46 protein-coding genes are annotated in these 51,280 nt (G+C 47.1%); 27 read left to right on the top strand and 19 right to left on the bottom strand.

The genetic code is table 11. From position 1 onward, the window contains the following. Window positions 1-196: 196 nt before the first annotated feature. The 5 genes from hutH to E8M12_RS15585 form a co-directional block, all read right to left on the bottom strand. The gene (gene hutH, locus E8M12_RS15605; RefSeq protein ID WP_136737199.1) at window positions 197-1,729 is read right to left on the bottom strand and encodes a histidine ammonia-lyase; all 1,533 of its coding nucleotides are present in this window, start codon (window positions 1,727-1,729) and stop codon (window positions 197-199) included. Window positions 1,730-1,741: 12 nt separating this feature from the next. Then, a complete protein-coding gene (gene hutU, locus E8M12_RS15600; protein ID WP_136737198.1) occupies window positions 1,742-3,421 on the bottom strand; it encodes a urocanate hydratase in 1,680 nt (559 codons plus the stop codon). Window positions 3,422-3,436: 15 nt separating this feature from the next. Then, window positions 3,437-4,141 carry a histidine utilization transcriptional repressor HutC gene (gene hutC, locus E8M12_RS15595; RefSeq protein ID WP_136737197.1) on the bottom strand — a complete coding sequence of 235 codons (705 nt, stop codon included), beginning with the start codon at window positions 4,139-4,141 and terminating at the stop codon, window positions 3,437-3,439. A gap of 607 nt (window positions 4,142-4,748) precedes the next feature. Further along, on the bottom strand, window positions 4,749-5,717 hold the full coding sequence (locus E8M12_RS15590; RefSeq protein ID WP_136737196.1) for a carbohydrate kinase family protein: 969 nt from the start codon (window positions 5,715-5,717) through the stop codon (window positions 4,749-4,751). A gap of 252 nt (window positions 5,718-5,969) precedes the next feature. Further along, entirely contained in the window at window positions 5,970-7,151 is a 1,182-nt protein-coding gene (locus E8M12_RS15585; protein WP_136737195.1) for an acyl-CoA dehydrogenase, read from the bottom strand. A 195-nt stretch (window positions 7,152-7,346) separates the two neighbouring features. On the opposite strand from E8M12_RS15585, the gene E8M12_RS15580 reads away from it, so the two are divergent. Genes E8M12_RS15580 through E8M12_RS15570 form a run of 3 tightly spaced genes read left to right on the top strand, consistent with a single transcriptional unit; the run spans window position 7,347 to window position 9,905 of the window. Then, window positions 7,347-8,012, top strand: coding sequence for an isochorismatase family protein (locus tag E8M12_RS15580; protein WP_136737194.1), 666 nt, complete (start codon window positions 7,347-7,349; stop codon window positions 8,010-8,012). An 11-nt stretch (window positions 8,013-8,023) separates the two neighbouring features. Beyond that, window positions 8,024-8,992: a polysaccharide deacetylase family protein gene (locus E8M12_RS15575; protein ID WP_136737193.1), complete on the top strand. Its 969-nt coding sequence runs from the start codon at window positions 8,024-8,026 to the stop codon at window positions 8,990-8,992. Next, on the top strand, window positions 8,979-9,905 hold the full coding sequence (locus tag E8M12_RS15570; protein ID WP_136737192.1) for a polysaccharide deacetylase family protein: 927 nt from the start codon (window positions 8,979-8,981) through the stop codon (window positions 9,903-9,905). The genes E8M12_RS15575 and E8M12_RS15570 overlap by 14 nt, the downstream gene beginning before the upstream one ends. A 500-nt stretch (window positions 9,906-10,405) precedes the next feature. Here E8M12_RS15570 and E8M12_RS15565 read toward each other — a convergent pair whose 3' ends face one another. Then, window positions 10,406-11,149 (bottom strand): GntR family transcriptional regulator, encoded by a 744-nt coding sequence (locus tag E8M12_RS15565; RefSeq protein ID WP_136737191.1) that lies wholly within the window; start codon window positions 11,147-11,149, stop codon window positions 10,406-10,408. A 110-nt stretch (window positions 11,150-11,259) separates the two neighbouring features. On the opposite strand from E8M12_RS15565, the gene E8M12_RS15560 reads away from it, so the two are divergent. The 6 genes from E8M12_RS15560 to E8M12_RS15535 all read left to right on the top strand — a co-directional run bounded on the left by E8M12_RS15560 (window position 11,260) and on the right by E8M12_RS15535 (window position 19,390). After that, on the top strand, window positions 11,260-12,666 hold the full coding sequence (locus E8M12_RS15560; protein ID WP_136737190.1) for an MmgE/PrpD family protein: 1,407 nt from the start codon (window positions 11,260-11,262) through the stop codon (window positions 12,664-12,666). Further along, window positions 12,659-14,080, top strand: coding sequence for an MmgE/PrpD family protein (locus E8M12_RS15555; RefSeq protein WP_136737189.1), 1,422 nt, complete (start codon window positions 12,659-12,661; stop codon window positions 14,078-14,080). The genes E8M12_RS15560 and E8M12_RS15555 overlap by 8 nt, the downstream gene beginning before the upstream one ends. Window position 14,081: 1 nt before the next feature. Further along, on the top strand, window positions 14,082-15,485 hold the full coding sequence (locus E8M12_RS15550) for a phenylacetate--CoA ligase family protein (protein WP_136737188.1): 1,404 nt from the start codon (window positions 14,082-14,084) through the stop codon (window positions 15,483-15,485). Window positions 15,486-15,515: 30 nt separating this feature from the next. Then, window positions 15,516-16,874, top strand: a complete 1,359-nt coding sequence (locus tag E8M12_RS15545; protein ID WP_136737187.1) for an amidase — start codon at window positions 15,516-15,518, stop codon at window positions 16,872-16,874. A gap of 8 nt (window positions 16,875-16,882) precedes the next feature. Continuing rightward, window positions 16,883-18,073, top strand: coding sequence for a CaiB/BaiF CoA transferase family protein (locus E8M12_RS15540; RefSeq protein WP_136737186.1), 1,191 nt, complete (start codon window positions 16,883-16,885; stop codon window positions 18,071-18,073). Between the two features lie 291 nt (window positions 18,074-18,364). Next, window positions 18,365-19,390 (top strand): transposase, encoded by a 1,026-nt coding sequence (locus tag E8M12_RS15535; protein ID WP_136737185.1) that lies wholly within the window; start codon window positions 18,365-18,367, stop codon window positions 19,388-19,390. A gap of 11 nt (window positions 19,391-19,401) precedes the next feature. Here E8M12_RS15535 and E8M12_RS15530 read toward each other — a convergent pair whose 3' ends face one another. From E8M12_RS15530 to E8M12_RS15515, 4 genes are all read right to left on the bottom strand, one after another. After that, window positions 19,402-20,346 carry a VOC family protein gene (locus E8M12_RS15530; protein ID WP_136737184.1) on the bottom strand — a complete coding sequence of 315 codons (945 nt, stop codon included), beginning with the start codon at window positions 20,344-20,346 and terminating at the stop codon, window positions 19,402-19,404. Further along, entirely contained in the window at window positions 20,306-21,175 is an 870-nt protein-coding gene (locus E8M12_RS15525; protein ID WP_136737183.1) for an isocitrate lyase/PEP mutase family protein, read from the bottom strand. The genes E8M12_RS15530 and E8M12_RS15525 overlap by 41 nt, the downstream gene beginning before the upstream one ends. A gap of 140 nt (window positions 21,176-21,315) precedes the next feature. Next, window positions 21,316-21,819, bottom strand: a complete 504-nt coding sequence (locus tag E8M12_RS15520; protein ID WP_136737182.1) for a LeuD/DmdB family oxidoreductase small subunit — start codon at window positions 21,817-21,819, stop codon at window positions 21,316-21,318. Window positions 21,820-21,828: 9 nt separating this feature from the next. After that, the gene (locus E8M12_RS15515) at window positions 21,829-23,142 is read right to left on the bottom strand and encodes a 3-isopropylmalate dehydratase large subunit (protein ID WP_136737181.1); all 1,314 of its coding nucleotides are present in this window, start codon (window positions 23,140-23,142) and stop codon (window positions 21,829-21,831) included. Window positions 23,143-23,310: 168 nt separating this feature from the next. On the opposite strand from E8M12_RS15515, the gene E8M12_RS15510 reads away from it, so the two are divergent. From E8M12_RS15510 to E8M12_RS15445, 14 genes are all read left to right on the top strand, one after another. Further along, the gene (locus E8M12_RS15510) at window positions 23,311-24,096 is read left to right on the top strand and encodes an enoyl-CoA hydratase/isomerase family protein (RefSeq protein WP_136737180.1); all 786 of its coding nucleotides are present in this window, start codon (window positions 23,311-23,313) and stop codon (window positions 24,094-24,096) included. 8 nt (window positions 24,097-24,104) lie between these two features. Continuing rightward, window positions 24,105-24,557, top strand: coding sequence for a PaaI family thioesterase (locus E8M12_RS15505; RefSeq protein WP_246034192.1), 453 nt, complete (start codon window positions 24,105-24,107; stop codon window positions 24,555-24,557). Window positions 24,558-24,711: 154 nt separating this feature from the next. Next, window positions 24,712-25,449, top strand: coding sequence for a DUF3108 domain-containing protein (locus E8M12_RS15500; protein ID WP_136737179.1), 738 nt, complete (start codon window positions 24,712-24,714; stop codon window positions 25,447-25,449). Beyond that, window positions 25,442-26,638, top strand: a complete 1,197-nt coding sequence (locus E8M12_RS15495; RefSeq protein ID WP_246034189.1) for a class I SAM-dependent methyltransferase — start codon at window positions 25,442-25,444, stop codon at window positions 26,636-26,638. Before E8M12_RS15500 ends, E8M12_RS15495 begins: the two co-directional genes overlap by 8 nt. Beyond that, on the top strand, window positions 26,638-26,991 hold the full coding sequence (locus E8M12_RS15490; RefSeq protein WP_136737177.1) for a hypothetical protein: 354 nt from the start codon (window positions 26,638-26,640) through the stop codon (window positions 26,989-26,991). The genes E8M12_RS15495 and E8M12_RS15490 overlap by 1 nt, the downstream gene beginning before the upstream one ends. 9 nt (window positions 26,992-27,000) lie before the next feature. Further along, on the top strand, window positions 27,001-27,381 hold the full coding sequence (locus E8M12_RS15485) for a DUF3224 domain-containing protein (RefSeq protein WP_136737201.1): 381 nt from the start codon (window positions 27,001-27,003) through the stop codon (window positions 27,379-27,381). A 460-nt stretch (window positions 27,382-27,841) separates the two neighbouring features. Continuing rightward, window positions 27,842-28,150 carry a RedY/HapK family protein gene (locus E8M12_RS15480; RefSeq protein WP_136737176.1) on the top strand — a complete coding sequence of 103 codons (309 nt, stop codon included), beginning with the start codon at window positions 27,842-27,844 and terminating at the stop codon, window positions 28,148-28,150. A gap of 8 nt (window positions 28,151-28,158) precedes the next feature. Beyond that, window positions 28,159-29,001: an SDR family NAD(P)-dependent oxidoreductase gene (locus E8M12_RS15475; RefSeq protein WP_136737175.1), complete on the top strand. Its 843-nt coding sequence runs from the start codon at window positions 28,159-28,161 to the stop codon at window positions 28,999-29,001. Window positions 29,002-29,018: 17 nt separating this feature from the next. After that, window positions 29,019-29,900: a polysaccharide deacetylase family protein gene (locus E8M12_RS15470; RefSeq protein ID WP_136737174.1), complete on the top strand. Its 882-nt coding sequence runs from the start codon at window positions 29,019-29,021 to the stop codon at window positions 29,898-29,900. Between the two features lie 2 nt (window positions 29,901-29,902). After that, entirely contained in the window at window positions 29,903-30,748 is an 846-nt protein-coding gene (locus E8M12_RS15465; protein ID WP_136737173.1) for an HpcH/HpaI aldolase/citrate lyase family protein, read from the top strand. 146 nt (window positions 30,749-30,894) lie between these two features. Beyond that, complete coding sequence (locus tag E8M12_RS15460; RefSeq protein WP_136737172.1) at window positions 30,895-31,413, top strand: MaoC family dehydratase; 519 nt, start codon at window positions 30,895-30,897, stop codon at window positions 31,411-31,413. A 10-nt stretch (window positions 31,414-31,423) separates the two neighbouring features. Then, window positions 31,424-32,599, top strand: a complete 1,176-nt coding sequence (locus E8M12_RS15455) for an acyl-CoA dehydrogenase family protein (RefSeq protein WP_136737171.1) — start codon at window positions 31,424-31,426, stop codon at window positions 32,597-32,599. Between the two features lie 95 nt (window positions 32,600-32,694). Further along, entirely contained in the window at window positions 32,695-33,885 is a 1,191-nt protein-coding gene (locus E8M12_RS15450; RefSeq protein WP_136737170.1) for a CaiB/BaiF CoA transferase family protein, read from the top strand. A 38-nt stretch (window positions 33,886-33,923) separates the two neighbouring features. Next, a complete protein-coding gene (locus E8M12_RS15445; protein ID WP_136737169.1) occupies window positions 33,924-35,087 on the top strand; it encodes a CaiB/BaiF CoA transferase family protein in 1,164 nt (387 codons plus the stop codon). Between the two features lie 18 nt (window positions 35,088-35,105). On the opposite strand, the gene E8M12_RS15440 is transcribed toward E8M12_RS15445, so the two are convergent. From E8M12_RS15440 to E8M12_RS15420, 5 genes are all read right to left on the bottom strand, one after another. After that, window positions 35,106-35,807 (bottom strand): Crp/Fnr family transcriptional regulator, encoded by a 702-nt coding sequence (locus E8M12_RS15440; RefSeq protein ID WP_136737168.1) that lies wholly within the window; start codon window positions 35,805-35,807, stop codon window positions 35,106-35,108. Between the two features lie 206 nt (window positions 35,808-36,013). Next, on the bottom strand, window positions 36,014-36,481 hold the full coding sequence (locus tag E8M12_RS15435; protein WP_136737167.1) for a hypothetical protein: 468 nt from the start codon (window positions 36,479-36,481) through the stop codon (window positions 36,014-36,016). A gap of 108 nt (window positions 36,482-36,589) precedes the next feature. Then, window positions 36,590-37,615, bottom strand: coding sequence for an ABC transporter ATP-binding protein (locus tag E8M12_RS15430; RefSeq protein WP_169303161.1), 1,026 nt, complete (start codon window positions 37,613-37,615; stop codon window positions 36,590-36,592). A gap of 50 nt (window positions 37,616-37,665) precedes the next feature. Continuing rightward, complete coding sequence (locus tag E8M12_RS15425) at window positions 37,666-39,366, bottom strand: ABC transporter permease (RefSeq protein WP_246034188.1); 1,701 nt, start codon at window positions 39,364-39,366, stop codon at window positions 37,666-37,668. Window positions 39,367-39,467: 101 nt separating this feature from the next. Beyond that, entirely contained in the window at window positions 39,468-40,460 is a 993-nt protein-coding gene (locus tag E8M12_RS15420; RefSeq protein WP_136737166.1) for an extracellular solute-binding protein, read from the bottom strand. Between the two features lie 586 nt (window positions 40,461-41,046). On the opposite strand from E8M12_RS15420, the gene E8M12_RS15415 reads away from it, so the two are divergent. Continuing rightward, a complete protein-coding gene (locus E8M12_RS15415; RefSeq protein ID WP_136737165.1) occupies window positions 41,047-41,547 on the top strand; it encodes a (2Fe-2S)-binding protein in 501 nt (166 codons plus the stop codon). Between the two features lie 11 nt (window positions 41,548-41,558). Continuing rightward, window positions 41,559-43,850 carry a xanthine dehydrogenase family protein molybdopterin-binding subunit gene (locus tag E8M12_RS15410; protein WP_136737164.1) on the top strand — a complete coding sequence of 764 codons (2,292 nt, stop codon included), beginning with the start codon at window positions 41,559-41,561 and terminating at the stop codon, window positions 43,848-43,850. Between the two features lie 56 nt (window positions 43,851-43,906). Here the strand turns inward: E8M12_RS15410 and E8M12_RS15405 are convergent, their stop codons facing one another. The 3 genes from E8M12_RS15405 to E8M12_RS15395 are packed head-to-tail and all read right to left on the bottom strand — an operon-like array spanning window position 43,907 to window position 48,807. Next, window positions 43,907-44,422, bottom strand: a complete 516-nt coding sequence (locus E8M12_RS15405; protein ID WP_136737163.1) for a GNAT family N-acetyltransferase — start codon at window positions 44,420-44,422, stop codon at window positions 43,907-43,909. Window positions 44,423-44,429: 7 nt separating this feature from the next. Next, a complete protein-coding gene (locus E8M12_RS15400) occupies window positions 44,430-47,690 on the bottom strand; it encodes an efflux RND transporter permease subunit (RefSeq protein ID WP_136737162.1) in 3,261 nt (1,086 codons plus the stop codon). Window position 47,691: 1 nt separating this feature from the next. Beyond that, on the bottom strand, window positions 47,692-48,807 hold the full coding sequence (locus E8M12_RS15395) for an efflux RND transporter periplasmic adaptor subunit (RefSeq protein WP_136737161.1): 1,116 nt from the start codon (window positions 48,805-48,807) through the stop codon (window positions 47,692-47,694). A gap of 314 nt (window positions 48,808-49,121) precedes the next feature. On the opposite strand from E8M12_RS15395, the gene hutI reads away from it, so the two are divergent. Beyond that, window positions 49,122-50,351 (top strand): imidazolonepropionase, encoded by a 1,230-nt coding sequence (gene hutI, locus E8M12_RS15390; protein WP_169303162.1) that lies wholly within the window; start codon window positions 49,122-49,124, stop codon window positions 50,349-50,351. Window positions 50,352-50,412: 61 nt separating this feature from the next. Here hutI and E8M12_RS15385 read toward each other — a convergent pair whose 3' ends face one another. Continuing rightward, window positions 50,413-50,805 carry a VOC family protein gene (locus tag E8M12_RS15385; RefSeq protein ID WP_136737159.1) on the bottom strand — a complete coding sequence of 131 codons (393 nt, stop codon included), beginning with the start codon at window positions 50,803-50,805 and terminating at the stop codon, window positions 50,413-50,415. Window positions 50,806-50,930: 125 nt separating this feature from the next. Here E8M12_RS15385 and E8M12_RS15380 point away from each other — a divergent pair, with 125 nt between their 5' ends. Then, window positions 50,931-51,191 (top strand): DUF3081 family protein, encoded by a 261-nt coding sequence (locus tag E8M12_RS15380; protein WP_136737158.1) that lies wholly within the window; start codon window positions 50,931-50,933, stop codon window positions 51,189-51,191. The last annotated feature ends 89 nt before the right edge of the window (window positions 51,192-51,280 follow it).

Below are 51,280 nucleotides of genomic sequence, written 5' to 3'. Positions count from 1 at the left end.
AATTAGTGGGTGTCCCAAAACGTGCTAATTCAGGACACCCCAGAATTTAAACTTTGAGAAAACGTGAATAGTAAAAATATGCGGGTGTCCCAAATATAGAATTTCGCCGGAGGAGGAGGGGGGATTTATTTTTCGCTAGAAATTACCTATAAAAAAGCCCGGGACAATCCGGGCTTTAAAAGAAAATACCAGGTAATTATACGCTTGGCAGGGTATTGGCTGGCATTAACTGGTGGGCGAAGGCACTTGCCAGTAACTGGCTTGCAGCTTCAATATCCGGTGCAAAGTAGCGATCTTTGTCGTAGTAAGCGACTTTTTCGCGTAGCGCTGCTTTGGCTTTTTCAACACTTGCAGATGCTTTCAACGGTGCACGGAAATCAAGGCCTTGCGCGGCTGCCAGATACTCAACAGCGATGACACCAAGGGTGTTGCTGGCCATATCCGCCAGACGACGACCGGCAAACGCTGCCATCGATACATGGTCTTCCTGGTTAGCGGAAGTTGGCAGGCTGTCAACGGACGCTGGATGCGCCAGGGTCTTATTTTCAGAGGCTAATGCCGCTGACGTCACCTGGGCAATCATAAAACCTGAGTTTACCCCGCCATTTTCGACCAAAAATGCTGGCAGCTTGCTGAGGCTGGCATCGATCAACAATGCCATACGGCGCTCTGACAGCGCTCCAATTTCACTGATCGCAATTGCCAGGTTATCAGCAGCCATCGCCACCGGTTCCGCGTGGAAGTTACCACCTGAGATAAAGTCACCATCATCGGCAAACACTAATGGGTTATCGGTTACGCCATTCGCTTCAACCAATAAGACCTCTGCAGCCTGGCGGATTTGCGTTAAACACGCACCCATTACCTGAGGCTGGCAGCGCAGGGAATACGGATCCTGGACCTTTTCACAATCGATATGAGACTGAGCGATTTCTGATGTATCCGTTAACATGGCGCGATAGGCTGCCGCCGCATCGATTTGCCCCTGCTGACCACGGATTGCATGAACGCGATGATCAAAAGGTGCCCGCGAGCCCATTGCTGCCTCGACGCTCATCGCACCGATCATGGTGCTGGAAGCATATAGATCTTCTGCCAGGAACAGGCCTTCCAAGGCAAATGCGGTCGAGGCTTGGGTACCGTTTAATAGTGCCAGGCCTTCTTTCGCCGCCAGGGTAACTGGCTCAAGTCCGGCAATTTTCAAACCTTCAACCGCACTGATGACTTCACCTTTGTGCAGTACTTCACCTTCGCCAAGCAGAGGTAACACCATATGCGACAATGGTGCTAAGTCGCCAGAGGCACCCACACTGCCTTGCTTAGGTACATAAGGGTAAACTTCGGCATTAATCAGGCTGATCAATGCTTCGATTACTGACAGGCGAATACCGGAAAAACCGCGCGACAATGAGTTGATTTTCAACACCATCATCAAGCGCACCGTGGCTTCGTCCATTGGCTCACCGTAACCGGCAGCATGACTCAGAACGATAGAGCGTTGCAGCAGTTCCAGTTCTTCGGTTTTGATACGGGTATTGGCCAGTAAACCAAAACCTGTATTGATACCGTAAACCACTTTGTCTTCGCGAATGACTTTCTGAACCGCTTCTGCGCTTTTATTAATGGCATCGAAGCAGCTAGAATCCAGGGTGATTTTTACTGCTTCGCGACTGACTCTGCGCAGATCCGCCAGCGATAACTGACCGGAAACGATATTTAATTGAGACATAATGACGCTTCCTTATTTGTTGGTGATCATTGGCAAGTCAAGGCCTTGCTCTTTGGCACAATTAATGGCGATGTCATAGCCAGCATCCGCATGACGCATAACACCAGTCGCCGGGTCGTTCCAAAGCACGCGCGATAAGCGAGCATCAGCTTCATCAGTACCATCAGCCACGATAACCACGCCGGCATGCTGGCTAAAGCCCATACCAACACCACCGCCGTGGTGCAGGCTCACCCAGGTTGCACCACCGGATGTGGACAACAGGGCGTTCAGTAATGGCCAGTCGGATACCGCATCGGAACCATCAAGCATGCTTTCCGTTTCACGGTTTGGTGAAGCCACTGAACCTGAGTCTAAGTGATCGCGACCAATGACGATTGGAGCTTTTAATTCCCCATTTTTAACCATCTCATTGAAGGCTCGGGCCAGACGAGCACGATCTTTTAAGCCAACCCAGCAAATACGTGCTGGCAAGCCCTGGAATGCGATACGCTCTTTCGCCATATCTAACCAGTTGTGAAGATGTGGGTTATCTGGAATTAATTCTTTAACCTTGGCGTCAGTCTTGTAGATATCTTCCGGATCGCCCGATAGTGCTACCCAGCGGAATGGACCAATACCTTCACAGAATAATGGACGAATATATGCCGGAACAAAGCCTGGGAAATCAAAAGCGTTTTTCACACCTTCTTCCAACGCCATCTGACGGATGTTGTTACCGTAATCGGTAGTGGCTGCACCTGCTGCCTGAAGATCAAGCATCGCCTGAACCTGAATCGCCATTGATTGCTTGGCCGCTTTAACCACAGCAGCTTCATCTTTTTTACGCATTTCAGCTGCATGTTCCATGGTCCAGCCTTTTGGCAGGTAACCATTGAGTGGATCATGTGCAGAAGTCTGGTCGGTAACAACGTCTGGGGTGATACCGCGCTTCACCAGTTCCGGGAATACATCAGCAGCATTGCCTAAAAGCCCCACAGAAATCGCTTTGCCATCGGCAATCGCTTCGTCAATCATGGTTAATGCTTCATCGAGCGTGGTTGCTTTTTTGTCGACATAGCGTGTTTTCAAACGAAAATCGATGCGGGTTTCATCACACTCAACGACTAACGCACAGAAGCCTGCCATGGTTGCCGCAAGAGGTTGAGCACCACCCATGCCACCAAGGCCGCCAGTTAGTACCCACTTACCCTTGGCATCACCATTAAAGTGTTGATTAGCCATAGCTGCAAAGGTCTCATAGGTACCTTGGACAATGCCCTGGGAGCCAATGTAAATCCATGAACCGGCCGTCATCTGGCCGTACATCATCAAGCCTTTTTTATCCAGTTCATTGAAGTGTTCCCAGTTACCCCAGGTTGGAACCAGGTTCGAGTTGGCAATCAATACTCGAGGCGCATCTTTGTGGGTTTTAAAAACGCCAACTGGCTTGCCCGATTGAATTAATAGTGACTCATCGTCTTCAAGGCGATTTAACACTTCGATGATCTTGTCGTAACACTCCCAGTTACGGGCTGCTCGGCCAATACCACCGTATACAACGAGTGATTGTGGATGTTCCGCAACTTCCGGATCCAGATTGTTCATTAACATACGCTTGGCTGCTTCGGTCAACCAGCTTTTAGCGGTGATTTCGCTACCACGGTCAGCGCGAATAACGCGCGATTTGTCGAGACGAGGGTCTGAAGACATGATCTCTCCTACTACTTAATTAAAAACAGAATGCCCGCCAAGGCGATAACGATCTCCTGGCGAGGTTAGAATTGCGAATGAAACCACCCCGGCTCGAGACCAGGTGCGGCGTTTGATTTGTAAGCATGCCGTTTGTTCAGGGGTTTGCAAATGCTCACAAACGGAGTCTTTAGCAACGACCGCGGCAATTTCCTGACTTGCTTCGGTCAAAGGTGCTTCCTGTGACAGGTATTCATGTGGCGTCAGTTTTGAAAAATCCTGTTCCCCATAGGCTGGCAACAAACTGGCATTGACGAATCGTTGCTCCAGCTGCACCGGCAGGCCATTATTGCGGTGTAAAACAACCGATTGAAATACCTTGCTACCGGCTTTTATCTGCAGGTTTTTAGCGATTTCATCGTCGGCGGGGACGCTGTCCAGTTGCAGTAACTGGGCAGAATAAATACCACCGTTTTCATTAATTTCATCTTTAATGCTACGTATCTGCAAAACCGAGGACTGGGATTTAAAACTGGCAACAAAGGTACCAGCGCCTTTTGAGCGACTAAGCACTCCTTCTTCCGTTAACTCCTGCAATGCCCGGCGCGCGGTCATCCGCGACACTTGAAATTGTTCGGCCAGTTCATTCTCAGAAGCAACCCGAGCCAGTTCCGGTAACTCGCCGGATTCGATCTGGGCGCGAATATGATCTTTAATCTGAGTAAATTTAGGAGTGCTCATGATGTCTGTTAAACTGCTCAGCCTTATACCAATTACATTAAGTTTGTGCACAACTCAGAGTTTGGGCAGAGGTTCAGTTACAACATAGATTTCATTGATATAGTCATTCTATATTATTGAAATCTAGGGCCTTAAATGGACCTCTGGTAAACTCCCTACGGGTGAGTTTTAAAGGCGTTTATCCTGCGTTACTGATTTTGACAATGGAACGACCATTCTCTGCAATCAAAGCCTTGTCTAAACGCCTGTAAATTCTCACTGAGTGAGCAATAATTTAATTTGATTGGTATTATTAACCGACCTGAGGTGCTTTTCCTTCAGGCCATTTGAATTATATAGCATGGATGAATTTTAAGATGGCTAACCAACTTGTATATACATCTTGTCTGCCAAGCATCATAGTCGATCCTTGTTGTATATACAAGTGGAAAGTGCCAACTTGGGAATAAGGTCATTCAGGCAATAAAGCAGGGTCTGACGTTAGCGGTATGTTGCTGCTGGCGGAATAATAGAAATGGGTTCATTGGTGCAGATTAAAAGGATAGCAGAAATGCCTGGTCTGGATGCGCAGCTTTTAGAGTCGAACAGCCGAAATTGTTATATTCGATTACGGGTTCTCCAGTAATTGTTCTACTTCCGAAAGACTGGGTAGCGCCCAGAAAGCTCCGGGTTTACTGACCGTGCAGGCACCCGCGCAACAGGCAAACTCAAGTGCAGCGGTCAGATCCGGCAGCCGACAAAAATCGGCCAGCTCATCGCTACCTATATTCGCCCTTGCCAGTTGATACAAAAAACCACCAATAAAACCATCGCCACCAGCCGTGGTATCTTTTACCGTGATCTGAGGTGGTTCCACCTGGCCTTGCCCAAATTGGCTAAACCATTGAAGCGGTTCACCGCCATCGGTGATCAAAATCAAGAGTGTCTGATTACTGAGCAGTTGTTGAATATAGGTCTCGGTTGCCAGTGATTCCGCCATAAATTCCAGTTCTTCACGAGAAAATTTCAAGATATGGGCCTGGTCGAGCAGACGGTTAATGGTCGAACGGATGTTCCTGGTTGAAGGCCAGAGGTTTTGCCTAAGGTTGATATCAAAACTAATCAGTTGACTGGTCTGTCTGGCATTTGCCACCAGGGTTTCTGTGGTATGGGCTATTGAGTTTTCGGTCAGGCTATTTGAACAAAAATGAAAAATTCCCTTGTTGGCAAACGCCTGCTGACCGAGGTGGTGCGGTTGATAAAGTAAATCGGCGGCAGGTGGTCGATAGAATTCGAAACTACGTTCACCACAGGCATCTAAAGCGACGAACGCCAGTCCGGTTTTAGCCTTGCGGGTAAAGTTCAGATAATCCAGTTTTACCCCGGATTGCAACATCGCCTCTTCAAGGAACTGGCCAAACATATCCTCACCGAGCATGCCGGCAAAAAAGCTATCACCGCCAAGTCGGGCAATTGCAACCGCCACGTTTGCCGGGGCGCCACCGGGAAATTGGCTATAAGTAGGATTACCCAGAGCATCTTTGCCGGTACCGAGAAAGTCGATTAAGGCTTCACCAAAACAGATTACCGGTAGCATATTGCGTCCCCATTATTAATATTTAGTGACTGATATTCTGGAAAATACTGCCGGTAGTGCCTGATTAGAGCGCGGCAATTCATCGGCATAAAACTGTCGTTCTTCGTAAAAAACACGTCATCATAAATGCTTGCGCGGTGATTACCCGCAACGAATTGGTTACCTCCTGGTTTGGTGAGGCTATTAAACGTACCGGGTAAGTCGTGAATGACTTTTCCGACAGCTAAGTGTCAGAAAAGTCAGCTTGTTATCTTAGAAAAACGCCTGTAGCCCGGTCTGCGCCCGACCTAAGATCAGTGCATGAACATCGTGAGTACCTTCGTAAGTATTCACCGTTTCCAGATTGATCATGTGCCGAATCACATGGAATTCGTCGGCAATACCGTTACCACCATGCATATCTCGTGACATGCGGGCGATTTCCAGCGCTTTGCCACAGTTATTGCGCTTCACCAGGGAAATCATGGTCGGATCAAAGTCTTTTTCATCAATCAGGCGACCAACCCGAAGCGATGCCTGCAGGCCGAGGGTGATTTCGGTTTGCATATCGGCTAGTTTTTTCTGGAACAGCTGAGTCTGCGCCAATGGCTTGCCAAATTGTTTGCGGTCCAGGCCGTATAATCGGGCGCGATGCCAGCAATCTTCAGCCGCACCCATTGCCCCCCAGGAAATACCGTAGCGGGCCATATTCAAACAGCTGAATGGTCCCCGTAAGCCACGCACGTCCGGAAACATGTTTTCTTCCGGTACAAACACATTATCCATTACAATCTCGCCGGTAATTGAGGCTTTTAAACTCATTTTCCCTTCAATTTTCGGTGCTGACAGACCTGGCATGCCCTTTTCCAGAACGAAACCACAAATCTGATTGTCATGGGCTTCGCTTTTCGCCCAGACCACAAACACATCGGCAATCGGTGAGTTGGTGATCCACATCTTGCTACCGGTTAACTGATAACCACCGGCAACTTTTTTAGCGCGGGTTTTCATCCCGGCCGGATCGGAGCCGGCATCCGGTTCGGTAAGGCCGAAACAGCCAATCCACTCACCGGTGGCAAGTTTTGGTAGGTATTTCTCTTTCTGGGCATCACTACCCCAGGTATAAATGGGATGCATAACCAATGACGATTGCACACTCATCGCACTGCGATAACCAGAGTCAACGCGCTCTACTTCCCGGGCAACCAGGCCATAAGATACATAAGAAACGCCAGGGCAGCCATAGCCATCAATGGTCGCACCGAGCAAGCCCAGTTCACCAAACTGGCGCATGATGTTGGCGTCGAAGTGCTCTTCTCGATTTGCCATCAATATGCCGGGTTGTAATTGCTCCTGACAAAAATCCCGGGCCATATCGCGGATCATCCGCTCATCTTCATTCAATTGTTTATCCAACAAAAGAATGTCTTCCCAGTTCGATACTCCTGCACTCACGTCGTTTCTCCTGTTTTTAGCTGAAGCAATTTGTTGTTTGACAAATGTTAAAGCACGCAGATTAGTCGATTGCTTTAAAACCTATCATTTATTAATAATAGAGTTATAACAAGCATTTAATTGTCTGTGTTATGGCAAATATCAATTAAACATTTAAATGCAAGGCTGACTAGCGAATCACAATAAGAGGCTGATATGGAAACCACCGACAAAACTGCCAAACAGATTTATTTCGATGTTAAGGCAAACCCACACCGCAAAAAATTTGGTTTTGGCCGCAAAGCCGTGTTGGTTAATATCGATCCGCAAAAAGCCTACACCTGTACCGATGAGTTTAAAACGGCCTATGAAACGGATCCACGGCAGATGGAATATATCAATGCCCTGGCAGAGCAATTCCGTAAACTTGGCTGGCCAGTCGTCTGGACCCATGTTGCGTACATGGCATCAGGCGAAGACGCAGGGATATGGGGCACCCGCACCGATACCGAAGATTCACTGCAGAATATTAAATTTAATTCCCGGCGCAGTGAATTTGACGACAGGTTACAGATTGACCGTGAGCGGGATGTGATTTACCTGAAAAAAATGCCGTCGGCGTTTTTTGAAACTCAGTTGCAATCGTTGTTAGTCTGGCATCAGGTCGATACCGTGATCTTAACCGGCGGTTCGACATCAGGTTGTATTCGTGCAACCGCAGTCGATAGTTTATCCCGCGGCTATCGCACCATTGTGCCTGAGCAATGCGTTGCCGATAAACACGAAAGTTACCATTACGCCAACCTGACCGATTTGCTGCTTAAATACGCCGATGTTGAAGATGTCGAAGATGTACTTTGTTGGTTGCAACGCCAGGGTTAACGGAGAGCAATGTGAAAGCGAATCCCGGATATTACGATTACTGGCCGTATGAAAACCGGCCCAAGATAACCTGGCCAGGCGGTGCCAAAATAGCGTTTTGGGTGGCGCCAAATATTGAATTTTATGAATTAAATCCGCCGGAAAACCCGCATCGAAAAGCCTGGCCGCAGCCTGCTCCTGCGGTGCCCGGTTATTCCATTCGCGATTATGGCAACCGAGTTGGTCATATGCGGCAGATGCAGTTACTGGATAAATACAATATCCGTGGCTCTATCTCTTTATCGACAGCGCTTTGTGATCATCACCCACAAATCATTGAGCTATGCAAAGAACGGGATTGGGAATTCTTTTCCCACGGGATTTATAACACCCGCTATACCTATGGCATGAGTGAAGCCGAGGAACGCGATATGATCCGCGACTCAATGGAGTCCATATTTCGCCATACCGGTCAAAAATGCGCGGGTTACCTGGCTCCGGCTTTGTCGCACTCGGATCACACCATAGATTTATTCGCCGAAGTTGGCACCGAATTATTCGGCGATGATGCCGGTATATATACCTGTGATTTATTTCACGATGACCAGCCAACGCCCATACATACCCGTTCAGGAAAGCGCTTTATGTCCATTCCTTATAGTCTTGAAATGAACGATACCATTGCCTTTGTCGTGAATAAAATCCCGCCGCGCCAATATGGCCAGATACTCAAGGATAACTTTGACCGCCTGTATCAGGAAGGGGAAGAGTCCGGCACGGTGATGTGTATTCCGACTCACAATTATCAGGTGAGCTGCCCGCATCGACTAAAGGCTTTTGAAGAAGCATTGGACTATATCACCTCCCATGAAGATGTTTGGGTGACTACCGGGCGCGAGATTGCTGAGTATTACCGCGAGCATTTTTTTGAAAAGGCTAAACAGGACATCGAAAATCGTGTGTTGTCTTTAAGGGGAGGTAGCAATCATGGCATTGGATAAACGTTATTTCGAGTATCCTGAACGCAGTTATGGCATGGATCATGGGCGCTATGACTGGTCGATGTTAACCGACCGGCAAGCGATCCAGTGGCCCGGTGATAAAAAGCTGGCGGTTTGGATCAATGTTGGATTGCAATTATACCCGCTGGACCAACAAGGTGTACCATTTAAAGTGCCGGGCGGGATGACCATGCCGTATCCGGATTTGCGCCATTTTAGTCTGCGAGATTATGGCAATCGCGTCGGTATCTACCGATTTTTAAGAGCGTTTTCCCGTTATGGTGTGAAGCCGACGTATGCCGTGAATACCGAGCTTGCCCATCAAAATCCGTATTTGCTGGAAGCGATTTGTCGCGATGACCATGAGCTCATTTGTCATGGCTGGAATATGGATTGCCTGCATTACGGTGGCCAGGACAAACAGCAAGAAGCGGAATTAGTCGCTAAAAGTGTTGATGGTTTGCGCGAGTTGTCTGGTGAAGCCATTCGAGGTTGGTTGTCACCGGCGAAAAACCAAAGTGAGCACACTCCAGAGTTACTGGCGGCCAATGGTATCGACTTTCATTGCGATTGGGTTAACGATGATATGCCGTATCGATTCTTCACCGATAGCGGTGATATCTGGTCAATGCCGTTATCCACAGAACTTAGCGATCAGTTCATCCTGATGAATAATCTGCATAGTGAGCAAAGTTATGTAGAACAGATCCTCGATGCCACCGAAATGCTAGCCAGTGAAACTACGACTCAAGGCGGCCGAATCCTGTCGTTGCAAATCCATCCCTGGATGTTGGGACAGCCACACCGTATCGGCAAACTTGAACAAATTCTTGCTCACCTAGCTGAGCGCGACGATGTATGGTTTGCAACCGCCAGCGACATCCTCGACACCTTCACCTCGCAGCTCAAATAATTGCGAGTCGCATTTCGCGGGCAGAGTTAATTTCCAGAACACAAAACCAATTCTCTGCCCATTCTTCACGCATATTCTGCTATTTGAGGACACCCACCTTTTTTCAGCCGCTATCGCTAATTTGGGACACCCACCATTTCACTTAAATCAAATTAACCAATTTGGGACATTCAGATATTCATGCCTAGTTGGAATGCTATTTGCGGACACCCACCTTTTTTTAGCCGCTATCGCTAATTTGGGACACCCACCATTTCACTTAAATCAAATTAACCAAATTGGGACATCCAGGTATTCATGCCTAGTGTTCGGGACACCCAGATATTAATGCATATACGGATTTCATATGGGACCTGCTTGTAAGGCCGTTAGATGATTTGCACCATTTCCGGTAATTTTTACGGGTATTCCTTATGTCATTCTTTCGGGTGTCCCGTATTTACTGGATTTAATGAGTGCCCCGAGTTATTGCCGGATATTTTGAGTACGGAAAATCGAAATTAAGAGTGACTATCGGGGTATAAGACATTATTGAGGGTAAAGCGATCGCCTGGATAAATACTGGTCGCGACTAACATAACGCCATTGTCCTGATTGCTGTGATAGCGACGGGTAATGTTCATTGCTGGCGTACTGGTATTACTATCAAGTAATTCTGACACATCATTGTCCATCAGGCAGGCACTCACCTGTTGTGCAACGGAATGAATGGGTTCGCTATTTATCGCATTAATTAAAGCGTAAATGGCATTATCCTTAGTGATTTCCTGGTTGGAGCGGGTTTCATCAATACGCATATATAGCCGACAATAACACAGTGGTAATCTGCTCTTTGCTTCAAATCTCACACCACTGATATCAAGATATTTACCTGGTTGTGGCAGTTGCAATTGCTCAGCGATGTCTTTAGTGAGTGGCAGCACTTTTGCCTGATAAATTTCAAAACGTGTACTGTTCCCGAACGTTAAAAGATCATCGACAGAGTTGATATAGGGGTTGGTCGCAGAAGGCAGCGCTTCTCGCTTAACCCGAGTGCCGGAGCCTTGGCGTCGCTCTACCAGCCCTAATTGCACGATATGACGCAAAGCCTCACGGGCTGTATGCCTGGAAATTTGATATTCATTACACAACTCTTTCTCCGTCGGTAGCAAGCTGCCGATGGGATAAACCCGAGTCTGGATTTGCTCAATCAACTGCTCAGCAATTTGCAGGTATTTGGGTTTACTTGAATTGATATTCGTCATTTTCGCGCGTTTCTGTGAGTTTGACTCTTGCTTATTGGATGAATTACAGGATATTTTAATCCAAGGAAATTTATCCGGACAAATTTATTTTAACTTTATAACATGGATTTATGGATTCTTCTCTGACCCAGCAGCTGGTTATTGATATAAGGCAAAAGCCAGTCAATGCTCACGACAGACAGCGCTCGGCGCAGCACGTGCTGGATTGGCTCGCCTGCGCAACCGCGGGTATGGATTCAGAGGTGGGGAGAATATACCTATCATATGCAGAGCAAGCTCCACCGGGCAAAGCGACAACCATTGATGGCAAGCAACGATATTGGCCAGATGTGATCGCCTGTAATGCAGCGCTTGGCAATATTCTTGAAATGGATGATATTCATCGTCGCTCGATTCTTCACCCAGGCCCGGTTGTTATTCCGGCTGCATTAGCAATGGCTGAGCAGGTCGACGCAGATATACCAACATTACTTGACGCCATTATCCATGGTTATGAAGTCACGATTCGTCTGGGGCAGGCGATTGGTCGAAGTCACTATCGATACTTTCATAACACTTCAAGTTGCGCAGCCATAGGCGCAGCGATGGCATGCGCAACCTTGCTGAAACTCTCTGTTGAGCAAACCGTAAGCGCATTGGGTAATACCGGAAGCCGCACTGGTGGCCTTTGGCAAATGCGCCATGAGAGCGTAATGACCAAGCAATGGCACAACAGCGAGGCAGCAAAAAGCGGTGCTTTGGCCGCATGGCTTGCTAAAACCGGGTTAACCGGACCCACACAGATTCTTGAAGGACCTCAGGGGGTTTTCGCGGCCTTGTCAGATGACGCAACCCCCGGGGCGTTTATTGCTAAAGCTCCCGACTGGCTAATTTATGATTGCAGTTTCAAGCCCTGGCCAGCGTGCCGACATGCCCATCCAGCAATGGACGCGCTGTTACATACCCTAGAATTTGCTAACAACAAGCGACGACCGCAAAACTCTGCTGCAATTACGGCAGACGATATTGCTGCTATCGATATCTTTACTTACCAGGATGCTGTTACGTTTTGTGATAGGCTCCAAGTAAACAGTGAGAATCATGCTAAGTTTTCCATTCAACATGCAATTTCAGCGTTGATTATCAAGGGCGAGCCAAGGCTCAAACACTATCAACAAGATAGTTTCACCAACCCGTTACTTGTCGAATTTAGACAAAAGGTGAATGTCTATGTCAGTACCGAAATAGAAAATCGATACCCCAAGCATTACGGAGCTACTTGCACCATTACAATGATTGACGGACAAAGCTTTTCTGTTGAAAGAATCGATACTCTCGGCGACCCGGAATGTCCAATGAGTGAGAATCAGCTGACACATAAAGCTCGCATGCTATTTGACGCTGCTGGCCTTGCACAAGCTGATAGTCAGGCACTACTTGAATTGGATTGGACAAAGAAAAAAGATTTAACCAACCTTACCCAACATTTTGGCACAGCGAGACAGGATGTAATCAGAGAAGGTGGTTACAATGGTTGAGTCGAATTCGCATTCAACAACGGCTAGTGATGAGCGCAATGCGATGCAAACTCTGCTCAGTTATATCGAATCTCAACGTTATGAGAATCTTCCCCAAAGCGTAATTGTCGCCGCGAAAACCTTTATTCTCGATTCTATAGGCGTAGGCATCAGCGGCTCCAGGCATGAAAATTTGCCTTTGGTTAAGGCGGCGGTCAATAATTGGGGAGCAGGGAAGCAGGCTCAGGTCTGGGCTACTGGTGAATGGCTGCCTGCAAGTTCGGCGGCGACGATTAATGGCTATCAAATTCACAATCAGGAATGGGATTGTGTTCATGAAGAGGCCGTTGTCCACCCCATGGCTACCATATTATCGGCTTTGATGGCGTATGGGCAGCAACATAATGTGAGCGGGCAAAAGCTCATACTTGGTGTGGTTGTCGCCGTTGATGTGGCAACCTTAATCGGCGCATCGGCAACTTCGGGATTAAAATTCTTTCGCCCTTCAGTATGTGGCTGTTTAGGCGCGACCGCAGGTATTTGCGCGATGCTGGGAATCACCGGTAGTAAACTGGCAAATGCTTTAGGGATAGCTTACAGCCAAATTAGTGGCACCATGCAATCTCATCTGGAAGGCTCTCCCATGCTGGCGATGCAAATCGCTTTTAATGCTAAAAATGCGATACAGGCCGCTGATCTTGCCAGGCAAGGATTCAGTGGTCCGAAAGACATACTTGAAGGTCCATTTGGCTATTTCACTTTATTTGAAGATGGGTTCGATTTAACCCAGTTTTATCAAAAGCTAGGTTATCAGTATCAAATAGAACAAATCAGCCATAAGCCGTTTCCTACTGGCCGGGCAGGGCATGGCGTCGTCGATGCGCTTCAGGTGTTACAAACGGATTATGAATTTACCCCTGATCAGATAGAACAAGTTACGGTGGAAGTGACGCCGTTAATTTATCGTCTGGTCGCTCGCCCGATAAAAGAAGGCATGGATGTCAGTTACGCAAAACTTTGCATCGGATATATCGGAGCAACAGCGCTTTTAAAAGGCTCTGTCGATGTCGATGATTTTGCGAAAACCTGTCTGCACGACCCGAACCGCCTGCGATTGGGTGCGAAATTTCAAACGCAAGTAAACGATATTATTGATCCCAATGCTTTGGCGCCAATATCGGTTACGGTGCAATTATCAGATGGCCAAACCTTCTCACATTCACTGCCAGCTATTTTGGGACACCCACATCGTCCATTATCCAAAGCAGCTCAACTTCAGAAATTCAGAGCGGCTTGCCACAGTGCGCATATTCCAATGAAAGATGATGAAATTGATAAATTGATAAATCGCATAGACGAACTACCAGCAATCAACAATATTAACGATTTAGTTCAAATGATGATGCCGTCGTCGCGGTCAGGTTCTGGGGATTAATATGTCGAGTTTTCCAACCTATTTCGAAGCTTTCGATTACCAGCAGATGCTTACTGATTATCCGCTAGGCGATGACATGCTAAGTCGATTCCAGGGGATGAGCCGTGATGTGTTGCACGTGCTTCAAAACCAACGATTTATGCAGGTTGTCGACCGTGCCTGGCAAATACCGTTTTACCAACGCATCTGGGGAAATGCCGGGGTTACGCCGGATGATATTCGCTCGCTAGATGATATTGAAAAGCTGCCACTTATCTCAAAGTCTGACATCATGGAAAGCGTTGAAAACTTCCCTCCAATCGGCGATTTCCATGGTTTGGATAACCTTCCTAAAGACCAACGTCCTCCTATTGTTTTTCACACCACCAGTGGGACAACAGGCACCCCTCAGCCATTATTGTTTGGACCGAAAAGCCGCGAAGTACAATCTTTGCTGGTTGCTCGCTCGTATCGGTTTATGGGGCTAAAACCTGCATCGACAATTCAATCCTGTTATGGACACGGAATGATAAATGGCGGTCATTATATTCGTGAAGCGGTAACTCACTACACCAATTCGATGTTTCTAAGTGCGGGTACAGGTGTCGAAACGCGATCCTCACAACAGGTTAGCCTGATGAAAACCTTTGGTGTCAACGTGCTCGTAGGTTTTGTCGATTACATCAAGCGTCTCGCCGATGTTGCCAGGGAAGAGGGGATTGAACCGGGTAAAGATATCAATATTGATATGATTATTGGGCACTTTGGCATGGAATCCCGTGAATCGATCACCAAAGCCTGGGGCAACGCCGAACTTTTTGATTGGTATGGGGTCGGAGATACCGGCACTATTGCGGCTGAAGGCCCGGACCATAACGGTATGTATGTCTGGGAAGATGCGCATTATCTAGAAATTCTTGATGCCGATAGCAACCAGCCAGTGCCGGAAGGTGGGACAGGAAATATGGTCGTTACCTGTCTTTTCAAAGATGATGTTTATCCAATTATTCGTTTCAACACTCATGATATTACCCAGACACTGACCAATGAAGCTGAGCTGGATTTACCGTTCAAACGCATTAGAGGGTTTATGGGGCGCAGTGACAACATGGTGAAGTTGCGTGGTATAAATATATATCCACAAGGCATTGGCCCAATTTTAGCAGAACGGCCTGAGTTTCTTGGAGAATTTATTTGCGAAGCTAATCGTGATGACAGTGGTCGTGATGAGATGTTAGTGAAAGCCGAAGTTTCTACCATTGCAGCGAGCCGTGATAGCCTGATTTCGTATTATGAAGCGATTTTAAAACGAAAAATTGGAATTGCCGTAGCAGTAGAATTGGTTGGCGAAGGTGAGCTAACTCCGTTTACTCAGGTAGACATTCGTCAAAAACCGATTCGTTTAATCGATAAACGTTTTGACTAGCCGCCAGGAACAACAGAGGAGCACCCGCCTATGTTCGCGGAACAGGAATTGTTGGCTCTAAGCGCCAGTGAGCAAATATCGTTGATCAAGTCAGGCAAATTGAGTGCTCGTGAATTAGGGGACATCCAACAATTTGCCTTTGAAAAACTAAATCCGGCAATCAACGCTGTTACCCAGTATGCAAATGATAAATTCGTCGATGATGAACAAAAACCGTTAGCTGGCATATCAATAGGGGTAAAAGAAAATATCGATGTAGCCGGATTTAATACTACTGCGGGTCTTGAATATCTTCGCGATAATCAAGCGATTTCAGATTCGTTTTGTGTCTCCAGGTTGCGGGCGTCCGGTGCTACATTAAATGCAAAACTCAATATGCATGAGGGGGCGTTAGGGGCGTCTAATCACAACTCCCATTACGGCAATTGTTATAACCCCTGGCAATTAGATTTAACTCCGGGCGGATCTTCTGGTGGCAGCGCGGCTGCTGTCGCTGCGGGTCTTTGTAGCATCGCGCTTGGCACCGATACCATGGGCTCAGTGCGCATTCCCGCATCTTATTGTGGTGTTTTTGGTTTTAAACCAAGCCGAGGCGCGGTGAGTAACCGCGGCAGTGTACCGTGCGCGACTTCACTAGATAATATTGGTCCTTTGGCAAGAAGCGCCGAAGATCTGTTATTGGCATTTAACCTAATGCAGGGCTTCGATAACAAGGCAGCGGATTCAAGAAATATTCAGTTTAAATCTTCACCTCAAGACACTATGCCAGTGCTGCTGGTTCCAGAAAGTCTTGAGAACTTGGGTGTTGAAGACGGTGTTTTATCTGACTTTAATCGCAATATTGATGTGTTTGTTGATATGGGCTGCACGATTCGACATGTTGATATTAGTGATTATGATTTTTCCGCCGTTCGCCGCCATGGTCTGATTTTATGTGAAGCGGAAATGCGATGCACACACCAACAGGCATGGGAACAAACGCCCGAATTGTTTTCACCTTATTTGACGTCACTTCTCGGATTTATCGACAGTAAGACTCCTATGGATGTGATAAAAGCCGAACAAACGACGAATAATGCCATTCCATATACCCGAATGCTTTTTAACCAAGGCGATTATTTGCTGATGCCTACGACTCCTCAAAGGGCCTTTGCGATGAATGAGTCTGTTCCGGTTAATCAAGCGGATTTCACCAGTTTGGCCAACCACGCAGGGCTGCCGGCTGTATCTCTGCCGATGTTAACGGACAGTTTGCCTTGTGGTATGCAACTTATCGGCAAACAAGACCACGACTACGAGTTGTTAAATCTTGCGATTCAATGGCAACAGCAAAGTGGCTTTAAATATTATTTACCATCTTCGATTACTGAGATGCTGTCGAGCAGATAGGGGAAGTTATGGCTGGACCATTGACGGGAGTTAAAGTACTTGATTTAAGCCGGATACTGGCGGGACCCTGGGCAACTCAGGTTTTGGCCGATTATGGTGCAGATGTCTGGAAGATTGAGCGACCTGGTGCAGGTGACGATACCCGTCATTGGGGACCCCCGTATCTAAATGGTGATTCGGGTAAAGAAGCTGGGATGTCAGCCTATTATCTCAGTGCCAATCGTGGGAAAAAATCTATCTGTGTAGATATTACCTCTGACGAAGGGCAAAGTATGTTGCGCGAGATGGCTAAAGAAGCGGATATTGTGGTTGAAAACTATAAAGTCGGTGGCCTTGAAAAGTACGGTTTAGATTACGCTTCTTTGCAAACTGTGAACCCTCGCTTGATATATTGTTCGATAACAGGATTTGGGCAATCAGGTCCGTATGCCAATCGTGCTGGCTATGATGCCATGATTCAGGGTATGGGGGGGTTGATGAGCCTGACTGGTGAACGGGATGATTTACCAGGCGGTGGCCCGCAAAAAGTTGGTGTCGCGGTTGCTGATTTAATGACAGGTATGTATGCCGTATCCGGCATATTAGCGGCGTTGCATCATCGCGATAAAACCGGTGAAGGTCAACACATCGATTTGGCGTTACTGGACACCCAGGTTTCGTGGTTAGCAAACCAGGCAAGTAACTATTTGGTCTCCGGAGAAGTGCCTTCGCGATTAGGAACTGCACATCCAAATATCGTTCCATATCAAGCGATGAAAGTTCAAAATGGACACATGCTATTGGCTGTCGGTAATGATAAACAATTTCGAGCGTGTTGCGATATTTTGGGGTGTCCTGAATTACCGAGTGACCCTCGTTTTATGACCAATGCTGACAGGGTTGAGCATCGTGACATATTGATCAATTTTCTCGAAAATCGTCTTTTAAACCAGCCCCTGGAATTTTGGCTAGAACATCTTTCGGCCGCCCATGTTCCATGCGGCCCAATTAATACCTTGGATAAGGTTTTTGACAACCCTCAACTGAAGCATCGTCATATCCAATTTGAGCTGGAACACCCTATATACGGGACGATCCCACAGGTTGGTAACCCAGTAAAGTTTTCCAAATCTAAGATTGAATATAACCTCGCCCCTCCAGGTGTTGGTGAGCATAGCGACGAATTTAATGCCCGTTACAAAGACAAATCCATGAAGTAGAAACCGAGGATTCGCTCACCCTAATATTTTCCGTTTTAAAGGCTTTTTGCTATTAAATTTTCGGTTTTAAACCGCTTTGGTTTCCTAGCCAAAATTTTGGGACACCCGGATATTTTTGCAGTGTTGATGCCGTACAAAAAATCTGGTTAAATCGCGCGCAACTTTTAAATCAAATTGCAAGGCATTGCGACTTTTCAATTGTGGATACTCACTAAAAATAACCTTTGCAAATAATGACCTTAAATCCGGCCGCTAAAATTAAACCATGTAATTCATTACTAAGTTGAATTGATGACACAAGCGCGAAAGGATATAGTAAATCTGGGTGCCACACCCTACTATCATGTGATTAGTCGATGCGTGCGCAGGGCTTATTTGTGCGGTCTGGATGAGCTGACAAAGAAGGACTTTAACCACCGCAAGCAATGGTTAGTCGATAAAATTTTTCAGCTCTCTACGATATTTTGCATTGATATTTGTGCATACGCGATCATGAGCAATCACTATCACTTGGTATTGCACATCGATAGAAACCGAGCACAGAATTTATCCGATCGTGACGTTGCAATACGATGGATGCGCCTGTTTCGAGGGCATTCTCTTGTTCGTGATTGGTTAAACACCCCAGTAAATCAGTTAGAACCGGATTCTTTTGTTGCAGAAGTCATCAAAGAATGGCGAAAAAGGCTTTATGATTTGGGTTGGTATATGCAGTGCCTGAATCAATATATAGCAATCCGGGCAAATCAAGAAGACGAATGTACAGGCAGGTTTTGGGAAGGTCGCTATAAATCCCAGGCTTTGCTTGATGAAGCCGCATTACTGACTTGCATGACATATGTAGACCTAAACCCTATTAGGGCGGGCATTTCGACAACTCCGGAAAACTCAGATTTCACTTCAATTCAACGCAGAATTAAAGCTCTAGCACGCAATACCCGGTTTGTGGAAGATAATGTCATTGATAGTGAAGTTGCGCACCGACAGCAGCCAAATGAATTAAGTCCCTTTGCAAATTACCGTACAAGCTCAAAAGAACAAAAAGGGCTACCGTTTAATCTGTTGGATTATATTGAATTGGTAGACTGGAGTGCATGTTCAAAGCGTGACGATAAAACTGGCGAAATTCCAAAGCATATTCAGCCAATATTTATGCGCTTTCAGATTGATGAAAATTACTGGCAACAATTAATCCACAAGTTTAATTACCATTTCAGGTTAGCGGCAGGATCTAGTGATAGATTAAGAAAGTGGGCTTTGCTGACAGGGCGGAAATGGTGCAAAAAGCATGGAGGGAGTAATTTGTATAAACACTAAAAGCTGCTTTGCTACTTGCCCACACATTCAAGAAATTCCCCCGAGGGGCCCCTTAACAATATGGCACGACAATCACCCAAATATGGACTATCAATCTCGCAAGGTTTTTTTTGGGTCAATGCAGACATACGATCGATATCTTCAACCTTTATTGTGATGATGGATATCCCCGCCGGAAGCGATTCACCAGGTACTGTACGAGGCTCTGCATGCGGTACCTCGTCTATTTCAAATAACGTATTTCCAGCCAGTTGCAGGGTTGCAATATCAAATTGATTTTCAATGTCTAACCCCCAGGCTTTGTTCAAAACCGTAACTTTTGTCGAGAATTGTAACCCCTTGTCGGCATGGTGAAGGCTTTCGTAAAAGTCTAGTGTTGCAGCACGATCTGGTGTTGATAGAACAGGGATAAACAACGAACCTGATTTTTTCTGTGTCATTGGCAACTCAAAAGGCGGTACAGGTTTTAGTATTTGGGTTAAATAACTTAGCTCACCGGCAGGACCAACAACCTGCATCGCTTTGATAGCATCACTCATTTGCAAGAAAGCAGGTGGCCCAACTACGGTAAACTCTGCGCCTAATCCTTGAGCGACGGCGTCAACGTCTCCGACATTTACTTCCATCGCCATCCAACCATGGGTAAGCAAAGAGTTTTCCGGTTTGGCGTCAACATCTTCAATAACCCGTAACCACGCGTCTTTATTACTTGCTGCCAAGATGACGATTCTCGCACCTAATAATTTCGGGACACCCCAAAAATTTGATTCGCTCTCTTTAACAAATGAATCAGCGACAACTGAAAAATGTAACTGTTGGCAATAAGCTTGAACCACTTCATCAAGATTGTTGCAAACCAACGTCGCCCCAAGCACTGGGCCAAGTTGTCGTTTATGCTGGGTATCTAATGTCAATTTATCTGCCCTGATATTTACGGCCGTTTGCCAGTATGTCATCTGTACCTAACAATTCGTTAAGTTGAGTAAGGTTTAGCATTTTGGATTGAAAAGGTTTGGTGTTGCCACTTTGTTTAAGTGAAGATAAAAACTCCTGGGCCATAAAGGCGTGAGCTCTAACCAGAGCTCCGGGGAATAATACTAATGAGTAGCCCATGTTCTTAAGGTAGGTAGCTGATTCTATGGGAGTTGAACCGCCTTCGACCATGTTGGCGAGCAGCGGAATTTTGCCGCTAAAAAGTTCATTCATCGCTAACATTTGTTGATGGCTTTCAGGAGCCTCGATGAAGAGCATATCTGCACCGGCCTGGTAATAAGCCACGGCTCGCTCTATCGCAGAATCAAACCCTTCCACTGCGATTGCATCGGTGCGAGCAACTATCATGGTTTGCTCATTCATCCGGGCGTCAATGGCAGATTGAATTTTACCGACCATATCATCCTTACTAACTAAGGTTTTACCTTTGAGGTGCCCACAGCGCTTTGGCATTTGCTGATCTTCGATCTGAATAGCCGATGCTCCGCAGCGTTCAAACAATCGCACGGTGCGCTGCACATTTATGGCGTTGCCAAAACCAGTATCAGCATCGACTATTAAAGGTAACTCGGTTCGTTCACGGATTTGCGAAATCACATCTGCCACTTCATTCATGGAAACCAATCCAATATCAGGGCGTCCAAATCGTGTGTAAGCTATTGAAGCGCCCGACAAATACATAGCATCGAACTGGGCTTGCTCTATCAGCACCGCACTTAGCGCGTCGTATCCTCCTGGTGCAACGAGGATTTCTGGTTTTGCTATTAATTGCCGAAGGCTTTGTGCGTGCATGTTAATTCCCATTAATTTAGGGGTGTCCCAAAGTAAGCGATCTATTTTTAACTGTCCCAAAGCCAGCAACTCGTATATTGCGGGTGTCCCAAAATCTTATTTTTTGAAGATTGATGAAAATTCTGGGTGTCCTAAATTGGTTACCGGCTCTCTCTTGAGAATTTATCTTTCAAATACGACATTAATCCACCAGCGTTGACTATGGTCATTAGCTCAGGCGGAATGGGCTCACAATCAAAACTTTGACCCTTACTATGATTCATCACTTTGCCGGCCACCGGGTCGACACTGATGTTGTCGCCTTTCTCGATGTCCTCTAATTGCGGACAGACCAAAACCGGTAATCCTAAATTTAGTGCGTTACGATAAAAAATTCGGGCGAAAGATTTTGCAACAACAGCAGCAACACCGAGCTCGACCAAAGCTTGTGCGGCTTGCTCTCGCGAAGAGCCAATACCAAAAGCATCACCGCCAATTACGATATCGCCAGCTTTTACGTGTGATGCAAATTCCCGGTCAATGGCTTCCAGGCAATGGCTGGCCAATTCATTCAGGTTTGCTTTCATGTATGCGCCAGGAGCTAATAAATCGGTATCAATGTTATCGCCATAAACCCAGGCACTACCGGTCAACGGGTTGTCCATAATATTTCCTTATAAGTAGTCTCTGGGATCTGCGATTACACCGGCAATGGCGCTCGCTGCAACGGTGTATGGTGAGCCGAGATAGACATTGGAATCCGGTGATCCCATACGGCCTTTAAAGTTTCTGGAAGTGGAGGATATACAGTTTTCACCATTGGCAATCGCGCCTGCGCCCATTCCGGCACATGCTCCACAACCGGTCGGTAAAATAATGGCGCCCGCTTCGGTCAAAATGGACAGGGTGCCATCTTTCGCTGCCCATTCTGTGGTTTTTGCCGATGCCGGGGCAATCAATAAACGCGTACCTGGAGCGACTTTTTTTCCTTTCAATATTTCGGCAGCCATATGTAAGTCGGACAGTTTTGCACCGGTACAGGCACCAATATATGCCTGATGAATGGTTACCTGCTCAAAGCTATTAGCCGGATGTGTATTTTCCGGCGAGTGAGGCGCTGCCACCTGAGGGATGAGTTCATTAGCATCAAAGTGATAGACCCTAGCATAGTTAGCATCTTCGTCGCTTTGCCAGTTTAACGCGTCTTTAGCCACGTCCTGACCGGTATCTTTTATCCAGGTAAGGGTTTTCTCATCGGCCGCAATAATACCTGTTTTCGCGCCGAGTTCTGCGGACATATTGCAAAGCACCATACGCTCATACATCGACATATTGGCAATCGTACTTCCTGCATATTCAATCACTTTATAGTTGTTATTCATGCCCAGCTTTTTACATAAAAACAGCATGATATCTTTCGCGCTGCAGCCTTTTGGTAATTCGCCATCCCAATTAACACGGATGGTTTCCGGCACTTTTATCCAAATTTCTCCGGTAGCCAGGACGCCGGTCATTTCCGTTGCGCCGATACCTACCATAAAGGTGCCAAATGCTCCGCCCGTTGGCGAATGAGAATCGCCTCCGACCAAAAACATGCCCGGTTTCAAATGCCCCTGCTGGGGTAACATCACGTGGCAAATACCCTGCATATCGTAAAAATGGGCAATTTGATTTTCATCTGCCCAACGTCTGGTCAGCGCCAGTATCTCTGCGCTTTCCGGATCGGTTGCGGGAACGAAATGATCGCTTACCAGCACGACTTTTTGGGGATCAAAAATTGTCGCGCCAAGTTCCTCCAGACGAGACTTTACCCGGCGAGGGCCAGAAGAGTCATGCATTAAAACCAGGTCCAGCTGACAGGTAACAATTTCCCCGGGCGTTACATATTTCTTACCACTGGCATTGGCTATTATTTTTTGTGCAAGGGTTTGCGGCCGGTCGATTTGAGTTTTATTGGAAGACTCAAAGTTGCCTTTATTTTCAGCCATTTATCACCTGTAATGGTCATTGTTATCATGTTTTGCTTTATCGCAAATGGGCAAAATATCAACGTGTACTTGAACAATTTATCATGGTTTAATGATATGAATCGAACAAATAGTGCGCAGCGAAACAGTCATCACTTTAGCGTGAAAAACTCAAGGACTTAATGATAAATGTCAAAGGTAAGATTAGAGCTTAGCAAGCTGGGAGAGCAGACGATTGCGCATATGATTATCGATAGGGCGGATAAACATAATGCCATGAACCAGGCCATGTGGGGTCAATTTGAGGAGTATTGCCTGCAACTACAGCAGGAGATAAAACCAAGAGTAGCTGTTGTCAGTGCTGTGGGCGACCTAGCGTTTTGTAGTGGCGCTGATATCAAAGAGTTGCAAGCACATATCGATGACAGTGAGTGGATGCAAATCAACAATGAGGTAGTGCAACGAGCACAACTGGCAATCGAGCAATTGTCCTGCCCGACTATTGCCGCAATTAATGGCCACTGTGTCGGCGGCGGTATGGGAATTGCGTTAGCCTGTGATTTTCGGATTGCGGCATCGGATGCGTGCTTTGCTATTACACCCGCCAAACTAGGGCTGCTGTATTCATTAGAGGACACCCGCAGATTGGTGGACGCCTTGGGCAGCGCCAAAGCTCGTGAGTTACTTTTTACCGGTAAGTCCATTGATTGTTCAACCGCCATGCGGTGGGGATTGTTGACCGAATGCGTTACTGGCGAACAGTTAACACCCAGGGTTGATGCTCTGGTGATGCAGTTATGCGCTGCAAGCCGGACATCGATAGAGGGAATGAAACTCACCCTGGGGTTTCTCTGTGGCCGGACAATAGCCAGTGAATCTGAGATCCGTCAACTGTTTGATCAGGCTTTTACGGGACGTGACTTTATCCAGGCAAGTTTAGCGTTTAAAAATAATCGACAAGTGGACTTTAATTAGGAGGGACTATGGTTGCCAAGCTTCGCTCGAAAATGCATACCAATATGGATGATTTTCATAAACAGTATTCACTCGCGGGGCATACAGATGGCTTTTCCGGGCACATTGGTCCATTTTACCAAAAACAAAATGTCGAAACAGACTCGTTTACCAGGGCGTTACCACTGGATGAGCGTCATTTAAACCCTGAGGGGGTTGTTCACGGTGGTGTATTGCTCAGTTTTCTTGATTATTGTATCTATCGGGCAATCGGCGATGAAATGGGTCACGATATTCGCTTTGCCACCATTAATATAAACAGTAACTTTGTCGCTGCTGCGAAGGCCGGAGAAATTCTCTTCGGACAGGGAAGAGTAGTGCGCAAAACCCGCTCAGTAATATTCGCCGAAGGTCAGCTGTTCACAAAACGGCAGGTGATGACCGGCACGGGGATTTGGAAAATCATTAACTCAAACAACTAACACGCCATTTTCTTAACTGGGCTACGATCGATGAAATATTGTTAATTGACAAAGATCATCGATAAGGACGGTATCTGCAGCCATTATTGAGGCAGAGATAGATTGCAGGCTGGCGCAGATGAACAAATCGCCCGCTTATCAAATGGAATAATCAATGAAACATACAACCCTTCGCGGTACTATCGAATACACCAGTAAGAAGCCAGAACGCTTCGGAAAAGAGCGTGGTAGGGAATATTTCACTATCACTACCCAAAGCGATAACGTCAAAGTTTTACATGCTCATTGTGAAATAGACGATGAACCCAATGTCATTCGTGATGTGATATTGGCGATGAATAGTGACGCCAGCCCTATCGATTGCAGTGTTCGCTTGAGCGTGGGTGACCGTTATGAAGGTAGCGGTTGGATGCGGTTCGCTAAAGGTTATGTTGAGTGCGAAAGCCATAATCAACGTGATGGCCGCATCAGCCAAAAAATTGATGTCGACACACCGGTGAAATGGTTACAGGCTCACCCAATTGTTGGTGATGCCTTACTCATGCGCATCTACGACTTAAGCCAGGGACCCGGAAAAACTTTCTTCCCTGATCTGTTTTTAACGTCGCCGGATCACCGCGGTGCTACCGGACCATTATTATTTAAAACTGGCTTTGGTATTCGCTATGTCGGTGAAGAGGAAATCACCGTCAAAGCGGGAACGTTTCAGGCCCGTCATTTTCAGGTTGTCGATACTGCCGGAAATTTGCCGGAGGAACATCCGCCTTATAATCTTTGGTGTACGGCCGATGACAACTATTTGTTTTTAAAGGCAGGTGTTGATGGCTATATGCAAACCCATTACGAGTTGGTTGATTATCAATTTATTGAGGGAGGATTGAATCATGACTAAGCCGTTACCATCCTGGCAAAGCATAGAACAACACGATTTACTGGCCAAAGCCAGTCATGATGAAGTCTCGCGCCTTAACTTTCTTACTCATTTGAATGTACATTTAAGTGCTCAGATCCTGCCAGGCGTAAAAACGGCTTACGAGCAGGATGTGTTACCCAAAATTATTGAAGAAACGGGAGAGCAACCCAAAGATCGTCATCAGGTTCGCCAGGCGATGCTCGATAACGGCTATTTTCAGATGTGGAGTGCGCTGCGTCGCAATACCATGGAGATGCGCCAGCAATTGGGGCGATCGCAAGTGTTGCGTCAGGTAGATGAAATCGTTGAGAAAGTTGAAACCTATAATCGTGATGCCGAAACGCTAATGCTCGATGAATCGATTCAGATCCCGGAATATGTAAGCTCAGTGGATATTCACTGCCAGCCCGGATGTTATTACACCGAATACTTTGAAAACGATGTTACGGTTGCGGCCAGCTATGATTTGGGTTTGTTCGTAACTACCGCTGGTTTACTGGGCGCTCTCAATGATGGCGGCGGTAAAGGCGTTGGTAACTTTCTTTCTGCCGAGTACCCGGATTTTAACCCGAAACGTATTTTAGATATCGGCTGTACCATAGGCCACAACGCTGTGCCATTAGCTCAAGCGTTTCCTGATGCCGAGGTTATCGCTATCGATGTCGCAAGGCCATGTCTTCGTTATGGCCACGCCCGGGCGAAAGCGCTTGGTGTTGATAACATTACTTTTATGCAGGCGAACGGCGAGGATTTATCGCAATTTGCCGACGAGTCATTTGATCTTATTACTACGTCTATGTTCTGGCATGAAACGTCTCACAAAGCGATGCCGGCAATTATGAAAACTATTCACCGATTGTTAAGCCCAGGCGGATTAACCCTGCATCTTGAGCAACCGCAGTATCAGGGCATGAGTATTTATGAGCAATTTATCCGCGATTGGGATACGTATTTTAATAATGAGCCCTACTGGGGACCAATGCATGATGCTGATTTGAATCAGGTGGTGGTAAATGCCGGTTTTAGCGCGGATGACTTATTCCAGACTGGTGTAGTCTCCTTAGTGGATGAAAAGATTTTTGGTAGGCGCGAGGCGGGTGACAGCGGCGAAGATTACGGCCGAGCACCAGTGTGGAATGCATTTGGGATGTGGAAAAAGGCATCATAATGACTATTGATAAATTAAAGCTGGCGGGTACCAAAGCCAAAGGACAACGTCCGTATTTTCTTGCCGATAAACAAACTGAGCAGGTCATGTCGATTACAATGGCGCTGGCAATGGAGCTGAATGTGGTGAGAGAGCGAGCCGCTAGCCTGGAAGCTATTTTGGTTGAGAAAGGCATTCTTGGGGCCGATGAGCTGGATAGTTACCAGCCAAGTACATCGGAAGTGGAAAAGCGCAGTATCGAAACTTCGGAATATCTGGCGCGAATTTTACGAATTATCCAACAGGATAAAGAAGGCATGGCCGTTGAAGAGGACAGCATCGAAGATATTCAAAAGAAACTTTGTGAAGAATAAGGCAATGTGATGAAAGCGTCAGGTACATTCGATATAAATCTGGATCCGCAAAATGATGCATTCGCGCCTGTTGGGCGCATTATAATCGATAAAACGTATCTGGGAGACTTGAGTGGCTCAGGTATCGGCCAGATGATAAGTAAACGTACCCCGGATGGCCACGCCGCTTATGCTGCAATTGAAGAGTTCAATGGTGAGCTAAATGGCAAGTCTGGTGGCTTTACATTGCTACACCAAGGATTGATGTCAGCAGATTCTCAGCAGCTTCACATTCAAATTATCGAAGGTTCAGGTCATGGCGACTTGGTCGGGATTAGCGGTACCTTAGATATTATTCAATCCGAACAAAGCCACAGTTACCAGTTACATTTTGAGCTGAGTGAAGATTAACTCTGATTGCTCTCCTTCTCCTCTTCGTAAGCCTCTAACAGCTTTTGCGGTTAGAGGCTTTTTTCTAGGGCAAGCAAAAATATCCCGGAACGATGACAGTGATAAACCGGGACACCCAACTAATGATTACTTTTGTGATTTTTAGGACACCTGCGAAGTTAACCCTAGACAGGCGCACTAAAAATCTCTGTAAATCGTGGGTGTCCTGAAATTATGCTGAAATTATGTAGGTGTCCCGAAATTTCAGCATTCCGATAAATCGACTTAACATCTGTTGAGAAAATTGCGGGTGTCCCAAAATGGGAGATTTATGGGGGTCCCGAATTCGAAAGCTGGAGGACGCTGGGTGGCGATTGTCAAATGTCAATTTGTCGAAAACTTGGTTTGTTGGTTTTTTGACAAAAGTTTCGACCTCTGCGTAATATGTCCGTACAAATTATAAAAAACGGATGGAGCTAATATGACCACCATAGTCGTGCTTTTTAACCTCAAACCTGGCGTAAACGAAACGGATTATCAGCAATGGGCGCGGGAAACCGACTTGCCAACCGCAGGTGGCCTGCCATCGGTCGATAGCTTTGAAATACTGCAATCGCAAGGGTTGTTGATGAGTGAAGACAAACCGCCCTACGACTATATCGAAATCCTTAAAATCAACGACATGGACCAGTTTGGTAAAGATGTCAGTAGTGAAACCATGCAAAAGGTGGCGGGCGAATTTCAAAGCTTTGCCGACAATCCTCTATTCATCATGACCTCCAAACTTTAGGAGGCCTTATGAGTCAATATCAGGATCTACACGGTAAGGTCGCGGTAATTACCGGTGCCGGGCGCAAAGATGGTCTTGGAGAAGCCATGGCAAAACGCCTTGCCAGTGAAGGCTGTAAGGTGATCATCACCGATATCGGTCATGGTGAAGGCGAGTATATGCCGGAATCGGCGGTTGGTACTCGTTCTCAAATGCAGCAAATCGTTGATGAAATCATTGCCGCTGGCGGCGATGCCAAGGCGTTTAACTGTAACGTGTTAAATCCGGAAGAAGTGCAGGCGGCGGTGCGGTTTGCGGTTAGCGAATACGGTCGTCTCGATATCTGGGTCAACAACGCTGGTATCGGCTACTTGATGAAACCTATCCTTGAGATGTCAGTTGATGAGTGGGATATGGTGCTTAACGTCAACCTGCGCGGTGTATTCTTAGGGATTAAATACGCCAGCGAACAAATGGTTAAGCAAGGTCACGGCGGTAAGATCATCAATATTGGCTCGCAGGCATCAAAATCGGCATTTGCCCATGCGTCGGCTTACACCACCTCAAAGCACGGCATGAATGGTTTAACCCGGGTTGCCGCACAAGAACTAGGCGTTGAAAACATTAATGTGAACCAGATTTGTCCTAATCACGTCACTACAGGTCTTGGTGCCTGGCAGAACAGCCACTTTAGTGAAGTGACCGGTAAAGGTTACGACAAATACATGCAGGATATGCGCGACAGGATCCCACTGGGCCGTCCAGGTCTGCAGGAAGATATTGCCAAAGCCTGCGCATTTTTATGCTCGGAGCAAGCCTCTTACATCACCGGCGAATGCATGAATGTCTCCGGCGGTGAAGAATACCACTAGCAGGATTAATCATAACAATGGCAACCACGTATAACTGGCCAAACAATGCCCGACTGGCACTTTCGATTGTAGTGAATGTTGAGGAAGGCTCTGAGTATTCGGTAAAAGACGGCGACAATGGCATGGAGCCGGTGGATGAGCTAATGGTTCATCTGAAAAAACCGATGCGCAATTATGGCAATGAATCTAACTATCAATACGGTATCAATGAAGGCGCTCCGCGTATTATCCGATTACTGGATAATTACGATGTTCGCGTCACCTGGACAGCCGCAGCCGTATCTTTAGAGCGAGCACCATATTTGGCAGAAACCATTCGTCGCCGTGGTGATGAAACCTGTTCGCACGGCCATCGCTGGATTCATCAGTTTCGTATGGATGAAGAACAGGAACGCGAGTTTATTCGTAATGCGACAGAGTCCATCGCAAAAACCACAGGCAAACGCCCATTAGGCTGGCTCTCCCGCTATCTGCTTACCGACAGCACCCGACGCCTTTTGCAGGAGGAAGGCTATCTGTATCACATGGATGATTACAGTGCCGACAGCCCATTCTGGGCACCGGTGACTGGTAGTGACGAGCCGATGCTGATTGTCCCTTACGCCCTGGATAGTAATGACATGAAAATGTGGGTGGCTCCTTCTTACACGCCAGAGCAATGGCTGAAGTACGCCATTGATACTTTTGATGTTTTATATGACGAAGGGGCCAGGCAACCGCGGATGATGAGCCTCGGCCTGCATCTGCGTATCATAGGTCGCCCGGGCCGTATCTGGGCGTTTGAGCAATTCCTCGAATATGTCTCGAAAAAAGTCGGCGTGTGGTTCGCCACTCGTGAAGAAATCGCCAGTCACTTCGCGACTCAGGTTGAAAAGCCTGGATTTAGCGCGGAGTCATAATCATGAGCCTGCCTTTGCTGCGTAGCTTATTGTTTGTACCGGGCAGTCGACCTGAGCGTTTTGAAAAAGCGCTGTTAAGCGGCGCCGATATGACCTGCATCGATCTTGAAGATGCGGTATTGCCTGAAGACAAAACTTCAGCAAGACAATCAGTGCGGGATTATCTAAGCGAAACGGAACATGCCGATAAGGTCGTTATCCGGGTAAACCCATCGCTATCGACAGAAGGACAGGCGGATATTGCAGCGCTATTAACGGCAGGTCAGCACCCAAGGGCCATTATGCTACCAAAGGCATCTTCTGCCGAAGAAATCGCAGCGGTTTGCCAGCAATTAAATCAGACCGACATTCGTTTAATTGCGCTGTTAGAAACCGTGCAAGGGGTGCAACAGGCGGCAGCAATTGGCCAGGCGTCCGACAGGGTTGATGCATTAATGTTTGGCGGCGCCGATTACAGCGCCGATATTGGTTGTGAGTTTAGTTATGAACCTTTATTGCTGGCGCGGATGCAACTGGTACAAGCGAAGGCGAGCCAACCCAGACAGATGCAGCTAATCGATGTGCCGCATATTGATTTAACCGAACTCGAACACTGTTTTGCCGATACCAGCAAAGTAAAAGCGCTTGGTTTTACCGGCAAGGCGGCGATTCACCCGAAACAGTTAACGGCGATTCATAAAGCTTTTACGCCAACGGAGAAAGAGATTGCTAACGCCAAAGCCATCATCGATGCCGTGCCATCGGATAATGCCGGAGTAGTTGTGGTAAATGGTCGCATGGTCGACCGGCCCATTATTCTTGCCGCCCGGCGCACCCTGGCGCTAGCAGCAATTGCCGGAAAATTATAACCACGCAGTGAAAAAATATTCAGGCAGCAAAACACGAAATATTCAAGCCGCGAAATAGAACACTGAATAGAAAACCAAATTGCATAAACCAAAGCCAAAATGGCTTTGAATAAACAACAAAAATATCAGCAAGTAAGGATGTCATTATGGTTAAAACGGTAAAACAAGTGGGTGAGAATCGCTTTCGTGAATCTTTTGGGCGTTATTACGAAGGTTTCAATATCGGCGATATATATGAGCATCGCCCGGGTCGTACGATAACCAAAACCGACAATACCTGGTTCACCCTGTTGACCATGAATACCCATCCGGTGCATTTTGATGATGAGTACGCTAAAGCCAGTGAATTTGGTAAATGCATTGTCTGCTCACCGTTGACCGTCGCCTTAATGGTTGGCATGAGCGTGACTGACTGCTCGCAAAAAGCCATCGCCAACCTTGGTTGGGATGATATCAAAATGACCTACCCCTTATTTGAAGATGACACCCTGTATTGTGAATCAGAAGTGGTAGAAAAACGTGAATCCAAGTCTCGTCCGGGCGCCGGTATCGTGACCATTCGTACCACAGGCTTTAACCAGGATGGTAAGCAGGTATGCAGCTTTATCCGCAAGATGTTGATTGCCAAAGAAGGCCACAGCGTCGAAGACAAAATTAATTACTAGGTAAATCACCATGACCGAGATCTACAGCAAAGAAGATGAAGTCGCCATCCTCGACATGATTGATAAATGGGTAACGAATGAAGTAGCCCCGATTGCCCGGGAATTTGATCAGGCGGATAAATACCCAGAGCAACTGGTTGAGCAAATGAAAGAGCTTGGTCTGTTCGGTGCAACTATCGGTCAGGAGTGGGGGGGGCTCGGATTACCAGCGTCAATTTACGCGAAAATCGTTATTCGGGTGGCATCGGCATGGATGGCGCCAGGCGGTATTTTTAACTCCCACCTGATTCAGGCCTCAGCCATTGAGCGCTGTGGTACCCAGGCACAAAAGGACAAATTTTTACCTTTGATGGCAACCGGCGAAATGCGTGGTGGTATCGCGTTAACCGAACCCAATGCCGGTTCAGATTTACAAGCGATCACCACAACTGCTAAACGCGATGGTGATGATTACATTATCAATGGCGCGAAAACCTGGATTACTAACTCCCTTAACGGTAACTCATTGGCCGTTCTGGTAAAAACCGATACGGAAATCCAGCCAAGATACAAGGGAACCAGCTTGTTTTTGGTGGAAACCAAAGATGCCGATGGTAATTTTTTGCCGGGTGTGGAAGTCATTAAAATGAAAAAGCTCGGCTATCGGGCTATCGATACCTGTGAAGTAGTATTTACCAATTTTCGCGTTTCGGCAGCTAACCTCATTGGTGAAGAGGAAGGTCATGGGTTCTTGCAAGCCGTTGGTGGCCTCGAACTAGGCCGCATTAATGTTGCGGCCCGTGGCGCCGGTATTGCACAAGGTGCTCTGGATCTCGCTGTACGTTACGCCCAGGAGCGGGAAACTTTTGGTAAACCTATCTGCCAGCATCAGGCCATTCAGTTAAAGCTTGGTGAAATGGCATCGAAAGTGGAAGCGTCGCGGTTGTTAATAGAGCAGGCTGCGGCCAAGTATGATGCCCAGGAACGCTGTGATATGGAAGCGGGAATGGCCAAGTATTTTGCCTCAGAAACCGGGGTATTTTGCGCTAATGAAGCGATGCGTATTTTCGGTGGTTATAGCTATAGCTGCGAATATGAAATAGAGCGCTTTTATCGTGATGCCATGCTGATGTGTATCGGTGAGGGCACCAATGAATTCCAGCGCATGATTATTGCCAAGCAATTGATCGAGAGAAATAAAGTGTAAGTGACAGGTGGAAGAGGAAGATGGAAGAGGAAGGTGGAAAACATCTGAACTTTGCTGAAACCTGAAACCTGTTCTCGTTAAAGGAAGGATTGTTAATGAATCAGTTACCATTGTCAGGTGTTCGCATCCTTGCCGTTGAGCAGTATGGTGCCGGGCCTTATGGCAGCATGTATTTAGCGGATATGGGGGCGGAGGTGATCAAGATAGAAAACCCGGCGATTGGTGGCGATATCTCCCGTAAGACCGGCCCCTTCTTTCTCGGCGAAAATGACAGTTATTTCTTCCAGACATTTAATCAGAACAAAAAAAGCCTGACCTTAAATCTCAAATCCGAGCAGGGACGAAAAATTTTCGAGCAACTGGTGAAAACCGCCGATGCGGTAACCAATAACTTACGTGGCGATCAACCGGAAAAGCTCGGTATTACCTATGACGCGTTAAAGCATATTAACCCGAAAATAGTCTGTGGCCATTTATCGGCTTATGGACGCGATAATGACCGCGCATCCTGGCCTGGTTATGATTATTTAATGCAGGCGGAAGCAGGATTAATGTCGTTAACTGGCGAACCGGACCAGGCACCGGCACGTTTTGGTGTTTCCATGGTCGACTTTATGACGGGCGCGGTTGCATCCTTAGGCTTAACCGCGGGCATGCTTGGCGCTCATCGCACGGGCCATGGCCGGGATGTTGATGTCTCCTTATTCGATGTGGCATTGCACCAGTTATCTTATCCTGCCACCTGGTATCTGAATAAAGGTCATGTCACAGAGCGCGTTGCCCGTTCGGCGCACCCTACAACCGTGCCGTGTCAGCTCTATAAAACTCAGGATAGTTATATCTTTTTAATGGCAATGACGGATAAGTTCTGGGAGCTGCTGGTGACCTTGCTTGACGATGCCGTGTTAAGCTCAAAGCGCTATGCGACGGTTGTCCTGCGTCGTGAACTGCGTGATGAAATTACCCTGGAAATGGACCGGGTACTTTCAAAATTCGATACCAAGCACTGGCTGGACGTTTTAGAGGGTAAAATTCCCTGTGCTCCGGTTTACAGCCTCAGCGATGCGATGAACAACCCATACATTCGCGACATCGGCATGGTGCAACAGGTCACTCATCCGCATCATACCGATATGCAAATTCTCTCTAATCCGATCAAAATCGACGGTAAGCGACTAGAGGGCAATGCGGCGGTGGCAATGGGAGAAAACACTGACGAGTTGTTGGCCGAATTGGGATACAGTGTTCAGGATGTGCAAGTTTTAAAACAACAAGGCACGGTTTAATAACATCACAGACAATGGCATTAAACGAGGATTATTGGATGAAACTTAGCGGTGTAAAAGTACTGGATTTGTCGATGTTCTTGCCAGGTCCGCATTTTACCATGATGATGGCAGATCACGGCGCCGAGGTGATTGCGCTAGAGCCCCCCGGTGGTGAGCCGGTACGTCACGTTGGATTATCCCAGGACGAACACAGCGTCTGGTTTCGCAATGTGTTTCGCGGTAAGAAAAGCATTAACTTAAACCTCAAGCACGAAGATGGTAAAGCGGCATTTTTTGAGCTTTGCAAGGATGTCGACGTTATCGTCGAAGCCTTCCGCCCGGGGGTGGTTAGCCGCCTTGGTATCGACTACGATGCAGTGAAAGCGATTAATCCGAAACTCGTATATTGTTCAGTTTCCGCTTATGGCCAAACCGGCGATAAGCGTTTGTCACCGGCCCATGACCTAAGCATTCAGGCGGATTCCGGCTCGGTATTTATCAATCAGGGGTTGGACGGCCAGCCGGCGCAACCGGGGATGCCGGTTGCGGATATGGCAGGCAGCCTGATGGCCTTTTCCGGCATACTAATGGCCCTGTATCGGGCGCAAAAAACCGGACTTGGCGATTACCTCGATATCTCGATGCAGGATTCGCTGGTGGCCTGGTATGCTAATGTCATGGGGCCGCCCTTTGCAGAAAATCGTCCACCGGTTGTCAAGCAAGAGCGTAGCTGGGGAGGGGCGGCGATGTACAATATCTACAAAACTGCAGATAACCAGTATCTTACTCTTGGCGGTAGCGAGATTAAATTTGCTAGTAATTTATTAACTAAGCTGGGGCGCGAAGATTTACTCGAGCTTTGTAAGCAACCACCGGGCGAAGCGCAACTGCCAGTAAAACAGTTTTTCCAGCATACCTTTGCCAGTGAACCCCTGGCTCATTGGCAGCAGTTCTTTGCCGATATCGATGTTTGCTGGGCCCCGGTTCGCGATCTCAATGAAGCGATTCGCGACCCACATATACAACATCGGCAAATGCTCTTAACCGATGATAATGGCAATCACCACCTTGGCGTTCCGATTAAATACCAGCGAGAACCAGCACAGCCAAATTTTAAATTACCCGGATTCAGTCAGGATACCCGTCAGGTGCTTGCGCAACTCGGTTACACGAGTGAACAAATTGAAAACATGGCAAAAGATAACGCTTTTTTTGCCTAACACTTCGCTAATTTTGCTTCATCGATTGGCATAATCGGTAAGTTTTACGCGCTCGACAATCGTGATTTGGTAATTATTTTCAATATTGATCAGGTCGAGCTTTTTAAGCTGACTAAATCCGCGACTCGTCGTTTCCAATGACATCCCCAGATAGTCGGCAATATCCTGGCGGCTCATTGGTAAATGAAACTTGTTGGTTCCATGGCCTAGTCGATTTTGCATATCCAACAATAAATGAGCCAGACGTTGATGTGCTGTCCGCTGGCCCATGATAAATAACTGATCCAGTATCATTGATAAAATATGACTGGTGATCTGTTGATATCGTTTGGCAATGGCCGGATAGCGTTCAAAAATATTCTTCATCAGTTTTTGGCTGATTTTGATAACATTCGAGTCATTTAATGCTTTCGCACTAAAGTTGTAGATTAGCTGGTCGGAAACGCCGAGTATGTTGCCAGTAAGAAGAAATGCGAATACCTGTCTCGAGCCTGACGAGGTCGAACGTTCCAACATAATCGCGCCGGATACCGGGATATAGATATATTCGTTTAGATCTCCTTCCCGAAATAAATGTTGTCCAGGAGAATAGCGGATTTCTTCAGAGTTTCGAGATAAATCCTGATAAAATTCCGCCAAGGTATTCGTGTCCAGGTCATTACTCCCCAAAAAAGATCGTAATGCTGTCTTCACGCCTACTTTTTCGAGATCCAGAGGCATATTGAGAGTCCGTATTTATTATTATTTTGCAAAAATTAGCGTTGCTTCAGCATGATTATAATAATCATGTCCGGGTGCAGGCTAATGATTAGTGTCAGTTTAACTCCCAGAATATCGACTATTTTTTCAACTGACAATACCGTGCGGCAATTACGGCGATGAAAATAATCAGCGTGTAGTCGCTGCTCATTCTATGACTGTTGTGGTTATCTGGCTTCGGTCACGATTAAATCGGCGGGCACTTTTTCTGCTGGCACGCGGGTTGAGTGAAATTGCTGCAGTTTCCAGCCGTCGTCAGTTTTAATTACTACCACGCTCTCCAGCCAGGTAACAACCTTGCGGTTCTCTCCGTCGCCAATTTTCGACTGGGTCCAGTAATTGTATAACGCTAGATCACCGTGGATGTCGCTGGAGATAATATTAAAGCCATTGGTGCGGGGAATTGGCCCTTTGACAATGCTTAATGTTATTGCCAGATCCCAGACTTCACCTTGCTCTAGCAAAATAAAATCCTCGGTGACCGAGTTTTTCACTTTCTCTTTATCGCCATCAGAAAGTCCTGTGAAGATATCAATGACCGGTTGGAACGATGGTGGAAACTCAGTTTGCGCGTGAGCTTGAAGCGATATCATCAACAATGAAAACACGATAAGAAATGAACGCAGTACGCGCATGGGGTTTTCTCCTGAATAGTTACAGCAATCAGTTACAGTGTAGGTTTATACCAATTACATTAAAATATTGCTCACTCTGAGTTGTGCACAAACTTAGTGTAATTGGTATTAATCGGCCAATAATAAATGTTCGGTGCTGAAATACAGATTAACCTTATCACCGCTTGCTAAGTGTTGTTGGCTGTCGGTGTAAAACGAAATAACTTCACCATAACAGCGAGCGGTGACGGTAACCTGTTTACCATAAAATGTGGTGGACTCAACAACGGCCTGCAGTTCGACATTGTGTTGGTCAACAATAGGTGCAAGTGAGAGGCTTTCCGGGCGCACGAAAAGCTTATCGTTTTCTGATGGCTGAGTTTGTTTCTGGGCGAGTATCTCAGTGGCCTGTTGCGGTAACTGAGTCCTTTTGATTTCATTAAGTGGACCCATAAAGCGTGCCACAAATAGTGAATTTGGCTGTTGATATAATTGTTGAGGGGATCCAGTTTGCTGGATTTTTCCTTCGTCCATCAGGGCGATAGTATCGGCAAAACCATAGGCTTCATCTTTGCTGTGCGATACAAAGATTGCGGCCACCCCGGATTGTTTAATGATATCGCGAATTTGCGCGATCAATTCAAACTTTACCTTGGTATCGATGTTTGAAAATGGTTCATCAAGAAGTAATAAATCAGGCTGATAGGCCAGGGCCCGGGCCAATGCGACGCGTTGTTGTTGACCACCGGAAAGCTGGTTCGGGTATTTGTCGCTGATATTTGGCAATTGCACCAGTGCCAGCATATCCTGGACGCGAATATTACGCTTTTTTTTACTGAGCCTACGCAGGCCGTAGGCAATATTTTCATGAACGGTCAGATGTGGGAACAAAGCATAATCCTGGAACAGCATACCAAGATTTCGATGTTCAGGGGCGATTGTAATGTGGTCGGAATTAACTGTGTTACCGTTAATCTCGATCTCGCCCTTATCGACATCAGTCAGGCCGGCAATGGTCTTTAATAACGTCGTCTTACCACAGCCACTTGAACCAAGCAGACAAACAATTTCACCTTGGGCAACGTTTAAATCGACACCATGCAAGATGGTTTGCTGATGATAACTGACTTGTAGCTGGTTAATGGCCAATACCATGAATGACTCCGCTGTTATTTTTAGATTGCTGCATCACGGCTTGATGATGCCTAGTTGTTATGGTTTGCGCTATCGTTGGAATTCACTTTTTTCTGTAATGAATCCTGTGACATACGGTTCACGATAAGCAATGGTATCAAACCTAAGATAACAATGCTCAGGGCGGCCAGAGAGGCATGTTCCAACTGCTCGTCACTCACATACTGATAGACATAGGTCGCCAGGGTTTCAAATCCGAATGGGCGCAATAGCAGTGCCGCCGGCAATTCTTTCATTGACTCGATAAACACCAGCAGGCCACTGGTTAACAGAATGCGTTTTAATAATGGCAAATGAATGCGCAACGCCGTTTTACTAAAACCTGCCCCCATCGAACGACTGGCGTGATCGAGATGAGGAGAGATTTTGCTCATGCTCTCTTGTACTGAGCCAATAGGTATCGCACTGAAGCGCACCACATAGGCAAAGATAATGGCAAACGTTGTACCGGTTAAAAACAAGCCGGGTTGCCAGTCAAACCACTCTACAAGAACATCATTGCTCCAGAACTCCAACGCCGTCATCGGAATAATGATACCTATGGCTAAGACGGTGCCGGGCAGGGCGTAGCCCATGCTGGCCAGTTGCCCAGGTAGTGGTTGTATCCACGTGTGTTTAAGCTGGTTGGTTTGCTTCGACTGGCGCAAACCAAAGTTAATTATCAGGGCAACTATGACAGCTAAAACGGCGGCGATTAAAGCGATGAATAGGCTGGAGCTGCCGTATTCAATAAATTCCTCGCTCCAGACCTGATCGTAATAATCAAAGATAAATCCACACAGCACCAGGCTCGGAAGAATAAATCCGGCGAATAACACCAGGCTGGCAAAACCAGTGGCGAGCCAGGCTTTGCCACCGGATAACTGATACATTTCAGAGTTATCGAAGCTGTCATTTCGAGAATAATTTTGTTTGTCGATGCGCTGGCGTTTTTCAATGGCAAGCAATAGAAATATCATCGCTAGCATCAATACCGAAAGCTTTGCGGCAGCGGGAAGGTTGTAATAACCAAGCCAGGTATCATAAACCGCGGTGGTCATGGTATTGATGGCAAAATAATGCATAGTAGCGAAATCGGCCAGGGTTTCCATTCCCACCAACGCCAATGATGCAACGATGATGCCTCGGGCCTGAGGTATGCTGATCCGCCAGAAACTTTGCCAGGGGGTATCCCCTAATAGTCGGCTGGCCTGCATTTGCACCAGGTTATTTTGCGCAAACGCACTGCGTAAAAACAGGTAAACGTAAGGATAAAGTACCAAGGCTAAAATGACGCTGGCGCCAGGAATGGAGCGGATGTCAAAAAACCAGTAATCTGCCGGGCTTTGCCAGCCGAAAGTATTTCTTAGCCAGATTTGTACGGGACCGGCATAATCAAAAAAGTCGCTGTAGATATAGGCAACGATATATGCCGGCATGGCAAGTGGCAGTACTAATGCCCAAGAGAAGAAGCGTTTTCCCGGGAATTTGCACATGGCGACCAGCCAGGCTAATGGCAGGCCGATTAATAAACTTATCAGGCAAACGCCAATGACCATCAAGATGGAATTGCTGATGTAATCAAATAAAACCGTATCCGCCAGTTGCGCGAAGATCCCCTGAGAGCTTTCCATCGCGGTAAACACCAAGGCCAGGGTCGGCGCAAACAAGATGGCGACTATTAAAAAGCTGCTGATTTGCCAGGGACGTTTTACGATTGTTGTGTTCGCCAAAGGGGTTATCCGTTAAATTTATTATTGGTTATATCATTTTCACAAAAAAGGGATGACGTAATCGTCATCCCTAATATAAGGTTCTCGATTAAGCGAGTGAATTATAAATCAAACTTGACCTGATCGAGAAGGCGTAATGCATCGCTGCGGTATTTTGCCGCTTCGCTGATGGCAATGCTATCGACTTTGAAATCGCCCCAGGAAGCAACAAGCTCAGATAGCTCAACGCCTTCTTTTACCGGGTATTCATAGTTCACCGACGCATACATGGATTGTGCCGTATCCTGAGTTAGAAACTCGATTAATTTAACCGCACTTTCCTGGTTTTTGCTGTGTTTGGTTAGCACCACACCACTGACGTTTACGTGAGTGCCACGATTGTTCTGGTTAGGGAAATTAATGTTTACCGCTTCGGCCCAGGCTTTTTGATTCTCATCAGTCATCATTTTGCCCAGGTAATAGCTATTGCCGAGGGATACGGTACATAAACCTTCCTTGATGGCTTTAACCTGACCGCGATCATTGCCTTGTGGGCGACGTGCCAGATTATCTTTAACGCCTTGTAACCATTCCAGCGTTTTTTCTTCACCGTGATGGGCAATCATCGAAGAAACAAGGCCGATATTATAAGGATGTTTTCCACTGCGGGTACAGATTTGTCCTTTGTACTCAGCTGTCGCTAAATCTTCGTAATTAATGTCAGATTTATCGCCCAGTGTTTTTGCGCTGTAAATTGCACGAGCACGTTTGGTAAGGGCTACCCAGTTTTCATCACGAAACTGTGCCGGTACGTTTTTGTTGACTTCTTCGCTATTGATTGGCTGAGTAAGTCCGGCTTCTTCAAGCTGCAATAACGCCGCGAAATTGGAAGTTAATACGATATCGGCCGGAGACAATTTACCTTCACGCTGCAGGCGTTCCACAATACCACTGCTGGCAAATACCACTTTGGTTTTAATACCGGTCTGTTCGGTGAACTTTTCCAGCATTGGTTCAATCAGGAAGGGTTGACGATAAGAATAGATATTCACTTCTTCGGCCAGAGCACTGAAAGCGCTACCGATTAATGCCGCAGCTAAAATAATTTTTTTCATAGTCGACAGTCTTATTGTTGGTTAATGAGAATAATTATCATTAGCATAGCAATGATGGTGAAACAACTCTAGCAATATTTTTGCTTTTTACGCAAATTTTACCAGGCCGAACATACGCTTGTTATAAACCGGCATCGTCACTTCACAAACATGGGAGCATGGGCCTGCCGATTTGGTTTCCAATTTGGGATGTTCCTAATTTGGGACACCCACAATTGTTATCGAGGGAATTCTAACTGTCCTGCTAACCCACTAGCTACATTTTCAGCTTGTAAAAGATTCTGGATGACAGAGAAGAAGGAGGATCGATTCATCTCCGCTTCTCGGATTCCAGTGAATTTGAAATATATCACTTATCAATTTACCGCAGCGCCATGCTCATAAAAGGTGGGTGTCCTGAATTTTCGCATAGCAAACAATATGTGGGTGTCCTGTTTTTACTCATGGCAAAAATAAGTGGATGTCCTGAATTTGCAGGGCGTTTGAATTTTGCGGATTTGGCTTTGGTGAACTTTACTTAGAGGATGCATTTTAACCGCTATTTTTTATTGAAAACAGCGAGATAGAAATATTACCGGGCGAATATATGATCAAGTTTACGATTAATGACAAAGCAGTTACCAGTGATGCGGCACAAGATACCCCTTTGTTATGGGTGATCCGCGATGAGTTAAATCTTAAGGGCACTAAGTTCGGTTGTGGTATTGCCCAGTGTGGCGCCTGCACGGTGCACTTAAATGGCGCTGCGATTCGCTCGTGCTCAGTACCTCTTTCTGCCGTAAAGGGGGCAAAAGTGACCACCATTGAAGGATTAAAAGGCGAACATCCGTTGCAAAAAGCCTGGCTGGAGGCGCAGGTTCCACAATGTGGTTATTGCCAGTCCGGACAAATCATGCAGGCAGCAAGTCTGCTGGCAGAAAACCCCAATCCCAGTGAAGCGGAAGTTCTCGAAGCAATGAGCGGTAACCTTTGTCGGTGCATGTCGTATCGACGCATCACTAAAGCGATTATGTCGGTTGCAAGGTCTGGTTCGGTGAGGATTTATGATCCAACAGAAGATGATCAAATCAATGATGCAACGGTTTAGGGAGGCTGACCATGAAATCGATCAAAGAAGCTAAACAGACCGTCACTAATTACTCGCGTCGCCGCTTTTTAATAGGTAGCGTCGGGACGTCGCTACTCATGGCATTTGCGCCGTTGTCTTATGCCAGTGTCTCCACCAGGGAAATAGCTGAGGGTGTCGGCAGTGACAGGTTTTCGCCAACCGTATGGTTTGAAATTGCCAATAATGGTCAGATTAATGTGAATATTCCCCGGGCGGAAATGGGGCAGCATGTTGGTACAGCCCTGGCGCGTATTGTTGCTGATGAGTTAGGAGCGAACTGGGATGATGTCAGCATTACCCACGTTGATACTGACCCCAAATGGGGCTACATGGTTACCGGCGGCTCATGGTCGGTGCATCAGTCTTTTGCGCCGTTCTCCCAAGCCGGTGCGGCAGGTCGTATGGTGCTCTTAGAGGCCGGAGCAAAACTCCTGAAGGTAAAACCTGGTGATTGTCGGGTCGAGAATTCGCAGGTTATTTGCTCTGGAAAAGCGATTTCATTTGCCGATATCGTCAGCAAAGAAAAGCTTGAAAAAACCTACACGCCGGAAGAGCTTGCGGCATTGCCGATCAAACCAGCCAAGCAGCGCAATTTAATCGGTAAAGAAACCCATGCGCTGGATATCCCGGCCAAGATCAATGGCTCTGCAACTTATGGCCTCGATGTAGAATTCGATGGCATGGTTTATGCGCGGCCGGTGTTACCGCCTACCACCTATGGTTCAAAGGTCAATAAGGTCGATGACAGCGATGCAAAAAAAATCGATGGTTACCTTGGTTATGAAATTCTCGACGATCCCAGTGAACTGATCCAGGGCTGGGTCGTGGTATTGGCAAAAGATTATGTTAGTGCGATTAAAGCGGCGGATCGGCTAAAAGTGGATGTGACTGCGGGAGACACCGCAGATGTCAGTGAATCGGATATCCTCGCGCACGGGCAAAAGCTGGTTAACGATCCGAAGCAGGGAGCCTGGTTTGTCAATGAAGGCAATGTCGATAACGCCAAATCTGACAGTAAAAACACTCTCGAAAGTGTGTATCGGACCCATACGGTATTGCACCTGGCACTTGAGCCATTAAACGCTACGGTGTACCAGGAAGATGGTGTCTGGCACGTTCATGGTGGTAATCAGTGGCAATCGTTAACCTTACCGGCAATCGCCAAAGCGCTGCAGGTCAGTGAAGATAAGGTGGTTATCCATACCTATTACCTCGGTGGCGGATTTGGCCGGCGCTTATTTGGTGATTATATGATCCCAGCGGCGCTAACGGCGAAACAAACCGGAAAAACCGTAAAGTTTATCTTTACCCGCGAGGACGACTCTAAATTTGACCAGCCACGCTCTGCGTCCGTTTCCAGATTCCAGTCCTATTTTGATAAAGATAATAATTTTATGGGTATGACTCATGGTTTTTGTGCGGGCTGGCCAACCATGGCGATGGCCCCTGCTTTTATGCCGGAAGGAGCCAACGATACCGGCAAACTTGACCCGTTTTCTGCCGCCGGCGCCGATCACTGGTACAGCATGGCTAATCATAGGGCATTAGCCATCAATAATGATTTGGCGCAAAAAACCTTTAAGCCCGGCTGGTTGCGTTCGGTTGGACAGGGTTGGATCGTTTGGGGGCTGGAATCCTTTATTGATGAGACCGCAGAGCAGGCAGGGATGAATCCGATTGATTTTCGTTTGTCGCTGCTCGACGGTAAAGGAAAACAGGCCGGTACCTGTCCCAACAGTACCGGTGGTGCTAAACGTCTGCATCATGTGTTGTCCCGACTTAAAGATAAGTTAGCCGAATCGGATAAACCGGGCGAAAACGAAGGCGTTGGTGTGTCGGTAAGTTCCGGGCAGGAACGAAATATGCCAGCCTGGCTCGCGGTTGCAGCACATGTTAAAGTGGATAAATCGTCAGGAAAAGTAGAGGTGAAGAAGCTGACCCTGGTGATGGACTGTGGCACCGTCGTTCATCCGGATGGTGCCCTGGCGCAACTGGAAGGTGGAGCCTTATGGGGATTAAGCATGGCGTTACATGAGGGTACTGAATTTAAAAACGGCCAGGTTAAAGACCTGAACCTGAATACTTACACCCCATTGCGCCATGATCAGGTACCAGAGCTGGATATCGAATTTATTGATAGTACCGAAGTACCGGTTGGCCTTGGTGAACCTGGGGTTATTGGCATTGCTCCGGCAATCGGTAATGCCATCTACCAGGCGGTAGGTGTACGAGTCAAAGATTTACCGATTCGTCCGGAGCATATTAAAAAACTACTGAGTTAAATGAGTCGAGCAGTTGCGAAAGACCGGACAGTCATGTCCGGTTTTTTTGTTGTCGGTTAAAAGCGTTTTAGCATCAATAAATCTCTTTGCTTATCGTTACCAAGCCAAAAGCGGGTGTCTCCACATTCAACAAACCCCAGCTTCTGATAAAAGCGAATAGCCCTTGGATTATGCTCCCACACTCCTAACCATATGCCATCACAATTTAATGCCTGAGCCTGTTGCATGGAATCGAGAAACAGGCTGTCAGCCACTCCCATACCGAGAAATTCCCGGGCCACATAAATTCGGTCTAAATGCATGGGGTTGCTAAGTGGGCAATGCTCAAAAGCGTTGCCTGGTCGCAGCTGGACATAGCCGGCAATGTTAGCGGAGGCGAGCATCAATCGTGTAATGATCCCTGGATTTTGAATTTCGTCGCGTTGCTGTGCGTGACTGAAATGTTTCCGGCAATAGGCATCCATATCTTCAGGGGTGTTAAATTCAGCAAAGGTGTCACGAAAGGATTGCTCCATAAATTCACAAAGAGCTTTGGCGTCTTCACAGGTTGCGGTTCTGATTTGTATTTTCATCGATTCTTTATTTGGTTTTGGCTTGCCAGCGTTGCTGAAGCTCAAATACCAGTGACAATATTGCAGGTAATATCAGTAAGGTTACCAGGCTGGAGAATAACAGGCCAAATAGGACTATCACCCCCAAACCCCGATACAATTCAGTACCTTCGCCAGGAATAAAAACCAGCGGTGAAAGGCCAAAAATCGTGGTGATGGTCGACATCATGACTGGTCGCAGCCTTACCGTAAGTGCTTCCATGATTGCATCGTTTACCGGCATCGACTTTTGCCGCAGGTTGGCAATGGAACGCTCAACAATCAATATGGGGTTATTGACCACGGTGCCGATTAACACCAAAAAGCCGAGCATGGTAATCACATCGAATGGCTGATGATAAGCGTCGAGTCCGAGCGCCGGCAAGGAGTGGCCGATGGCATTAAACAGGCCAAGGCCGATGATGCCACCACTGATGCCAATCGGTACGGTCGTCATGATCAATAACGGATAACCCCAATTGGAAAAGACTGCCACCATCAACAGGTAGGCAATCACAATAGCCAACAGAAAATTGCCTTGCATGGCATCCCGGGTTTGCGCCAGTTCACTGGCGGCGCCACTAATGGTGTGAGTGATATTTTCTTCTGCCAGGGTTGCCGACACTGGCGCTAACAGCTCAGTTTCCACCAAAGTCAGCGCCTGTTCCAGTGCCATATTGCGTGGCGGAATAATTTGCAGGGTGACGGTGCGCATACCATCGACCCGGCTAATCGTCGCCGTATCAACGGTTTCGTTGAGCCGAACCAAAGCTGACAGCGGCACCTGTTGACCGTTAGGGCCATAAAACATTAAATGCTCTAATTCCCTTGGGTTATTGACGCTACCGGCAGTGGCAAATAATAGCATGTCTATTTTCTCGTCATCGATATAGAATTCATCGACAAAGGCGCCATCGGAATATGCCCAGATGCTGTATCCTAAATCGGCCTGCGAGATACCCAGTTCCGCTGCCCGTTGCCAGTCAGGGATCACTTCCACCATAGGTTGTGACATGGTCAGCGTTGGTGGCGAAGGATCGGCGTTTAGTTGTCCACCAGCAATGAGCTTGCCGGCACTGCTCATCAACTGCAATGCACGGCGGTACAACACATTGAGATCCCGACCTTTCAGTTCAATGTTAAGGCTGCGGGTGCCACCCTGGTTGCCGCTGAATATTGACCCTCGGGTGGCAAAGGAGCGCATACCGGGAATCGCATTAAAGCGTTCGCTAACGGCGTCAATGAGCTGTGGCGTATCGTGGCGATCGATAGGTTCACTAATAAAGGTCATGGTTCCAGGTGACATAAAACTAATATGCATCGCCAATGGCGGTACCTGGGTTTTAAAATCAGCGTTGATATCGACCCCATTTTCAGAGCCAGGTGCGTCACCTTCCAGGCTATTGGTTAATGCCTGGCGTTGTTCCTCATTTAACCAGTCTACGCGGCTGCGATCGACTTTATCAGTAAAATCGCTATCCACCTGGCGCCATAAATCTTTCATGGTTGCCATATTGTAACCGGGTGGTGCCAGTAGACGGGCAAACACCTTGGCTTCTTCACCTTCCGGCAAATATTCTGCATCTGGCACTAACGCCAATAAGGTAAATAAAGTGATAGCAATTGTGATGGCAACAGCGCCAAGTTGGCGGCTGGTGCGTTTTAAAATCCATTGGCTGAAACCAAGGATGCGGGTGGCAATCGACTCACCCCAGGCGGTGGTCACATGTAAGGCTTTATCCAGTTTACCCTTGTGTTCGACCATTTCCCGCACATTCAGGATACGCTGGCTGGCAACTGGGATTAACGTAATAGCGACCAGCATCGACATGATAATGGATGCGGAAATGGCGATAGCAATATCGGAATATAGTTGCCCGGCTTCCTGCTTTAAAAAAACGATAGGCAGAAACACCATCACCGTGGTTAAGGTTGAGGCAAGAATTGCTGGCCATACTTCGCGAATTCCTTCGATGGCGGCGTCGATGCGACGCTTACCCATGGCAACATGGCGAGTAATATTTTCGAGGGCAACGATGGCGTTGTCCAGCGTCATGCCGATGGCAAAAGCGACACCTGCAAGCGATACCACATTGATACTGCGCCCGGACAGTGACAGGCCTAAAAACGCGGCGAGAATACAAATGGGGATCCCCAGGGCACCGATGAGTGTGGCGCTGGTAGAGCGCAGGAATACCAGTAATACCAGGGTGGCAAGAATCGTTCCTATCACCAGGTTCTGGAGCACGGTTTTGGCAGAATTTTCGACGTAGCGGACATCTTCTGAATTGAGAGTCATGACCAGACCCTGGTCGGCAAGGATGGATTTATTTAACGCAGCGACTTGTTCCAGTACCAATTTCTTCAATGTAATCACATTGGCATCAACTTGCCGGGAGATAGATATGCCCATGGTTTGCTGACCAATCGTGGTCCGAAAACTGCGCATTTCCTGGTATCCCATCACCGCTTCGCCAATATCTTTAAGGCGTACATAGTATCCATTTTGTTCGCTGATAATCAGGTTGTTCAAATCGTCTAAATCGCTGAATTTTCCTAACGTTCGAATCAAATAGCGACGCTTGCCAAAATCCATATCGCCGCCGGATACATCGCGATTGCGAGCGCGAATGGAATTGCGAACATCGGCGACGGTTAAGCCTCGGGAGGAAAGTTCCGCCGGATTTAAGCGAATATGGATTTGTTTTTCGGCACCACCGGAAACATTAGCCCGGGCAACCCCGGGTATGCGTTCTAAGCGGGTTTTAATATTATCTTCAATCCAGTCCTGCTGATGGGTGATGTCACGCTGATCCGGGCCGCGAAACTGAATGGAAAAATACATGAAAGAATTGCCAGAGAATGAACTGGCGATGACGGCGGGTTCATCGACATTTTCCGGATAAGACGGTACCTGGGACAGGGCATTGTTGACCAGGATCAAAGCCTCATTGATGGCCATGCCAAAAGGAAATTCCAGCTCGATTTCGGCGCTGCCAAACGATGCGGAGCTAACCATGCGTTCGAGGCCATTGATGTTTTTCAGGTACTCTTCCTGTTCAAGCAAAATCTCGGTTTCAATATCCTGGGGCGTTGCACCGGGCCAGCGGGTTTCTACGGTGATAATGCGCGGGTCAAGATCCGGGATCATCTGAATCGGAACCCGAAATGCGGCGGCCAGTCCAAACAGGCAGATAATTAGGATTGCGACCAGCAATACAATCGGCTTTTTCAGGATAAGATTGAGCATGTTACCTAACCTTGCCCTTTGCACTGCGAGTTAATTTGGGGATGATGGTATCACCATCCGCCAGCGACTCATTACCGTAAATTACCACCCGATCACCGGCGTTAAGCTGTTCACTGGTCACCGAAATCCCTTTGTCCTGAAGGATGCCGGGCTTCACCTGAACGGCCCTTGCAATATTCGCCTGACCGTTTTCAACCACTTTAAAGACCAGTACACGACCATCTGGCTTGCGAACCAGGGCGTCTTTGGGTAAAAACAGGGCATCCTGGTCCTGATTGTTATCAATCAGGAACCGGGCCCTGACATTCATTCCGGGTAACCATCGCTGTTCTGTATTATCCAGGCGCAGACGTACCAAAAAGCTACGCAACGCAGGATCCGCCTGAGGCACAATACGATCGATAGTGGTGGTCAGCGCCGCCTCTTGTTCATTGCCCGAATCGACCAAGACCTGAGTATCGGTTGTCAGACTGCCGTAATAACGACTTGGCACCTGAATCTGCAGGTAAACAGGATCAAGCTGGGTCAGGGTTAAGACTTCGGTTTCTGTGCCTACGGCTTCTCCAACTTCGGTCAGTTTGGCGGTAATCACGCCCGAAAATGGTGCCGTTAGGGTATGGCGCGACAAGGCCTCCTGCGCCAGGTCGAGTTGGGCTTTAATCTGCTCCACCTGCGAGCGACCAGCCTGTCGTTCCGTCATCCTCGTTAAAAATTCTGAGTTAGAGATATTATGGTCTTTACGCAATTGTTCGCCTTCGGCAGCGAGGCGGTTAGCTTCTTCGAGGCGGATCCTGGCCTCATTGAGGGAAGCCTGTAGTTGCCGTACATTGAGCTGCGCCTGCACGGCGTCCAGGGTCAGCAACGGACGACCTTTTTCCACCGGATCGCCAATATCAACAAGCATCTCCTCGACGTAGCCCGGTACTTTTACGGATAAATTTGATTCTCGATAGGGAACAAGGTTACCAAATATCGGCAGTTGCGCTTTGACAGCCTTGATTTCCACCGGGGCAACTAATACCGCTTGTCCCTGATCCTCTGCATGTACTGTAATGCGCGGGAAAATCGATAGTGTCACCACAGTCAGGGCGGCGATAAATCTTCGGTGTCTAAGCATGCTATTGGTTTTATTGACTTTAATTATCTACAAATAACTATAAACCAGAACGATAAAACATGTAATACGAGCGCTGAAGTGGTTCGGATTATCATCAACAAGCCTGAGTATAGTTTGCGGCGAATAAGGCGCATCAGGTGAATGATTTTGCGGTTAGGTCGGGTTTACAACACCACACCAGGGATTTGTTATCGGAGTCACCATTTTGCTTCGGCTTTGGTTATAATGAGCAAAATTTTTACTGTGAGCCAATGCTTCGGCTACCTTCTAGGAACAAGTTAATGTCTGTATCTTCATCTTATTCGAGCAATCCGTTGACCTGGCAATTGCTGTTCATCAACGCCAATATCGCCACCATGAACGATGGAGCGAATTCCTATGGCGCGATTGAAAATGGTGCACTTGCTGTCACTGATGGCCTGATTGTCTGGACCGGTTCCATGACTGAGATTGCCGCATTGGATATTAGTGACAATGCAAACTTGCAAGTGATTGATGTTGCCGGCCAATGGTTGCTGCCAGGCCTGGTTGATTGCCATACCCATATTGTTTATGGCGGTCATCGTGCCAATGAGTTTGAATTGCGTTTACAGGGTGCCAGTTACGAGGAAGTGGCGAAAGCCGGTGGCGGTATTGTCTCGACGGTTAAAGCGACCCGAGATGCTAATGAGCAGGAATTGTTTGCATCGGCGCTGGCGCGGATGCAGGCATTGCAGGCGGAAGGCGTGACCACGATCGAGGTGAAATCGGGTTATGGCCTGGATACTGAGACCGAATTGAAGATGTTGAAAGTCGCCAGTCGCCTTGGTGAACAACCTGGTATTGAAGTTCGTAAAACATTTCTGGGCGCGCACGCATTGCCAGTGGAATTTGCTGATAATGCTGATGGCTACATTGATGTGGTATGCAATGAAATGTTACCAGCAGTAGCAGAGGCAAACCTGGCGGATGCGGTAGATGTATTCTGTGAGGGTATTGGCTTTAATATTGAACAGACCGAACGTGTTTTTAAAGCCGCTCAGCAACATAATATCGCCATTAAAGTGCATGCCGAGCAGTTGTCGGATCTAGGGGGAACCGCATTGGCAGCGAAATATCAGGCGATGTCCAGCGATCATCTGGAATACCTGTCAGAAGGTGGTATCAAAGCGATGCGAGACGCTGACATGGCGGCGGTATTATTGCCTGGGGCGTTTTATTTTCTGCGTGAGACTAAGCTGCCGCCGATTGAAGCGTTGCGCGAACACGGCGTGGCGATGGCTATTGCAACCGATGCAAACCCGGGATCTTCGCCCATCCACTCGATACAGTTAATGCTTAATATGGCTTGTACCTTATTTCGCCTGACGCCGGCAGAAGCCATCGCTGGTGTCACGATTCATGGCGCCAAAGCTTTAGGTGTTGATGATAAGGTTGGTTCATTAGAAGTTGGGAAGCAGGCCGATATCGCGGTGTTTAATATCGAACAGGTTGCTCAGCTTTGCTATCAGTATGGGGTTAATCCGTTAACCGCAGTTTATAAAGCCGGTGAAAAAGTCGCTTAATTGAGGTTTCAGTTAAAAATAGAGATTCCGGGTCGAAGCCCGGCATGACGCTGCGCTAACCCTATGAGTTCGGTTCCAGTAAATCCCAGAGGTTGCCGTAAAGGTCTTCGAATACTGCCACCATGCCGTAGGGTTCAATTCTGGGCGTTTCGTTAAAAACGATGCCTGCATTTAACATCAACGCATAGTCACGTTGGAAATTATCGGTCTGTAAAATCATTAACACCGCATCCCCGGCTTGCTTGCCAACCGCCTGCTGCTGGTCCGGCGTATCTGCCAGGGTAAGTGCCAGGGCAAATTCGGATGCGCCATCAGGCTGCAACTGCACCCAGCGTTTGCCGCCGCCCAGATCTACGTCGCTTAATAGGGTAAAGCCAAGCTTGTTAGTAAAAAAGGCGATGGTCGCATCATACTCTTTAACCAAATAGGAAAAGTTGCGAATTTTTTGTGTCATTTCACTCTCATACAAATAACAATATCTGGTTTAGTTATAATCAAGCTATTGATGCAGAGCAAACTTTAATATTATCTGCATCGTAGATTGGTATTACAGATGGAATAAAGGTAACGGGGATTATCATGCAAGAAGCAATTGACCTTAAGCAGGCCCTGCGGGTATGTAATAAAATTATCAGTCATGGTCAGCGCATCGATGGCGCATATAAGCTTGGCGACCTCACAGCCGAAAGCGATTACGATGGTTATACACTGACATTGTCTGATCATGCGGTAAAACTACACATCTTCTTTCACAACAAACATCAATTGGATTGCAAACGCGCCATCGAACTGGACGATTTTCTGCAAAAAATAGCAAAGTTGGATAAGAAAAACATTTAAAATTCAATAAGATAAAATCAAGGGGTCAGAGTCTGAGCTATCCCCACAAATAATTCAGAGAAAACAAGGGAATAAATAGATAAATTCGA

It is taken from the genome of Thalassotalea mangrovi, assembly GCF_005116735.1.
In the GTDB taxonomy this organism is placed as follows: Bacteria; Pseudomonadota; Gammaproteobacteria; order Enterobacterales; family Alteromonadaceae; genus Thalassotalea_A; species Thalassotalea_A mangrovi.
This window is presented reverse-complemented; position numbering and strand designations above follow the sequence as displayed.

Excerpts from the sequence above, each read along its gene's own strand:
- E8M12_RS15385 (WP_136737159.1), bottom strand. The coding sequence starts at position 50,805 with ATGACACAAAAAATTCGCAACTTTTCCTATTTGGTTAAAGAGTATGAT.
- E8M12_RS15545 (WP_136737187.1), top strand. The coding sequence starts at position 15,516 with ATGTTCGCGGAACAGGAATTGTTGGCTCTAAGCGCCAGTGAGCAAATA.
- E8M12_RS15445 (WP_136737169.1), top strand. The coding sequence starts at position 33,924 with ATGAAACTTAGCGGTGTAAAAGTACTGGATTTGTCGATGTTCTTGCCA.
- E8M12_RS15415 (WP_136737165.1), top strand. The coding sequence starts at position 41,047 with ATGATCAAGTTTACGATTAATGACAAAGCAGTTACCAGTGATGCGGCA.
- E8M12_RS15530 (WP_136737184.1), bottom strand. The coding sequence starts at position 20,346 with ATGACATACTGGCAAACGGCCGTAAATATCAGGGCAGATAAATTGACA.
- E8M12_RS15580 (WP_136737194.1), top strand. The coding sequence starts at position 7,347 with ATGGAAACCACCGACAAAACTGCCAAACAGATTTATTTCGATGTTAAG.
- E8M12_RS15435 (WP_136737167.1), bottom strand. The coding sequence starts at position 36,481 with ATGCGCGTACTGCGTTCATTTCTTATCGTGTTTTCATTGTTGATGATA.
- E8M12_RS15450 (WP_136737170.1), top strand. The coding sequence starts at position 32,695 with ATGAATCAGTTACCATTGTCAGGTGTTCGCATCCTTGCCGTTGAGCAG.
- hutU (WP_136737198.1), bottom strand. The coding sequence starts at position 3,421 with ATGTCTTCAGACCCTCGTCTCGACAAATCGCGCGTTATTCGCGCTGAC.
- E8M12_RS15395 (WP_136737161.1), bottom strand. The coding sequence starts at position 48,807 with ATGCTTAGACACCGAAGATTTATCGCCGCCCTGACTGTGGTGACACTA.
- E8M12_RS15380 (WP_136737158.1), top strand. The coding sequence starts at position 50,931 with ATGCAAGAAGCAATTGACCTTAAGCAGGCCCTGCGGGTATGTAATAAA.
- E8M12_RS15515 (WP_136737181.1), bottom strand. The coding sequence starts at position 23,142 with ATGGCTGAAAATAAAGGCAACTTTGAGTCTTCCAATAAAACTCAAATC.
- hutH (WP_136737199.1), bottom strand. The coding sequence starts at position 1,729 with ATGTCTCAATTAAATATCGTTTCCGGTCAGTTATCGCTGGCGGATCTG.
- E8M12_RS15420 (WP_136737166.1), bottom strand. The coding sequence starts at position 40,460 with ATGAAAAAAATTATTTTAGCTGCGGCATTAATCGGTAGCGCTTTCAGT.
- E8M12_RS15555 (WP_136737189.1), top strand. The coding sequence starts at position 12,659 with ATGGTTGAGTCGAATTCGCATTCAACAACGGCTAGTGATGAGCGCAAT.
- E8M12_RS15525 (WP_136737183.1), bottom strand. The coding sequence starts at position 21,175 with ATGCACGCACAAAGCCTTCGGCAATTAATAGCAAAACCAGAAATCCTC.
- E8M12_RS15465 (WP_136737173.1), top strand. The coding sequence starts at position 29,903 with ATGAGCCTGCCTTTGCTGCGTAGCTTATTGTTTGTACCGGGCAGTCGA.
- E8M12_RS15475 (WP_136737175.1), top strand. The coding sequence starts at position 28,159 with ATGAGTCAATATCAGGATCTACACGGTAAGGTCGCGGTAATTACCGGT.
- E8M12_RS15400 (WP_136737162.1), bottom strand. The coding sequence starts at position 47,690 with ATGCTCAATCTTATCCTGAAAAAGCCGATTGTATTGCTGGTCGCAATC.
- E8M12_RS15540 (WP_136737186.1), top strand. The coding sequence starts at position 16,883 with ATGGCTGGACCATTGACGGGAGTTAAAGTACTTGATTTAAGCCGGATA.
- E8M12_RS15535 (WP_136737185.1), top strand. The coding sequence starts at position 18,365 with ATGACACAAGCGCGAAAGGATATAGTAAATCTGGGTGCCACACCCTAC.
- E8M12_RS15455 (WP_136737171.1), top strand. The coding sequence starts at position 31,424 with ATGACCGAGATCTACAGCAAAGAAGATGAAGTCGCCATCCTCGACATG.
- E8M12_RS15520 (WP_136737182.1), bottom strand. The coding sequence starts at position 21,819 with ATGGACAACCCGTTGACCGGTAGTGCCTGGGTTTATGGCGATAACATT.
- E8M12_RS15500 (WP_136737179.1), top strand. The coding sequence starts at position 24,712 with ATGAAACATACAACCCTTCGCGGTACTATCGAATACACCAGTAAGAAG.
- E8M12_RS15405 (WP_136737163.1), bottom strand. The coding sequence starts at position 44,422 with ATGAAAATACAAATCAGAACCGCAACCTGTGAAGACGCCAAAGCTCTT.
- E8M12_RS15430 (WP_169303161.1), bottom strand. The coding sequence starts at position 37,615 with ATGGTATTGGCCATTAACCAGCTACAAGTCAGTTATCATCAGCAAACC.
- E8M12_RS15460 (WP_136737172.1), top strand. The coding sequence starts at position 30,895 with ATGGTTAAAACGGTAAAACAAGTGGGTGAGAATCGCTTTCGTGAATCT.
- E8M12_RS15410 (WP_136737164.1), top strand. The coding sequence starts at position 41,559 with ATGAAATCGATCAAAGAAGCTAAACAGACCGTCACTAATTACTCGCGT.
- E8M12_RS15485 (WP_136737201.1), top strand. The coding sequence starts at position 27,001 with ATGAAAGCGTCAGGTACATTCGATATAAATCTGGATCCGCAAAATGAT.
- E8M12_RS15565 (WP_136737191.1), bottom strand. The coding sequence starts at position 11,149 with ATGACGAATATCAATTCAAGTAAACCCAAATACCTGCAAATTGCTGAG.
- E8M12_RS15590 (WP_136737196.1), bottom strand. The coding sequence starts at position 5,717 with ATGCTACCGGTAATCTGTTTTGGTGAAGCCTTAATCGACTTTCTCGGT.
- E8M12_RS15490 (WP_136737177.1), top strand. The coding sequence starts at position 26,638 with ATGACTATTGATAAATTAAAGCTGGCGGGTACCAAAGCCAAAGGACAA.
- E8M12_RS15505 (WP_246034192.1), top strand. The coding sequence starts at position 24,105 with ATGGTTGCCAAGCTTCGCTCGAAAATGCATACCAATATGGATGATTTT.
- E8M12_RS15480 (WP_136737176.1), top strand. The coding sequence starts at position 27,842 with ATGACCACCATAGTCGTGCTTTTTAACCTCAAACCTGGCGTAAACGAA.
- E8M12_RS15440 (WP_136737168.1), bottom strand. The coding sequence starts at position 35,807 with ATGCCTCTGGATCTCGAAAAAGTAGGCGTGAAGACAGCATTACGATCT.
- E8M12_RS15510 (WP_136737180.1), top strand. The coding sequence starts at position 23,311 with ATGTCAAAGGTAAGATTAGAGCTTAGCAAGCTGGGAGAGCAGACGATT.
- hutC (WP_136737197.1), bottom strand. The coding sequence starts at position 4,141 with ATGAGCACTCCTAAATTTACTCAGATTAAAGATCATATTCGCGCCCAG.
- E8M12_RS15560 (WP_136737190.1), top strand. The coding sequence starts at position 11,260 with ATGGATTCTTCTCTGACCCAGCAGCTGGTTATTGATATAAGGCAAAAG.
- E8M12_RS15495 (WP_246034189.1), top strand. The coding sequence starts at position 25,442 with ATGACTAAGCCGTTACCATCCTGGCAAAGCATAGAACAACACGATTTA.
- E8M12_RS15550 (WP_136737188.1), top strand. The coding sequence starts at position 14,082 with ATGTCGAGTTTTCCAACCTATTTCGAAGCTTTCGATTACCAGCAGATG.
- E8M12_RS15570 (WP_136737192.1), top strand. The coding sequence starts at position 8,979 with ATGGCATTGGATAAACGTTATTTCGAGTATCCTGAACGCAGTTATGGC.
- E8M12_RS15470 (WP_136737174.1), top strand. The coding sequence starts at position 29,019 with ATGGCAACCACGTATAACTGGCCAAACAATGCCCGACTGGCACTTTCG.